Annotated in this window: 55 protein-coding genes, 1 pseudogene and 1 other annotated feature (1 of these 57 cut by a window edge); of the genes and pseudogenes, 43 read left to right on the top strand and 13 right to left on the bottom strand. The window is 38.5% G+C overall.

The window, feature by feature from the left end; all coding sequences use genetic code 11:
* The 3 genes from N178_RS06045 to murC all read left to right on the top strand — a co-directional run.
* On the top strand, positions 1–1068 hold the 3' end of the coding sequence (locus N178_RS06045) for a DNA translocase FtsK (protein ID WP_045291237.1). Its footprint begins 2037 nt before the window's first position; 1068 of the gene's 3105 nt are visible here — the last part of the coding sequence; its start codon lies beyond the left edge, outside the window; it ends in the stop codon at positions 1066–1068.
* 339 nt (positions 1069–1407) lie between these two features.
* Positions 1408–2061: a hypothetical protein gene (locus N178_RS06040; protein ID WP_045291236.1), complete on the top strand. Its 654-nt coding sequence runs from the start codon at positions 1408–1410 to the stop codon at positions 2059–2061.
* A gap of 185 nt (positions 2062–2246) precedes the next feature.
* On the top strand, positions 2247–3548 hold the full coding sequence (murC, locus tag N178_RS06035) for a UDP-N-acetylmuramate--L-alanine ligase (protein ID WP_045291235.1): 1302 nt from the start codon (positions 2247–2249) through the stop codon (positions 3546–3548).
* A 41-nt stretch (positions 3549–3589) separates the two neighbouring features.
* Here the strand turns inward: murC and N178_RS06030 are convergent, their stop codons facing one another.
* Positions 3590–4705 (bottom strand): aminopeptidase, encoded by a 1116-nt coding sequence (locus N178_RS06030; RefSeq protein ID WP_014457997.1) that lies wholly within the window; start codon positions 4703–4705, stop codon positions 3590–3592.
* A 280-nt stretch (positions 4706–4985) separates the two neighbouring features.
* Between N178_RS06030 and N178_RS06025 the strand changes: the two genes are divergently transcribed.
* From N178_RS06025 to motS, 7 genes are all read left to right on the top strand, one after another.
* The gene (locus N178_RS06025; protein ID WP_013059497.1) at positions 4986–5471 is read left to right on the top strand and encodes a DUF948 domain-containing protein; all 486 of its coding nucleotides are present in this window, start codon (positions 4986–4988) and stop codon (positions 5469–5471) included.
* A 27-nt stretch (positions 5472–5498) separates the two neighbouring features.
* The gene (locus N178_RS06020; protein WP_013059496.1) at positions 5499–5954 is read left to right on the top strand and encodes a YtxH domain-containing protein; all 456 of its coding nucleotides are present in this window, start codon (positions 5499–5501) and stop codon (positions 5952–5954) included.
* Positions 5955–6352: 398 nt separating this feature from the next.
* Positions 6353–6676 carry a bacillithiol system redox-active protein YtxJ gene (ytxJ, locus tag N178_RS06015; protein WP_045291234.1) on the top strand — a complete coding sequence of 108 codons (324 nt, stop codon included), beginning with the start codon at positions 6353–6355 and terminating at the stop codon, positions 6674–6676.
* Between the two features lie 228 nt (positions 6677–6904).
* On the top strand, positions 6905–7981 hold the full coding sequence (locus N178_RS06010; protein WP_045291231.1) for a bifunctional 3-deoxy-7-phosphoheptulonate synthase/chorismate mutase: 1077 nt from the start codon (positions 6905–6907) through the stop codon (positions 7979–7981).
* A gap of 559 nt (positions 7982–8540) precedes the next feature.
* Complete coding sequence (gene ccpA, locus N178_RS06005) at positions 8541–9539, top strand: catabolite control protein A (RefSeq protein ID WP_025750682.1); 999 nt, start codon at positions 8541–8543, stop codon at positions 9537–9539.
* Positions 9540–9592: 53 nt separating this feature from the next.
* On the top strand, positions 9593–10396 hold the full coding sequence (motP, locus tag N178_RS06000) for a flagellar motor protein MotP (RefSeq protein ID WP_033579602.1): 804 nt from the start codon (positions 9593–9595) through the stop codon (positions 10394–10396).
* Positions 10362–11042, top strand: coding sequence for a flagellar motor protein MotS (motS, locus tag N178_RS05995; RefSeq protein WP_074678001.1), 681 nt, complete (start codon positions 10362–10364; stop codon positions 11040–11042). The genes motP and motS overlap by 35 nt, the downstream gene beginning before the upstream one ends.
* A gap of 29 nt (positions 11043–11071) precedes the next feature.
* Here motS and N178_RS05990 read toward each other — a convergent pair whose 3' ends face one another.
* From N178_RS05990 to N178_RS05980, 3 genes are read right to left on the bottom strand one after another with little or no spacing between them, the layout of a single operon-like run.
* The gene (locus tag N178_RS05990) at positions 11072–12235 is read right to left on the bottom strand and encodes an acetoin utilization protein AcuC (RefSeq protein ID WP_045291229.1); all 1164 of its coding nucleotides are present in this window, start codon (positions 12233–12235) and stop codon (positions 11072–11074) included.
* Positions 12235–12876, bottom strand: a complete 642-nt coding sequence (locus tag N178_RS05985; protein WP_045291227.1) for an acetoin utilization AcuB family protein — start codon at positions 12874–12876, stop codon at positions 12235–12237. The genes N178_RS05990 and N178_RS05985 overlap by 1 nt, the downstream gene beginning before the upstream one ends.
* Positions 12877–12906: 30 nt before the next feature.
* Complete coding sequence (locus tag N178_RS05980) at positions 12907–13539, bottom strand: hypothetical protein (protein ID WP_045291225.1); 633 nt, start codon at positions 13537–13539, stop codon at positions 12907–12909.
* A gap of 287 nt (positions 13540–13826) precedes the next feature.
* Here N178_RS05980 and acsA point away from each other — a divergent pair, with 287 nt between their 5' ends.
* Positions 13827–15542: an acetate--CoA ligase gene (acsA, locus tag N178_RS05975; protein ID WP_045291223.1), complete on the top strand. Its 1716-nt coding sequence runs from the start codon at positions 13827–13829 to the stop codon at positions 15540–15542.
* 139 nt (positions 15543–15681) lie between these two features.
* Positions 15682–15892 (top strand) — a binding site (T-box leader).
* 73 nt (positions 15893–15965) lie between these two features.
* Positions 15966–17225: a tyrosine--tRNA ligase gene (tyrS, locus tag N178_RS05970; protein ID WP_045291221.1), complete on the top strand. Its 1260-nt coding sequence runs from the start codon at positions 15966–15968 to the stop codon at positions 17223–17225.
* Between the two features lie 73 nt (positions 17226–17298).
* On the opposite strand, the gene rpsD is transcribed toward tyrS, so the two are convergent.
* Positions 17299–17901: a 30S ribosomal protein S4 gene (gene rpsD / locus N178_RS05965; protein WP_013059485.1), complete on the bottom strand. Its 603-nt coding sequence runs from the start codon at positions 17899–17901 to the stop codon at positions 17299–17301.
* Between the two features lie 416 nt (positions 17902–18317).
* A complete protein-coding gene (locus N178_RS05960; RefSeq protein ID WP_014458011.1) occupies positions 18318–18797 on the bottom strand; it encodes a GAF domain-containing protein in 480 nt (159 codons plus the stop codon).
* 217 nt (positions 18798–19014) lie between these two features.
* On the opposite strand from N178_RS05960, the gene refZ reads away from it, so the two are divergent.
* A complete protein-coding gene (gene refZ / locus N178_RS05955) occupies positions 19015–19662 on the top strand; it encodes a forespore capture DNA-binding protein RefZ (RefSeq protein ID WP_013059482.1) in 648 nt (215 codons plus the stop codon).
* Here the strand turns inward: refZ and hisJ are convergent.
* A complete protein-coding gene (gene hisJ / locus N178_RS05950) occupies positions 19654–20448 on the bottom strand; it encodes a histidinol-phosphatase HisJ (protein ID WP_045291220.1) in 795 nt (264 codons plus the stop codon). The two genes, refZ and hisJ, sit on opposite strands and share 9 nt — an antisense overlap.
* 213 nt (positions 20449–20661) lie before the next feature.
* Between hisJ and ezrA the strand changes: the two genes are divergently transcribed.
* The 5 genes from ezrA to N178_RS05925 all read left to right on the top strand — a co-directional run bounded on the left by ezrA (position 20662) and on the right by N178_RS05925 (position 26983).
* Positions 20662–22353: a septation ring formation regulator EzrA gene (ezrA, locus tag N178_RS05945; RefSeq protein WP_013059480.1), complete on the top strand. Its 1692-nt coding sequence runs from the start codon at positions 20662–20664 to the stop codon at positions 22351–22353.
* 276 nt (positions 22354–22629) lie between these two features.
* On the top strand, positions 22630–23772 hold the full coding sequence (locus N178_RS05940) for a cysteine desulfurase family protein (protein WP_045291219.1): 1143 nt from the start codon (positions 22630–22632) through the stop codon (positions 23770–23772).
* A gap of 6 nt (positions 23773–23778) precedes the next feature.
* Positions 23779–24990 carry a tRNA uracil 4-sulfurtransferase ThiI gene (thiI, locus tag N178_RS05935; RefSeq protein WP_045291217.1) on the top strand — a complete coding sequence of 404 codons (1212 nt, stop codon included), beginning with the start codon at positions 23779–23781 and terminating at the stop codon, positions 24988–24990.
* An 88-nt stretch (positions 24991–25078) separates the two neighbouring features.
* The gene (locus N178_RS05930; RefSeq protein ID WP_013059477.1) at positions 25079–25267 is read left to right on the top strand and encodes an alpha/beta-type small acid-soluble spore protein; all 189 of its coding nucleotides are present in this window, start codon (positions 25079–25081) and stop codon (positions 25265–25267) included.
* Positions 25268–25390: 123 nt separating this feature from the next.
* Entirely contained in the window at positions 25391–26983 is a 1593-nt protein-coding gene (locus tag N178_RS05925; protein ID WP_045291215.1) for an amidohydrolase, read from the top strand.
* A gap of 23 nt (positions 26984–27006) precedes the next feature.
* Here the strand turns inward: N178_RS05925 and N178_RS05920 are convergent, their stop codons facing one another.
* Positions 27007–27807, bottom strand: a complete 801-nt coding sequence (locus N178_RS05920; protein WP_045291213.1) for an NAD kinase — start codon at positions 27805–27807, stop codon at positions 27007–27009.
* 149 nt (positions 27808–27956) lie between these two features.
* Between N178_RS05920 and sppA the strand changes: the two genes are divergently transcribed.
* From sppA to N178_RS05880, 8 genes and pseudogenes are all read left to right on the top strand, one after another.
* Complete coding sequence (gene sppA / locus N178_RS05915) at positions 27957–28967, top strand: signal peptide peptidase SppA (protein ID WP_045291211.1); 1011 nt, start codon at positions 27957–27959, stop codon at positions 28965–28967.
* Positions 28968–28977: 10 nt separating this feature from the next.
* A pseudogene (locus tag N178_RS05910) lies at positions 28978–29480 on the top strand (RDD family protein).
* A 235-nt stretch (positions 29481–29715) separates the two neighbouring features.
* The gene (locus N178_RS05905) at positions 29716–30414 is read left to right on the top strand and encodes a DUF2953 domain-containing protein (protein ID WP_045291209.1); all 699 of its coding nucleotides are present in this window, start codon (positions 29716–29718) and stop codon (positions 30412–30414) included.
* A gap of 13 nt (positions 30415–30427) precedes the next feature.
* Positions 30428–30892 carry a GerW family sporulation protein gene (gene ytfJ / locus N178_RS05900; protein ID WP_013085211.1) on the top strand — a complete coding sequence of 155 codons (465 nt, stop codon included), beginning with the start codon at positions 30428–30430 and terminating at the stop codon, positions 30890–30892.
* 177 nt (positions 30893–31069) lie between these two features.
* Positions 31070–31564 carry a thiol peroxidase gene (tpx, locus tag N178_RS05895; protein ID WP_028411797.1) on the top strand — a complete coding sequence of 165 codons (495 nt, stop codon included), beginning with the start codon at positions 31070–31072 and terminating at the stop codon, positions 31562–31564.
* Positions 31565–31711: 147 nt separating this feature from the next.
* Entirely contained in the window at positions 31712–32704 is a 993-nt protein-coding gene (locus N178_RS05890; RefSeq protein WP_045291205.1) for a class I SAM-dependent methyltransferase, read from the top strand.
* A 196-nt stretch (positions 32705–32900) separates the two neighbouring features.
* Positions 32901–34091 carry an acetate kinase gene (locus tag N178_RS05885; RefSeq protein ID WP_013059468.1) on the top strand — a complete coding sequence of 397 codons (1191 nt, stop codon included), beginning with the start codon at positions 32901–32903 and terminating at the stop codon, positions 34089–34091.
* A 228-nt stretch (positions 34092–34319) separates the two neighbouring features.
* Positions 34320–35165 carry an EcsC family protein gene (locus N178_RS05880; RefSeq protein WP_237758411.1) on the top strand — a complete coding sequence of 282 codons (846 nt, stop codon included), beginning with the start codon at positions 34320–34322 and terminating at the stop codon, positions 35163–35165.
* Positions 35166–35191: 26 nt separating this feature from the next.
* On the opposite strand, the gene N178_RS05875 is transcribed toward N178_RS05880, so the two are convergent.
* A complete protein-coding gene (locus N178_RS05875) occupies positions 35192–35506 on the bottom strand; it encodes a hypothetical protein (RefSeq protein ID WP_028411794.1) in 315 nt (104 codons plus the stop codon).
* 314 nt (positions 35507–35820) lie between these two features.
* On the opposite strand from N178_RS05875, the gene N178_RS05870 reads away from it, so the two are divergent.
* From N178_RS05870 to N178_RS05845, 8 genes are all read left to right on the top strand, one after another.
* Positions 35821–37029: an argininosuccinate synthase gene (locus N178_RS05870; RefSeq protein WP_033579611.1), complete on the top strand. Its 1209-nt coding sequence runs from the start codon at positions 35821–35823 to the stop codon at positions 37027–37029.
* Positions 37026–38414 (top strand): argininosuccinate lyase, encoded by a 1389-nt coding sequence (gene argH, locus N178_RS05865; RefSeq protein WP_045291201.1) that lies wholly within the window; start codon positions 37026–37028, stop codon positions 38412–38414. Before N178_RS05870 ends, argH begins: the two co-directional genes overlap by 4 nt.
* A gap of 163 nt (positions 38415–38577) precedes the next feature.
* Positions 38578–38745: a hypothetical protein gene (locus N178_RS26945; protein WP_169746659.1), complete on the top strand. Its 168-nt coding sequence runs from the start codon at positions 38578–38580 to the stop codon at positions 38743–38745.
* Between the two features lie 150 nt (positions 38746–38895).
* Positions 38896–40017 (top strand): alanine dehydrogenase, encoded by a 1122-nt coding sequence (gene ald, locus N178_RS05860; RefSeq protein WP_013059462.1) that lies wholly within the window; start codon positions 38896–38898, stop codon positions 40015–40017.
* A gap of 113 nt (positions 40018–40130) precedes the next feature.
* Positions 40131–40808, top strand: coding sequence for a metal-dependent hydrolase (locus tag N178_RS05855; RefSeq protein ID WP_045291287.1), 678 nt, complete (start codon positions 40131–40133; stop codon positions 40806–40808).
* A 132-nt stretch (positions 40809–40940) separates the two neighbouring features.
* Entirely contained in the window at positions 40941–41120 is a 180-nt protein-coding gene (locus N178_RS26690) for a hypothetical protein (protein ID WP_080890147.1), read from the top strand.
* Between the two features lie 98 nt (positions 41121–41218).
* Entirely contained in the window at positions 41219–41455 is a 237-nt protein-coding gene (locus N178_RS05850; RefSeq protein ID WP_045291200.1) for a hypothetical protein, read from the top strand.
* A gap of 81 nt (positions 41456–41536) precedes the next feature.
* Positions 41537–42853 (top strand): CBS domain-containing protein, encoded by a 1317-nt coding sequence (locus N178_RS05845; RefSeq protein ID WP_045291199.1) that lies wholly within the window; start codon positions 41537–41539, stop codon positions 42851–42853.
* 25 nt (positions 42854–42878) lie between these two features.
* On the opposite strand, the gene N178_RS05840 is transcribed toward N178_RS05845, so the two are convergent.
* The gene (locus N178_RS05840; protein WP_045291198.1) at positions 42879–43175 is read right to left on the bottom strand and encodes a YtpI family protein; all 297 of its coding nucleotides are present in this window, start codon (positions 43173–43175) and stop codon (positions 42879–42881) included.
* A 251-nt stretch (positions 43176–43426) separates the two neighbouring features.
* Here N178_RS05840 and N178_RS05835 point away from each other — a divergent pair, with 251 nt between their 5' ends.
* Positions 43427–44365: a DHH family phosphoesterase gene (locus N178_RS05835; protein WP_045291196.1), complete on the top strand. Its 939-nt coding sequence runs from the start codon at positions 43427–43429 to the stop codon at positions 44363–44365.
* 38 nt (positions 44366–44403) lie between these two features.
* Here the strand turns inward: N178_RS05835 and ytrI are convergent, their stop codons facing one another.
* Together ytrI and ytrH are read right to left on the bottom strand one after the other, a co-directional pair.
* Positions 44404–44922, bottom strand: a complete 519-nt coding sequence (ytrI, locus tag N178_RS05830; RefSeq protein ID WP_045291194.1) for a sporulation membrane protein YtrI — start codon at positions 44920–44922, stop codon at positions 44404–44406.
* Positions 44919–45254 carry a sporulation membrane protein YtrH gene (gene ytrH / locus N178_RS05825; protein WP_045291192.1) on the bottom strand — a complete coding sequence of 112 codons (336 nt, stop codon included), beginning with the start codon at positions 45252–45254 and terminating at the stop codon, positions 44919–44921. The genes ytrI and ytrH overlap by 4 nt, the downstream gene beginning before the upstream one ends.
* Before the next feature lie 141 nt (positions 45255–45395).
* On the opposite strand from ytrH, the gene dnaE reads away from it, so the two are divergent.
* The 7 genes from dnaE to N178_RS05790 all read left to right on the top strand — a co-directional run bounded on the left by dnaE (position 45396) and on the right by N178_RS05790 (position 55651).
* A complete protein-coding gene (gene dnaE, locus N178_RS05820) occupies positions 45396–48746 on the top strand; it encodes a DNA polymerase III subunit alpha (RefSeq protein ID WP_045291190.1) in 3351 nt (1116 codons plus the stop codon).
* Positions 48747–48947: 201 nt separating this feature from the next.
* On the top strand, positions 48948–50177 hold the full coding sequence (ystJ, locus tag N178_RS05815) for an NADP-dependent malic enzyme (RefSeq protein WP_013059453.1): 1230 nt from the start codon (positions 48948–48950) through the stop codon (positions 50175–50177).
* A 79-nt stretch (positions 50178–50256) separates the two neighbouring features.
* The gene (locus tag N178_RS05810) at positions 50257–50859 is read left to right on the top strand and encodes a FadR/GntR family transcriptional regulator (protein ID WP_045291188.1); all 603 of its coding nucleotides are present in this window, start codon (positions 50257–50259) and stop codon (positions 50857–50859) included.
* A 226-nt stretch (positions 50860–51085) separates the two neighbouring features.
* Positions 51086–51967, top strand: coding sequence for an acetyl-CoA carboxylase, carboxyltransferase subunit beta (gene accD, locus N178_RS05805; protein WP_013059451.1), 882 nt, complete (start codon positions 51086–51088; stop codon positions 51965–51967).
* Positions 51961–52938, top strand: a complete 978-nt coding sequence (accA, locus tag N178_RS05800) for an acetyl-CoA carboxylase carboxyl transferase subunit alpha (RefSeq protein ID WP_045291186.1) — start codon at positions 51961–51963, stop codon at positions 52936–52938. Before accD ends, accA begins: the two co-directional genes overlap by 7 nt.
* 479 nt (positions 52939–53417) lie before the next feature.
* Entirely contained in the window at positions 53418–55178 is a 1761-nt protein-coding gene (gene pyk / locus N178_RS05795) for a pyruvate kinase (RefSeq protein ID WP_045291184.1), read from the top strand.
* An 80-nt stretch (positions 55179–55258) separates the two neighbouring features.
* Complete coding sequence (locus N178_RS05790) at positions 55259–55651, top strand: FxsA family protein (protein WP_025750656.1); 393 nt, start codon at positions 55259–55261, stop codon at positions 55649–55651.
* Between the two features lie 39 nt (positions 55652–55690).
* Here the strand turns inward: N178_RS05790 and ytvI are convergent, their stop codons facing one another.
* Positions 55691–56800: a sporulation integral membrane protein YtvI gene (gene ytvI, locus N178_RS05785; protein ID WP_045291182.1), complete on the bottom strand. Its 1110-nt coding sequence runs from the start codon at positions 56798–56800 to the stop codon at positions 55691–55693.
* 113 nt (positions 56801–56913) lie between these two features.
* Here ytvI and N178_RS05780 point away from each other — a divergent pair, with 113 nt between their 5' ends.
* A complete protein-coding gene (locus N178_RS05780; RefSeq protein ID WP_045291179.1) occupies positions 56914–57375 on the top strand; it encodes a DUF441 domain-containing protein in 462 nt (153 codons plus the stop codon).
* Positions 57376–57671: the final 296 nt, after the last annotated feature.

Genomic DNA, 57671 nt, shown 5'->3' with positions numbered 1-57671 from the left:
TCTCCTTTAACGGTGGCGCTAGGGTTAGATATTTCAGGAACGCCGGTTGTGACTGACTTGAACAAAATGCCTCACGGTTTAATTGCCGGAGCGACGGGGTCTGGTAAAAGTGTCTGTATTAATACCATTATCGTCAGCTTGCTTTATAAAGCTGCGCCACACGAAGTCAAGCTTATGTTAATTGACCCTAAAATGGTTGAACTAGCTCCTTACAACGGAATTCCGCATTTAGTCAGCCCGGTTATCACGGATGCTAAAGCAGCTACTACAGCTTTAAAATGGGCAGTAGAGGAAATGGAGCGCCGTTATGAACTGTTTGCACATGCGGGCGTACGTGATATTACAAAATACAACGAACGTGTAAAAGAACACCATGAAAAAAGCGGGGAGCTGCCATATCTAGTTATTATTATTGATGAACTTGCCGACTTAATGATGGTATCTCCGGGGGAAGTAGAGGAAGCTATTTGCCGTATTGCACAAAAGGCAAGAGCGTGTGGCATTCACTTATTGCTTGCAACGCAGCGTCCTTCCGTAGATGTTATTACAGGCTTAATTAAAGCGAATGTGCCAACCCGTATCGCATTTTCTGTTTCTTCGCAAGTTGATTCACGTACAATTATCGACACAGGGGGAGCAGAAAAGCTATTAGGTAAAGGTGATATGCTGCTTCTTGAAAACGGATCTTCTAAAAGCGTTCGAATTCAAGGGAACTTTGTTTCAGATGAAGAAATTGATCGCGTTGTAGATCATGTCAAAAAACAAATGAAGCCAACATACTTATTTGATCAAGAAGATTTGTTGAGAAAGCAGCAAAGCTTTGCTTCGAATGAAGAAGATGAGCTTTTCTATGAAGCATGCGAGTTTGTGCTAGATCAAGGCGGTGCATCTACTTCCAGTCTGCAAAGACGCTTCAGAATGGGGTACAATCGCGCAGCGCGCCTAATTGATATGATGGAGCAGCAAGGAATTATTTCAGAAGCAAGAGGAAGCAAGCCGAGAGATGTGCTCATTACCGAAAACGAGCTTCAGGAAATGGAAAGTCAAACAGCCACCTCTACATTTTAAGCTGTTTTTCTGCATGTAGGTTAAAAAAAGAGGCTATGCAAGATCAGCAGGATACAGCTTTATGTGAGCTAACGCTCTGTCACTGTATCCATCGCCTCTTTTTTCCTGCTTTAAGTTCGTTTATACAGAATTTGAGTAGAGATTTTGGAAGAAATACATCAGGAAAAAAAGGAAAAGGTTTGTCAGAACTAGTAAAATGATTTACTATATGTAAGGATAATGTGTGTTTTGCTTTTTTAGCATGTGATAGTTTGCTATCATTTCTCACCAGCAGAAACATATGAGCTGAAGGCGTTTAAAGAGGACAAATCAAAATAATTAGAGTACGAGTGAAGAGTAATGACAGAAGAAAATCATGAACTGATTAACTTTAATGAAATTCGTGAACAAAAGCAGCTTCAGTCTGATAATGCTATTTGCGACTTTTACAATCAATATTTCTTTTTTGTGAACCGCTATACGAATATACGAGAAAAAGTGCGGGCTTCACATCTATTTAAAGAGTTAGTAAACTTGCCTCATGAGGCGCCTCTGTCTGATTCCCATGAACAATTATTTTTTCAGTGGTTTGCATTTGAATATGTAACCATCCAGGGGAAAACCCTGCTGCAGCTTTTTTTAGCTGATCAGGCGAAGCAGAAAACAGAGTCGTTTTTGATTCAAGGAGCCTTTTTTTTGACGAGTGTACTAGAGCCAATTATTGTGTCTAAAGTACCTAATTCGTTTTTCTTAAAAGGATATACCCCATTGACAAATGAGCAGGTTATCATCAAAGATGTAAGAGGAAGATTTGCAAATTTAGAGGAACAACAAGTAATTTGGATTCGAAAAATAAAATCAATCGGATATGACGTGTTAATTGACTCTTTCTTTTTAGGACATAAACAACGCATTGAACAGTTAGTAACGCAATATAATAACAAAAAAAATGCAATGACATGGCGCTCATTTTTAAAACAGCAGGCTATATACTATGTGATGAAGCCAAAATAAAAGGCCGTTTCGCAAGGGAAGAGAGTAGAAATGGAGTCATGGAGTTATGTTATAAGAAGTGATATAATGTACGAATGTTATCGTGAAATCAGCAATCAAACGACATTTATATACGTTTGTAAGAGCAATTCTAGATAACCGTCATATACTGTCTTACAGATAGACGAATGTTGGAGGTTCTTTATATGACAGTTTACCATTTTGTAGGTATTAAAGGAACAGGAATGAGTGCGCTTGCGCAAATCCTAAACGATATGGGCTTTCAAGTTCAAGGATCGGATATTGAAAAAGAAATTTTTACGCAAAAAGCACTAGAACAGCAGGGAATTCCTGTTTTACCATTTGATAAAAATAATATTAAAGACGGCATGACTGTAATCGCAGGAAATGCTTTTCCTGATACGCATGAAGAAATTGCAGAAGCTGCTTCAAAAGAAGGAGTCACGCTTGTACGCTATCACCGTTTCTTAGGTGACTTTATGAAACAGTATACGAGTGTAGCCGTAACAGGAGCACACGGAAAAACATCCACAACGGGTATGTTAGCGCATGTGATTCAAGGAGCTGAACCTACTTCATATTTAATTGGAGACGGTACGGGTAAAGGTGTAAAAGACAGCAAGTATTTTGCGTTTGAGGCATGTGAGTATCGCCGCCACTTCTTATCTTATACGCCAGACTATGCAATTATGACGAATATTGATTTTGATCACCCTGATTATTTTGCCAATATCGATGATGTATTCAGCGCGTTCCAAGAGATGGCACTTCAAGTCAAAAAAGGAATTATTGCCTGTGGTGACGATGAACATCTGCAGCAAATTCAAGCGAAGGTACCTGTTCTTTATTACGGATTAGGCGAAGAAAATGATTTCCAAGCACGTAATATCGTAAAAAGCACAACAGGCACAACATTTGATGTGTTCGTTCGTAATACATTCCACGCATCATTTGAAATTCCAGGGTATGGCGACCATAACATCTTAAATGCACTTTCTGTTATTGCACTTTGTCATTATGAAGAAATTGATGTTGCTGTGCTGCAAGAGCGTTTTAAAACATATCAAGGTGTAAAGCGTCGTTTCAGTGAAAAGAACGTTGGCAAACAAGTGCTAATCGATGATTATGCACACCATCCAACGGAAATTAATGCAACGATTTCAGCTGCCCGTCAAAAGTATCCAAACCGTGAAGTTGTGGCTGTTTTCCAACCGCATACGTTTACGCGTACACAAACGTTCTTAGAGGACTTTGCAGCAAGCTTACAGCACGCTGATAAAGTATATCTATGTGACATTTTTGGATCAGCTCGTGAGCACCAAGGTAAATTATCAATTGAAGATTTACGAAGCAAAATCAGCGGAGCTGAATTAATTAATGAAGAAACAATTGAATCGTTAAAAGACCATAATGAAGCTGTATTAGTATTTATGGGTGCTGGAGACATTCAAAAGTTTGAAAAACTATATCAGCAGACCGTATCATAAAAAAAAGGCACTCTCTTGAGTGCCTTTTTTTATTTCAAAACTCATTTTAAATTTTCAGGATTTAACGCTTTTAATTCCTCAATGACAAATAGCCCGTCTTTACGAATCAACACGTCATCGAAATAAATCTCGCCGCCGCCGTATTCTGGGCGCTGAATCATCACCATGTCCCAGTGAATATTTGACTTGTTTCCATTATACGCATCTTCGTAGCACTCGCCAGGAGTGAAGTGGAAGCTTCCGTCAATTTTTTCATCAAATAAAATGTCTTGCATTGGATGTTGAATATACGGATTTACACCAATCGCAAATTCGCCAACAAAACGAGCGCCTTCATCCGTATCAAAAATGCCGTTGATGCGTTCTGTATCATTAGCGGTTGCTTCAACAATCTTACCGTTTTTAAATGTTAAGGATACATTCTCAAACGTAAAGCCTTGATAGTTAGAAGGAGTGTTGTAAGAAATTGTTCCGTTTACAGAATCACGGACAGGAGCCGTGTATACTTCACCATCCGGAATATTCATTTCTCCGGCACATTTCACTGCAGGAATATCTTTAATAGAGAACGTTAAGTCCGTATTCTCACCTGTTAAACGCACTTTGTCCGTACGGTTCATGAGCTCAACTAAAGCATCCATCGCTTTGCTCATTTTGCCATAGTCTAAGTTACATACATCAAAGTAAAAATCTTCAAATGCTTCTGTACTCATTTTAGCAAGCTGCGCCATTGAATCGTTTGGATAGCGAAGAACGACCCATTTTGTTTTTGGAACGCGAATTTCTCTATGTACTTTTTTACCGATCGTATTCCCTTGGATTTTCATTTTATCTGCCGGAACGTCTGATTGTTCAAAAATGTTTGAACCAGAACGCAAGCCAATATAAGCATCCATTTCTTTCATCACATTTGCTTCGAAGTCTGCCATCATATTGAACTGCTCTTCTTGTGCACCGTTTAAAAGAGCTCGGTCTACCGAATGATCTTTTAGCAGTACAAACGGATAGCCACCGGCCTTGTACGCTTCATCTACAAGTGCTGTCACAAGTTCGCGCTGAAGTCCAAAGTTTTCGATTAATACTTTTTCTCCTTTTTGAAGGCGAACAGAATAATTAATTAAATTTTTAGCTAATGTTGCAATTCTAGGGTCTTTCATAAATAGTGCCTCCTTAAAATAACAATGATTGGTGATTCACTTTCTATTGTACCCCACTGAGCTTATTTTGTTTGTTTTTATGCTTTAAAATCCTTTTTTTCTTTAGGAAGGGAAATAACTCATATATCGCGAAATAATGTAGCAATCTTCCCTTTTTATGAATAAAAGCAGAGAGAATATGGTAAAGTTAAAGAGTCTATAGGGAATAGAAGGTTTAATTGTTTATAAAATTGGGAAAGTAGTTATAACAAGAGATGAAAATAGGAGGTGCCTTGCACAGATGGTTATTATTCTTTATTTAAGCGCTGCTATTGTTGCCATTGCGATTTTTTACCTGGTGGTTTCCGTGTCCAAAACATTGAAATCCGTTCAGCACACATTAAATTCAGTGGCAGGTACTTTAGATGGTGTAGAAAAGCAAATGACAGGAATCACAGCTGAAACAACTGCACTTTTACATAAGACTAATCTGTTAGCTGAAGATATTCAGCGTAAATCTGAAGCGCTGAACACAGTGGTGGATTCCGTTAAAGGCGTAGGTGACTCAATCCAAGACTTAAATAAGTCTATTAAAAGCGTATCATCAAGCGTTTCAGAGAAAGTAGAAGAAAATAAAGAAACTGTTGCTCAAGTCGTTCAGTGGAGCAATGTTGCATTAGACGTATGGGAACGTATAAAATTAAGAAAACAGAAAAAAGTTGATGCAGAGCCTGTACCTGTTGAAGTAAAAGAAAAAGCGGTTCAACGCTCACGCTCATTTTCATAAGGATGAACTTTAAAGGAGGAGACGCATATGTCAAACAAACCGAATAAACCAAACAACACTTCAAATAAAGGCTTTTTAGTAGGAACAGTGATTGGAGGAGTTGTAGGAGCTGCAACGGCATTACTACTTGCTCCAAAATCAGGTAAAGAGTTCCGTTCCGATTTGAATGAGCAGGCAGCTTACGTTCGTTTAAAAACGGAGCAAGCGAAAAACAGCGCTGTTGAAAAAGGACAAGGGTTTGCTCAAACGGCAAAAGAAAAAACGGCTGGTTTATCACAAACACTGTCTGAGCAATCTTCACAAGTAGTGGACAAAGTGAAAAACTTCCGTAAAGTAGATCCTGAACACGAAGCATTACCTCCAACTAGCTTAGAAGTGCTTGCTGATGAAGTGGAGTCTCAAAGCAACGAAGACGTTCAGCAGAAGCTAACAGAAGCTCAAAAAGCATTAGATGAAGTGGAAAGCACAGTGCCACGACCATAATAAAGAATCAAAAGCGTTTACCCTATAGGGTGAACGCTTTTTTGTATGTAACTTAGGCTGGGTAAAAGCAAGTAAATGCTAGTTTTATCATAGGAACTTTAATTTGAGCAAAAAGGCTGGTGTAAAAAAATGGAACATATTTTTATAATGATATAGTCAGTAAATGAAAAGGAGAGATTATGTTTAATATAAAAAAGTCTTAGTATGACGTTTGCCTATACGGAAGAAGAGGTTGGTTCACAATCTTTGCCTTTATCAAGTTCTTTTCTTTCTATGCTGAAAAAAACTCCATTTTATAAATGAATTTATTAGCATCATACATAAAGCTGAGCACTCTTTTTGTATGGAAACGGTCAAACCATGTAAACTTAAGAGTAAGTACAGAAAGGGTGAAAAAAATGAAAAAAATTTCAACAGTTGAAGAGTTCGAACAAATTGTAAAGGAAAACAATCGCTTTTTATTTTTAAAGCACAGCACAACGTGTCCAATTAGTGCAGCTGGTCATGAGGCATTTTCAGCGTTTGCTTCTAGTCATGAAGACATTCCTTCTTATTATCTTCATGTGCAAGATTCACGAGATGTATCTAACTATATCTCTGAGACGTATGAAGTGAAGCATGAATCACCTCAAGCGCTTCTGTTTGAAGATGGAAAAGTGAAGTGGCATGCTTCTCACTGGAACATTAACGAAGACGAATTAGCGAAAAAAGTAGCTCATTAATTGAAAGAGGCTGTGACAAAAGCAGTTTAGGTGAAGGAAGATCCGAACGATTAATCGTTCGGTTTTTTTTATTATGCTGATTGCGGTTTCATCCGCTTTTTCGTACAATAGATGTAGTTTAGCACATAAAAGCAGAGAAGCCTCTTACATATATCCTCCATCATCTATCATCTTATGTAGTAACCCTGCTAAACAGATTTTTTAAAATCAGTGAAAGGGTGGACGTACATGACGAATTCAGATCTTCAGCATTTGCGATCTCAAATTGACGAAGTAAATATGAAACTGTTAAAGCTTATTAATGAGCGAGGAGAGCTTGTTCAAGAAATAGGAAAGTTAAAAGGAATGCAGTCAACCAAACGCTTTGACCCTGTTCGTGAACGAGCAATGCTTGACTCCATTTTGAGCAAAAACGAAGGACCGTTTCAAACGTCGACGCTTCAACATATTTTCAAAGAGATTTTCAAAGCTCATTTAGAGCTTCAAGAAGATGATCATCGTAAAGCACTTCTTGTATCCCGTAAAAAGAAGCCGGAAAATACAATCGTTACGGTAAAAGGAGAAACAATTGGTGACGGACTTCAGCGTTTTGTAGCAGGACCTTGTTCCGTTGAAAGCTATGAGCAAGTAGCAGCCGTAGCAAAAGCCGTGAAGCAGCAGGGCGTGCGGATGCTTAGAGGGGGAGCCTATAAGCCAAGAACATCTCCTTATGATTTTCAAGGCCTTGGCTTAGAAGGACTGCACATTTTAAAAAGAGTAGCTGACGAATATGATTTAGCCGTTATTAGTGAAATTGTCGACCCCGCTGATATTGAAACAGCTGTGGAATACGTAGATGTGATTCAAATTGGTGCTCGTAATATGCAAAATTTTGAGCTGTTAAAAGAAGCGGGTGCGGTGAAAAAGCCTGTCTTATTAAAGCGAGGCTTAGCCGCTACGATTGATGAGTTTATTAATGCTGCTGAATACATTGTGTCACAAGGAAATGATCAGCTGATTTTGTGTGAACGAGGAATTCGTACGTATGAGCGAGCAACGCGAAATACGCTGGATATTTCAGCCGTTCCCATTTTAAAACAAGAAACTCATTTACCTGTTTTAGTTGACGTGACGCATTCAACAGGAAGACGAGATTTACTTGTTCCAACGGCTAAAGCGGCTCTTGCCATTGGTGCGGATGGAATTATGGCAGAAGTTCATCCAGATCCTGCGGTAGCACTTTCTGACTCAGCTCAGCAAATGGATATTCCGCAATTTACAGAATTTATGAAGCAGCTAAAGCCTATATGTAACTTAAATTTATAAAAAAACGTAAAAATGAAAAATTCGTATACTTTTATGACAAGTTTGAGGCACTTAATGGTTTCAAGCTTGTTTGCCTTTCGTTATAATAAAGATAAGCGAAATTATCACGTATTTTGAAAACAGTCGATAACTTTTGTCAAAATAGGAAAGAATAAGTGCAAATCCAAAAAACAAGAATTTATGAAATTCTCGTGAAACTTGTCGGAAAAAGTCGGTAAATACGTTGCGATGAAGCACATAGTATCGTATAGTAGTTACAGATATTCGCTATCATTCTGTGATTGCATATGATATAAATTCGCGATTCACTTTTTTTATTTACTTACTATACACCGTCTTTTACATTGTTACATATAAACTGGTAAAATTGTCTTTGCACACGTAATAATAAGGGCATAACAGGAATGATTTAGATGCATACAGGGTATCTAAGCTGTATGTAAGAGTGAAGGAGCTAGAAATAGCCATTCTATAAAGGAAGATGGATTTATATACGTAAATACAAGAAATGAAATAAGGATAAAATAAACGAAATGTTTTTCGATAAGGAGTGTTTGTTGTGAACGTAACAATTTATGATGTAGCAAGGGAAGCAAGCGTGTCGATGGCAACGGTTTCTCGTGTGGTAAACGGAAATCCAAATGTAAAACCATCAACTAGAAAAAAAGTATTAGAAACAATTGAAAGACTAGGCTATCGTCCGAACGCAGTAGCGCGTGGATTAGCAAGTAAAAAAACAACAACAGTAGGAGTTATCATTCCTGATATTTCAAATATTTTCTATGCAGAGTTAGCGCGTGGAATCGAAGATATTGCAACAATGTACAAGTATAATATCATCTTAAGTAACTCCGATCAAAATCAAGATAAAGAACTTCACCTTTTAAATAACATGCTTGGTAAACAAGTAGACGGAATCATCTTCATGAGTGGGAATGTAACGGAAGAACACGTAGAAGAGTTAAAAAAATCACCGGTTCCAGTTGTACTTGCGGCATCAATCGAATCAACTAACCAAATCCCATCCGTCACTATTGATTATGAACAAGCAGCTTTTGATGCAGTGCAATCACTAATTGACAGCGGTCATAAAAATATTGCATTCGTTTCAGGTACGCTAGAAGAACCAATCAATCATGCAAAAAAAGTAAAAGGGTATAAACGTGCTCTTACTGAAAGCGGATTGCCTGTACGTGATTCTTATATTGTAGAAGGAGACTACACGTACGATTCTGGTATTGAAGCGGTTGAAAAACTATTAGAAGAAGCTGAAAAGCCAACTGCTATTTTCGTTGGAACAGATGAAATGGCATTAGGCGTTATTCACGGGGCACAAGATCGCGGGTTGAATGTACCAAACGATCTAGAAGTTATCGGTTTTGATAACACAAGACTTTCAACAATGGTTCGTCCTCAGTTAACATCTGTCGTACAGCCAATGTATGATATTGGTGCAGTAGCGATGCGTCTCTTAACGAAATACATGAACAAAGAAACGGTAGACAGCAGCATCGTACAGCTTCCTCACCGCATCGAGTTCAGACAATCAACAAAATAATACCTGTGAATGAATAAGAACGAATCCAAAGTTCAGACACGGGGAGATAGAATATGAAAAAAATTGATATGCTCACCCCTATAGGGATACTAATTGGTATCTCTATGGTTGTGTTTGGGGTTATTTCAAGTGGAGGAATGAGCGGTTTTTTAGCTTTTATTGATGTGCCATCGATTTTAATTGTACTGGGAGGCGTTTTTGGTACGCTGTGCGTGAGCTTTCCGTTAAAGCAATTAAAAAATATGGGAAGAGTAGGGAAACAAGCATTTCAATCGAAAGAAATAAACGTAGAAGAAATTGTAGGAACATTTGTACATTTATCGGAAAAAGCACGTCGAGAAGGACTTCTATCGTTAGAGGCAGAGCTTGAACAAATCGATGATTCATTTGTGAAAAAAGGTATTTTGCTAGCCATTGATGGAGTAGAACCGGAAATGATTCGAGAGCTGCTTGAAGCAGAAATAGCTGCAGTAGAAGAAAGACATACGAGAGGTCGAAGTATGTTTGAAAAAGCAGGAGATTATGCCCCTGCTTGGGGAATGATTGGGACGCTCGTTGGACTAGTGCTAATGCTAAAAAGCCTTAATACCCCTTCATCGCTTGGCCCTAACATGGCAATTGCTCTTTTAACGACTTTCTACGGGGCGCTGCTTTCAAACTTGTTTTTTCAGCCAATTGCAGCTAAATTAGCTGGTAAAACGGAGCATGAGCTTTTTGTTAAAGAAGTAATTATCGAAGGTGTTATTGGTTTGCAGGCGGGGCAAAATTCTCGCTTTGTGCAAGCAAAGTTAAAAGTATTTGCCCCTGTTGAAAAACGAAAGCTTGAAGAAAAGAGAGAGCACGTTCGTGAAGCGTAGAAGAAAAAGGTATTCGGCGCAGTCGCCAAAATGGATGGTAACATTTGCTGATCTGGTGACGTTAATATTAGTTTTTTTTATTTTATTATTTTCAATGTCTAGCGTTGATAATCAAAAGTTTCAAACCGTTGTCAATTCGCTTACAAGCGGTGGCTCATTAGCTTCTGTGGAAAAGAGCCAGCAGTCTCAAAAGCTGGATAACATTTTAGCGAAAGTGCAGGGCTACCTGAAGGAAAATAAGCTTCAGCATGTCATTACTGCTAAGCGAGATGAACGCGGAGTGGTGCTTATTTTACAAGAACAGGTGCTGTTTGAAACAGGACAAGCAGACATTTTGAAAAAAGGTACTCCTTTTCTAGATGAATTAGGAAGGTTATTCAGTACTATTCCAAATGATATTAAAGTAGAAGGTCATACCGACAATCGACCCATTCATACCTATCGTTATCCATCTAATTGGGAACTATCGGCAGCGCGTGCTAGCGGTGTCATACGTTATTTAACGAACCATTTTTCTCTTTCTGCTAACCGCTTTGAAGCACTTGGATACGGAGATACAAAGCCGCTTGTTCCGAACACGTCTAATGACAATCTGCAAAAAAATAGACGCGTCGAAATTATTATTTCAGATCCCGAAGCACAGTGAAAAAGGCCATACGCTTGTATAGCCTTTTTTTAAGAATGAGATGTATGAGAACGAATAGGATAAAGAGCGCGCTCAAGAGTTTGAGCGTTTTTTTCTGTTATTTCTGGTTTTCTTGGAATTGGCTGATAGATATTAGGTTCATCATCCCACAGCGTGCAAACGGGATGAGGCGATACTTTTGTCCATTTTTCAAGCCATGACAGAGGAAGCATGCCTTCTGCCTTTCGTTCAATCATTTCAAGCCAAATGAATGACCAAGCCCGAGGAACAACTCGCCAAATATCATAACCTCCTCCGCCAACCGCAATCCATCTTCCCTGACAGTATTCATGAGCAATTTCATGAGCAATTTTAGGAATTTCACGGTATATTTTCGTGGTGCCGCATAAATGAGTGAGCGGATCGTAATAATGAGAATCTGCTCCATTTTGTGTTAAGATAACATCTGGTTTAAAAAAAGCAGCTACTTCTTTTAAAGAGGTTTTATAAACGTCGAGCCAAGACTCATCTTCGGTATAAGCATCAACAGGCACATTAAATGAATAACCATAGCCTTCACTATGCCCGCGTTCGTTAACGTTTCCCGTGCCTGGAAACAAGTAGCGTCCCGTTTCATGAATGGAAAGAGTACAAACGGAAGGGTCGTCATAAAATGTCCATTGAACACCGTCACCGTGGTGAGCATCTGTATCGACATAGAGAACGCGCGCGTTGTACTTTTGCTGCATATATTTGATGGCTACCGCGCTATCGTTATAAATACAGAAGCCTGAAGCTTTCCCTCGAAAGCCGTGGTGCAATCCTCCTCCTAAATTCAGAGCATGCTTAGCTTTTCCAGTCATCACATAATCTACAGCAGTAAGTGTACCCCCAACTAAAAATGCACTGGCTTCATGCATGTTGGGAAACATAGGTGTGTCTTCTGTTCCAAGACCAAAATCTGCTGCTTTTTCAACAGAAAGCTCCCCGCTTCCTGCTAATTTTACCGCTTGAATATAGCTAGTATCATGGACAAGCTGAAGTTCTTCATCAGATGCCATCCGCGGTAATACAATATCTTGATTGGTTAAAGCGCCAAATTCCCGTAACAGTTCATATGTTAGTTGAACACGAAGCTGGTTAAACGGATGATTATTGCTGAATTTGTACGAAAGAATATCATCTGAATAAATAAATACAGCATTACTAGTCATTACGTCATCTCCGGTAATTTAGGCCATAGCACCTCATAGCCGTTTTCTTTTAATGTATTTATACTAATCAATGGATTGATAGCTTGAATGCGAAGTACAAGGATTTTATATCGTTCATCTACATCAGGGTAGACAAGTACGCTTAAGATGTTTGTTCTCTTTGAACCAAAGAGGGATGTAACTTCAGCGAGCACGCCAGCCTTATTTTCTACTTTTATTTCAATTTGTGAACCTGGTTTATTGGTGCCGGTAAGCTGAATAAACGTATGTAATAGATCTCTTTCGGTAACAACGCCTACTAACCGCTTGTTTTTTGTGACGGGAATACAACCGATTTGATGTTCATAAAAAATACTTGCAATTTCTTCAACAAAATCAAGAGGGTGAGCTGTAATGACTTCTGTTTGCATAATTATCCGCACGGGTTCGGATAGAAGAACAGATGTATAAGTATTATCTAAAATAGATGGACTTGCATCTCTTACGTCTCGGTCAGAAATGATGCCAACTACATGATGAAGATCATTAACGATAGGAATATGTCTAATCTTATGTGTATCTAAAAGTTTTATAGCTTCAGCAATCGTATGGTCGGGGGTTAAGGTAACGAGATCGGTTTTCATCATTTCTTCAACAATCATCAGACACGGCTCCTTTTCTTAAAGATCAGCTTAATACATAAAGCGATTTCGAAAGCGCAGGCTATCAAATTCTTGCATGCTTTCTTGAGAGACTCTGCTCCCGATTCTTACCATCAAACAATTAGCAGGGTGGGAGCTAATTTCCGGATCATCTGTAGCAAACCACGTCAGTCCGCCTTTATTCATCATTTTCTCCATAATTTTGCGATAATCCCACACATTTAGCCCTGTTCCTTTTAAATCCCAATGCCAGTAGTATTCTGTCGTAATGACAATATAATCTTCCATTGCATCATCCATCATAGATACGATAAGCAGGTTTTTACCAACAGCGTAGCTGCGAAATGGAGCAGCTACCTCTATAGCTCCTAATTCGATTAAATTCTCCATATTTCCTTCCGACCATCGTTCTAGAGGATCGGGATATAAGAAGGTTACGTAACCAATGATTGTATGATGATAGCGAGCAATAATGATTCTACCTTCAGGCAAGTTGGCAATCTCGATCAATGCTTCTTTTTGCTGTTCAGGTGGACGAAAGGCCGTTAGTTGCTCATGAAAATCAAGTTGTTGCAAGGTCTGTGAGGAGACAGGTCCTTCAATAACAATTGTTCCAACAGCTGTTTTTAGTTCTTTCATATTGTACGTTTGGGAATGTTTCACATGAATCACCACCTTCAAGCAGTCTTATCTGTATTATAATACAAAAAAAAACGACTGGATTAAAGCGTTTTCAAAAAATTAAATAAAAGAAAAGGAGTTTTTTTAAAAACATAGAATAGAAAATTATAAAGAGATTCTTGTTAATTCGACACTTATATAACAAAGGTTGTCATATAACAAGGGAGACTATTATCCTAATTCCGACAAATAATTTTTATAAAATTGTGAAAAGTCTATTTTTGTTATATAATAGGTTTGTAAATTTTATACATAAGGGGGAGTTTGTGATGAAGGTGGAAGCGCTTCCTGTAATTGAAGGGGTATACAACTTACAGGACTACGATAAAACGTATCAAACCTTTGACTGGTCACAAGTGGAGAAGGAATTTTCATGGCATGAAACAGGTAAATTAAATGCAGCTTATGAAGCAATTGATAAGCACGCAAACTCTACGCGTAAAAATAAAGTTGCGCTTTATTATCGAGATGCGCAGCGCAATGAAAAATATACATTCAAAGAAATGAAAGAATGGTCAAACAAAGCCGCAAACGTGCTAAAACAAGCAGACGTAGAGAAGGGAGATCGCGTGTTTATCTTTATGCCTCGCTCTCCGGAACTTTATTTTGCATTGTTAGGCGCGGTAAAGCTTGGCGCTATTGTTGGGCCTTTGTTTGAAGCGTTCATGGAAGGTGCAGTAAAAGATCGTTTGCAAGACAGTGATGCAAAAGTGTTAATTACAACGCCTGAATTGCTGAGCCGCGTTCCTGTGAAAGATTTGCCAGCTTTAAAACACATTTTCCTTGTAGGGGAAAATGTAGAAGAAGAAGGCATTCAACTAGATTTTCTGAAGCGACTAGAAGCGGCGAATAAAGAGGTGGAGATTGAGTGGGTAGATAGAACAGATGGCATGCTGCTTCATTATACATCAGGTTCAACTGGAAAACCAAAAGGGGTGCTTCACGTTCATAATGCAATGCTTCAGCATTATCAAACTGCTAAGTGGGTGCTCGACTTAAAAGATGACGATGTGTATTGGTGTACAGCAGATCCGGGTTGGGTAACGGGAACTTCCTACGGAATTTTTGGTCCTTGGCTTGCTGGAGCAACAAATGTGATTATAGGGGGACGCTTTAGTCCAGATGCATGGTATCAAGCACTTGAAGATTTTGGCGTAACGGTGTGGTACAGTGCACCTACAGCATTTCGTATGCTAATGGGTGCTGGCGATGACTTAGTTAAACGCTATGATTTAAGCAACCTCAGACATGTATTAAGCGTGGGAGAACCATTAAATCCTGAAGTGGTACGCTGGGGAATGAAGGTTTTCCAAAAACGTATTCATGACACGTGGTGGATGACTGAAACTGGCGGTCAGACGATTTGTAATTATCCGTCTATGAAAATTAAACCAGGATCTATGGGAAAACCTATTCCGGGTGTACAAGCAGCAATCGTTGACGATCAAGGACAAGAGCTTCCACCTTATCGAATGGGGAACTTAGCAATTAAAAAAGGCTGGCCATCTATGATGCATGCAATTTGGAACAACAAAGAAAAGTATGAGTCATATTTTATGCCAGGTGATTGGTACGTATCAGGTGATTCGGCGTATATGGATGAAGACGGTTATTTTTGGTTCCAAGGCCGAATCGATGACGTTATTATGACGGCAGGAGAACGTGTGGGTCCATTTGAAGTAGAAAGTAAGCTTGTTGAACACCCAGCTGTAGCAGAAGCGGGTGTCATTGGTAAGCCTGATCCTGTGCGCGGGGAAATTATTAAAGCATTTATCGCACTTAGAGATGGGTATGAATCTTCAGATGAACTGATTGAAGATATTCGTCAATTTGTGAAAAAAGGGTTAGCTGCTCATGCAGCTCCGCGTGAAATCGAGTTTAAAGATAAGCTGCCTAAAACACGAAGTGGTAAAATTATGCGCCGCGTTTTAAAAGCATGGGAATTAGATTTGCCAACGGGCGATTTGTCAACGATGGAAGACTAAGGAGTAAACGTTTCAATCTTTGTAGGGAAAATAAATGATTTTTATAAAGTTCAAACAGCCAGCTGTTTGAACTTTTTTTTGGACTTGAATTTTAAAATGAAATCATTCATAATTGTGGGGTGTAAACTTTTGAATAAAATAAACTGCAGTGATAGGAAGAAGTAATACTTGTCTCCCTGTTTAAGAGAGCTGATGGTTGCTGAAAATCAGTACATAGACAAATATGAAATACGTCCTTGAGCATCTTTTGTGAACTTACAGTAGCAAAAGACGGGTAGACCGTTACATCATTTAAGTGGGAAATAATTTATTTCCAAATAGGGTGGTACCGCGATATTTTCGTCCCTTCTTTTTTAAGAAGGGGCGTTTTTTATGTTGTTCAACAAATTGTAACGAGCAATTAGATAAAGGAGAGAATATAACATGGATATTTTACAAGATCTTGAGTTTCGAGGGCTCATTAACCAACAAACGGATGAAAAAGGTTTAAGTGAACTTTTGAGTAAAGAGTCTGTTCGTTTGTACTGCGGATTTGATCCGACAGCCGACAGTCTTCACATCGGCCACATGCTTCCTGTTTTAATTTTGCGTCGCTTTCAACAAGCTGGACACCAACCGATTGCATTAGTTGGTGGAGGTACGGGTCTTATTGGAGATCCAAGCGGTAAAAAAGCAGAGCGTACGTTAAATGAAAAAGAAACGGTTGCCATGTTTAGTGAGCGTATAAAAGGTCAGCTTTCACGTTTCTTAGATTTTGAAGAAGGTGAAAATGCAGCAGTTATTGCGAATAACTATGACTGGATTGGCACGTTGGATGTTATTACATTCCTACGAGATATCGGTAAAAACTTTGGTATTAACTATATGATGGCAAAGGATTCTGTTCAATCTCGTATCGAATCAGGCATCTCATTTACGGAATTCAGCTACATGATTTTACAATCATATGATTTCTTAAACTTATACCAAACGTATAACTGTAAGCTTCAAATTGGCGGCAGCGACCAATGGGGAAATATTACAGCTGGCTTAGAATTAATTCGTAAATCAGAAGAAGATGCAAAAGCATTTGGATTAACAGTTCCTCTTGTAACAAAAGCAGACGGTACGAAGTTCGGTAAAACAGAAGGCGGAGCAATTTGGTTAGACGCTGAAAAAACAAGTCCGTATGAATTCTACCAGTTCTGGATTAATACAGATGATCGTGATGTTATAAAATATTTAAAATACTTTACATTCTTATCACACGAAGAAATTAATGAATTAGCAGCGTCTGCAAAAGAAGCTCCTGAAAAACGCGAAGCACAAAAAGCACTAGCGGCAGCAATGACTACACTTGTACACGGTGAAGAAGCTCTTGAGCAAGCCATTCGTATTTCGCAAGCTTTATTTAGCGGAAGTATTTCAGAGTTAACAGCAGAAGAAATTAAGCAAGGATTCAAGGATGTTCCTTCTTACACGCATACAGGTGAAGATATTGGTTTAATCGATTTACTTGTAGAAAGTAAAATCTCTCCTTCTAAACGTCAAGCACGTGAAGATATTTCAAACGGTGCGATTTACTTAAACGGTGAGCGCGAGCAAGATTTGCAAAAAACAGTAGGTGCAGAAGACCGTATTGAAGGTCAATTCACAGTAATTCGTCGAGGCAAGAAAAAATATACGCTTATTCAATACGCATAAAAAAAGGCCGAAAGGCCTTTTTTTTATATAAAGACAGTAAAAAAGCCGCCCCATAAGGAACGGCTTTTTACTATTAACGAGAGTAGAACTCTACGATTAGTGCTTCGTTGATTTCAGCAGATAATTCAGAACGCTCAGGTAAGCGAGTGAATGTACCTTCTAATTTCTCAGCGTCTACTGTTAAGTAGTCTGGTACGAAGTTGTTAACTTCAAGCGCTTCTTTCACGATTGAAAGGTTGCGAGATTTTTCGCGAACACCGATCACTTGACCAGGTTGTACACGGTAAGATGGGATGTCAACGCGTTTACCGTCAACTAAAACGTGACCGTGGTTAACTAATTGACGAGCTTGACGACGAGTGCGTGCAAGACCCATACGGTATACTAAGTTATCAAGACGAGCTTCTAAAAGAATCATGAAGTTCTCACCGTGCTTACCAGTTAATTTACCAGCAGCAACGAATAAGTTACGGAATTGACGCTCAGTTACACCATACATGTGGCGTAATTTTTGCTTTTCTTGTAATTGTAAACCGTACTCAGAAATTTTCTTACGTTGACCTGGGCCGTGTGGACCTGGAGCGTAAGGGCGTTTTTCTAATTCTTTACCTGTACCACTTAGAGAAAGACCTAAGCGACGAGAGATTTTCCAACTTGGACCTGTATAACGAGCCATGATGACTCCTCCTTGTTTGTGTTTTTATTTTATGCAAAACAAAAACAGACACATTCTAGCGATATGCTCATTTTGTTTTCATGTACCATCGCTCTAGCAGCAGAGAGTTACACGATACACCATCTTGTTAAAAGAATTGCTACTTCTGTAAAACAACCTTTTAATGAGGAACAAAATGAAAAAACATAAAGAAGATTGTATAAGCTGCAATATTTCACACAACGAGTATTATAGGTGTTTCCTCGTATAAAGTCAAGGGAGATGGAAGATTAAAAGAATGTAAAAGAAAGGATATATTCATCTGAAGTATGAAAGGAGAAGAAAGAACGTAAGAAAACGGTGGTGATGGGCTAATCAAACGTTTGTTTAATAAGCAAAAACCGCTGATTCGCAGCGGTTTTTTTGCTTATTCATATTCAAAGAAAAGAAGTAAGTTCTTTGACGAATTCTTCAAGATACTGTTGATCGATTTCATCAAAGCGATTTTTGATTGGACTGTCGATATCAAGAACACCTAAAAGCTGACCGTCTTTTACAATTGGTACAACGATTTCAGATTGAGAAGCAGCGTCACATGCAATGTGGCCAGGGAAGGCGTGAACATCTTCGATTCGCTCTGTTTTTTGATTTTGAGCTGCTGTACCGCATACGCCTTTTCCAAGTGGAATACGAACGCAAGCCGGCAGTCCCTGGAAAGGTCCAAGCACTAACTCTCCGTCTTCCATTAAATAAAAACCTACCCAGTTTACTTCATTTAAAAATTGATTTAGCAAAGCGGAAGCATTTGCTAGATTAGCAATCGTATTGCTTTCTCCTTCTAATAAGGCGCGTAATTGCTTAATTACTAATTCATAATCTTTTTGTTTTGAGCCGCTGTAGTTTTCGACATTAAACAATGTATTCTCCTCCATTCAACATAAGATTTAATGAATTTTTATCAGGAAACGTCAGTTTTAACGCTACTTTGTCGATAAAAGATTACAGGAACTAAAAAGCCTATCACGAATTATGTAGAGAGGCTACTAAAATCCTTTTTAAATACTGTAACGATTTCTACACAATTTTGCAATCATATATGTTTTGTAAAAATAAATCGAAATGAGGTGTAGATAGATGGCTGTACAGTCAAAAACGAAAGAGAAAATTATTGATGCGGCTGTTTCTCTTTTTAACGTAAAAGGTTTTGATGGTACGTCGGTACGCGAGATTGCAGGAAAAGCGAAAGTGAACGTAGCGAATATTTCATATTATTTTCATAGCAAAGAAGGATTACTTGAAAGTTTAGTGATTTCTTATTTTGAAGGTTATATTGGGGTGCTGGAGCAAGCGTTCCAAGAAATGAAAAAGCTGTCTTCAACAGAAAGTATGATCGTGATGATTCGAGCTATCTTACATTATCAGCACGAAAATAGGCATATTGCCCGGCTCGTATATAGAGAAATCTCTCTTGACACGATTTTAATTCGAGAAGTTATGACTACGTATTTAACCAAGGAAAAATACTACTTAAAAACAATCCTTGAAAGAGGGATGAAAGAAAAGGAGTTTCGAAAGCTGCACGTTTCCTTTACAATTATTGAACTTAAGGGCATGCTCTCTATGCCTTATCTTCATCCTCAGTATCTAAGTGAAGTTCTTCATATATTGCCTCACGAACCGTATTTTGTTCAGCAATATGCGATTGAGCTTGAGCAATGGGTGCACACAACGGTATGTTTGCCATATGAGCGGACAAACAAACTGCGCGTTCAATTATCCTAAATGGAGCTCTCCATAGCCTTGGCCTAAATCCTTCGCACAGTGGGCGTCTGACCCATATACGAGAGGGATTTTTTTCTGTTGGGCTGCTTTTACGACAAAGGGAGCTGGATACGCTTCCTTGCACAAAGGTTTAAACAATCCTGCACCATTATAATCTAACGCCAGATCTTTCATTTTTATTTCATCGAGTATTGATAAAATAATAGGGGAAAGTGTGTCTTCATATGGAAAGCGACTTTGAAATTTATGTACGAGTGTCATATGACCAATGCGCTTAGGCTTATAAACGCCTAAACTGGCCTGTACAGAGCGTAATACCGTGTTGTAATACTTATCATATACTTTGCTTACGCTGCCAAACTTCTGTACAATATGTGCAAATACGTCAGCGCTAAAATCTAGGCAGTCATATCCTTCTTCGTGCTTTAAGAAGTGAACAGAAAGGATGCTGTCATCGAGATAAGGACCATATTCGTTTAAGAAATCGGTTGTTTCGTGTTCAAATCCTTCAATAAAGTCAACTTCCAATCCGATATTAATACGAATATCGCGCTCAAACTCTTTTTTTACTTGCTGTACGTTTTGAATGTAGCGATCAAGTTTGTCAGGAGCCATTCCGCTGTCTCGATCAGGCGTCGGATCAATGAAGCTTTTTGGTAATGGAGCATGCTCTGTAAACGAAATCTCGCCAAAGTTCAGGGAAATCGCCTGTTCAACATATTGTTGCAATGAATCAGGCGAACCGTGTGGGCAAAATGGAGTATGAATATGTTTGTCAACTTTCATAAAAAATGCCTCCTTTTTTCTTCTTTTTCCATTGTAACGACACAAAGTGACTCCATGCCAATATTTTGTATAAAAAAATTTAATTTTTTGCTCAAAAGTTGGACTTTACATGGTATCATAAAAACATTGACGCAAAAAAATTTAAAGGATTAAATTCACCCTTTTTATAAATAAGAAACTTGTCATGTAGAACGCACTGTAAGGGGGCTTAGTATGGAATTCATTATAGCACTAATCATACTCATTATCGGATTAGTTGTGTACGGAATGTTTTCACGTAAAAAGATTTATCAAGAAATTGATCGCCTGGAAACGATCAAAGTCGAATTAGCAAATACGCCAGTTGCAGAGGAAATTTCAAAAGTAAAAGAATTGAACATGACAGGTCAAACTGAAGAGCTATTTGAACGTTGGCGTGAGCAGTGGGATGAAATTATATCAACTAATCTCCCGAAAATTGATAAAGAACTGTTTGAAACGGAAGAAGCAGCAGATAAATACCGATTTAAAAAAGCGAAGCAGTTATCTATACATATTGATCAAGCCTTAGAACAAACCAAGATAGATATTGAAAACATACTTACTGAACTTCAAAATTTAATTGGTAGCGAACAAGATAATCGATATGATATTGAGGAATTAAATCAGCTTCACCGCCATGTGAAAAAAAAATTGCTCGCACATCGGTATTCCTATGGAAATGCTGAAAAAACGTTAGAATACGCAATTAATACATCTAAAGAGCAGTTTAAAAAATACGAGGAAGAGACGATTAACGGAAACTATCTTCAAGCACGTGAGATTGTTCTTCAATTAAAAACTGATTTAACAGCTATTGATTCGTATTTAGAACAAATTCCAAAAGTGTTAGTTGAGTGTCAGACCACTCTTCCTGTTCAGTTCAATGAACTGCTTGACGGGTTCCGCGAAATGAGTGAGCAGGGATATGTGTTAGATCATCTGCAAGTAGAAGAAACGGTAGAGCTTTTAAAACAAGAAACTGCTGAAATTATTGCAGATATTGAAGAATTATATGTGGAAGAAGCGATTACAAAACTAGATGATGTTAATGAACGCTTAGAGCAGTTATATGACTCACTTGAGCATGAGGTTTTCTCCTATCATAAAATGAACCGTGAATCTCATACGGTATCTAACTTCCTTCGTATGCTTCAAGAACGAAACCGTGAACTTCGTGAAGAAACGCTATTTGTACAGCAAAGCTATCATTTTAAAGAGCGCGATTTAGACGTATATTATAAAATGGACCGCGAACTAAAACGATTAACTAACTTGTACTATAATATTTCGGACAAGGTAGCGGAGCATAATTTAGCCTACAGTGTGATCCAAGAAGAACTCGAAGACGTTTCCAAACAGCTTAACCAATTAAAAGAATCTCAGGAATCCTATAGCGATATGCTACAAGCTCTTCGCAAAGATGAGCTCTCAGCTAAGGACAAAATAGAAGAACTGAAATCTCAGTTGATTGAAGCACGACGCCTTATTCAAAAAAGCAACCTTCCCGGTGTTCCTGAAGAATATAAAGTTCAGCTTGAAAAAACGGTTCATATCTTAAATGAAGTAACCGCTAAGCTGAAAGAAAAACCGCTTAATATTCAAGCTGTTCAATCTTTACTTGAAGATGCTGTTGGTTTTGTTCAGGATACATTTGATGAAACAGAGGCAATGTTAGAAGAAGCGCGACTCGTTGAAAGAGTGATTCAATACGGTAACCGTTATAGAAGTACTCATCACTCGATTGCACAGTCTTTAGAAGAAGCAGAAGAAGCATTTCGTCATTATGAATATAAAGAAGCATTAAAACAGGCATCTGCAGCTATTGAGCAAGTGGACCCTGGTGCGCTTGATCGTATACAGCGTATTGTATCTTCACAGAGTTAAAAAGCTCGTGTCCAAAGGACACGAGCTTTTTTTTGACGCTTTTCTTTTCTATCTGTTTGATGATAACCTTCTGAAACACTAATAATATAGCCTACGAACGTGCCAGCAACTGTTGGGAAGGACCAGTCAACACCTTGGTTATAAAGTGGTAAATAGTTTTTGAAAAGATGGTCTATACTTGTTATGATTACTAAGGCAAAGCCTAATTTAAAAAAGTACCAAGGTGTGGTATGATAATACGTTGTTCCGAAAAAATGAAGAAGGGGGCGCGCATCCTTGATTTATTTAGATAATAGCGCTACAACAAAACCCTATAATGAAGTCATACAATCTTTTACGAAAGTAGCTACAACTTATTATGGCAATCCATCGTCCCTCCATCAATTTGGCGTGCAAGCGGAGAATTTGTTGAGCCGTTCACGTGAGCAAGTAGCAGAATTGCTGCACGTATCGTCAAATGAAATTATCTTTACATCAGGAGGAACAGAAGGGAATAATTTGGCTATTAAAGGCGTAGCGATGCAATATAAAAGCCGAGGTCAGCATATCATTACGACAAATATTGAACATGATTCCGTTCATGAACCATTTAAGCAGTTAGAAGCACTAGGATTTAACGTTACGTATGTTCCAGTAGATTCAAGTGGATTTGTTTCACCTGAGGCTATTGAGTCAGCTATTACGGATGAAACCATCTTAGTATCGGTTATGCATGTAAATAATGAAATTGGCACCATTCAGCCAATTGAAAAAATTGGACAAATGCTGATGAACTATTCGAAGGTGCTTTTTCATGTCGATCATGTGCAAGGGGTTGGAAAAGTTCCGCTTTCTTTAGCGGATCACAAAATTGATTTATGCACATTATCAGGACACAAAATTCATGGCTTAAAAGGGACGGGAATTTTATATAAGCGAAATGGAGTTCAGCTTCATCCCTTACTTAGCGGAGGCTCTCAGGAAATGCAGCATCGATCAGGCACGGAAAATGTGCCAGGAATTGTGGCATTTGCTAAAGCACTTCGTTTAACACTTGAACATGCAGCTCAGAATCAGCAAAAAATGCAGAAAATAAAAGCAGAACTGATAGACAAACTTTCTGCTCACGAAAGAATCACGATTAATACGCCGAATGAGCATTCGGCACCCCATATTATAAATTTTACAGCACAAGGTATTAAAGGTGAGGTTTTTGTTCACGCTCTTGAGGAAAAAGGAGTGTTTGTATCCACTACATCTGCTTGCTCATCAAAGCGAAAAAAGCCAAGTAAAACGCTTTTAGCCATCGGTAAAAATTATGAAGAAGCAGATCAGTCCATTCGTTTGAGCTTGTCCGGCTTAAATGATTATAATGAAGTAACGCCCATTGTAAATGCTATTTTCACAGTAATTGAAGATCTAAAGAAAGTAATGAGGTAAATGATCATGATATATAACCATATTTTAATTCGGTACGGAGAAATCTCAACTAAAGGACAAAACAGAAAGAAATTTGTTGCACAGTTAAGAAAAAACATTGTAACGGCTCTTAGTGCATTCAAAAACATTCACGTAAAATACACGAGAGACCGCATGTATATTCACTTAAACGGTGAAAATCACGAGCCTATTATTGAACGTCTTCAGCAAATCTTCGGTATTCAAAGCTTTAGTTTAGCATTAAAAGTTGAAAATGAGCTTGAAGCGATTCAAGAAGCAGCTTTAGAAGCAATGAAAGAATTTGATATAGCAGGAAAAACATTTAAAGTATCTACTCGGAGAGCGTACAAACAATTTCCTCTTGATACAAACGAATTGAATTATGCAGTAGGAAGTCATGTTCTTCGAAATACAGAGCATCTACAAGTAAACGTAAAAGAACCGAGCGTAAATGTACGAGTAGAAGTGAGAAGTGAAGCAACGTATATTACATGTTTTGATTATCGCGGAGCAGGAGGTCTTCCAGTTGGTACGAGTGGAAAAGCAATGCTGATGCTTTCTGGAGGGATCGACAGTCCGGTTGCAGGATACTTAGCAATGAAGCGAGGCTTGGAAATAGAAGCGGTTCATTTTTATAGCCCGCCTTTTACGAGTGAACGTTCTAAGCAAAAAGTAATTGATTTAACGCAAAAATTAACGGCTTATCACGAAAAAGTAAAGCTTCACATTGTACCGTTTACAGCTGTACAGCAAGCGATTCAAAAACAAATTCCAGAGAATTATACAATGACCTCTACACGCCGTATGATGCTTCGAATTACGGACCTTATTCGTGAAAAAAATGAATCGTTAGCTATCGTAACTGGCGACAGCTTAGGACAAGTAGCTAGTCAAACGGTTGAGAGCATGTATGCGATTAATGAAGTGACGAATACGCCAATTTTGCGTCCGCTTGTGACAATGGATAAAACGGAGATTGTAGAAATTGCCCGTAAAATTGATACACATGAAATTTCGAATCGTCCGTATGAAGACTGCTGTACAATTTTTACGCCAAGCTCACCAAAAACTAAGCCAAAGCGTGAAAAAATAAATCGATACGAACAATTTTATGATTTTGAAACATTAATTCAAGAAGCGGTAAATAATGTAGAAACGCTTGAGATGACAGCTTCTTCGGCTGCAAATACCGCAGACAATGTAGAAGATTTGTTTTAAAAGAAAAATTTCATAAAATTACCAAAAAAATAATGTATGATGCCATGTGTTTTGACACAATCTATATTCAACAAGGAGGTGAAAACACATGGCAAACACAAACAAATTAGTAGCTCCTGGTTCAGCAGCTGCTATCGACCAAATGAAATACGAAATCGCTTCTGAATTCGGTGTAAACCTTGGACCAGAAGCAACAGCTCGCGCTAACGGATCTGTTGGTGGAGAAATCACTAAACGCTTAGTTCAAATGGCTGAGCAACAACTTGGTGGTAAATAAGTCATATTAATTAAATAATGATGGCTAAAAAGAGTGGGGGAAACCCCACTCTTTTGTCTTGTTTGTTTTGTCACGTATAATAGAGACAAGATCAAGCTTTATAAAGTAAAGGAGATGTTGGCGATGGGGACTTTATTTTACGGCGGCAAAATATATACGATGCTAAAAGAAGATGAGTATGTAGAAAGCGTATATGTTGAGAAAGGATTCATTGAAGATATAGGTGCAGAAGAAGATTTAAGAATCAAATGGGGTGCTGTGATTGACAAAGAAGTACCCCTCAAAGGATATCCAATGTATCCGGGCTTTGTAGATAGCCATCTTCACTTAATTGGTCACGGTGAAAAGCTCCTTAGGCTTGATTTGTCTCAAGCTACTTCCAAGGAAGACGTGCTGATGCGCGTTCGGCAAAAAGTAGAGAGTACACCAAAAGGACAATGGGTAATTGGAGAAGGGTGGGATGAAAATCAGTGGGAAGATTCCTCTTTGATTCAGTATCAAGATCTTGATCAGCTTTCAACTGAACATCCTATTATGTTGAAGCGAGTCTGTCGTCACGGATTAGTAGTAAACGGGACTGCTCTTAAAATAGCGAGGATTACAGCTGAAACACGTGATCCGGAAGGAGGGATTATCCAGAGGGATGAAGCTGGAAATCCTACCGGTTTTTTGGCCGATCAAGCGCAAGAATTAGTAACGGCTCATATTCCTCAAGTATCAGAAGCCTACATTCGACAAGCGCTTTCAGTAGCCATCAAAGATTGTGTTCAGCACGGATTAACGGGTGGACATACGGAAGATTTAAATTATTATGGAGGCTTTTTGCGTACATATCAAGCATTTCAAGACGTTATTCATAAAGAAAAGCAGCTGTTTCGTGCTCATTTACTTGTTCATCATGAAGTTGTAAATGATATGTATACATACTGTGAAGGAAAGAAAGACACATCCGATTTTATTGAAATAGGACCAATGAAGATTTTTGCTGATGGTTCGCTCGGCAGTCAATCTGCGCTTTTAAGCTTTCCTTATAAAAGCGACCCTTCTACAAGAGGTGTAGCTATTCAATCACTAGATGAATTAAAGCAGCTAGTGAGGAAAGCGAGAGAATTGGGCATGACCGTTGCAATTCATGCGATTGGGGATTTAGCGTTTCAATATGTAGTGGAAAGCATCGAACAATATCCTCCTCAAACAGGGCAAAGGGATCGTATCATCCATGCGCAAATTCTACGAAAAGATTTAGTTGATCGTGTAAAAAAGCTTCCTGTTGTGCTGGATATTCAGCCTCGGTTTTTAGCCAGTGATTTTCCATGGGTCATTGAAAAAATTGGAGAAGAGCATTTAGACTATTGCTATGCGTGGAAAACGTTATTGGACGAGGGCGTTATGTGTGCAGGAGGATCAGATGCGCCTATTGAACCTATCAATCCAATGTTAACGATTCATGCAGCAGTTTCCAGGAAAACTTCTCCGAACAGCTCGGTCGTTTACACACCGTCTGAGCGACTGACTGTATTTGAAGCTGTTCAGCTGTTTACGTTAGGAAGCGCGCAGGCCATTCATCAAGAGCATAAAAAAGGATATGTTCAAAAGGGCTATGTAGCTGATTTTACCGTATTAGAAAGAGATCTGTTTGAGATACCTGTAGATGATATTCCAGGGGTACAGGTGCAGATGACTGCTATTGATGGAGAAATTGTATATCAAAAATAAAAAGCGCCCAAGGGCGCTTTTTATTATAGAAATGTACGCTTAACTCGTTGCCAGAAAGAGTTATCTTTCAGCTTAACTGTTTTAATTTGACGGTCGCTTAAACGAATTTGAATTTGATCAACTTGACGTGCATTTAATGCTTCATTATCAATTCCAATAATTGGATTGTGGTTGTTGTCATTGGATAATTTTAAAGTGAGCGTATGCTCAGCGCTTAGGATGAATGAAGACCCTAACGTACGATAGTTATTGTTATTTAACGATGCCAATTCGCTGACTTGCATGCAAGGGATTAATGGATCAACTACGGCTCCACTTACTGATTTGTTATAAGCCGTACTGCCTGTTGGTGTTGAAATAATCATCCCATCCCCACGGAATGTTTCAAAGTGATTTTCGTTAATAAAAACGTCTAGACTGAATGTTTTTATAACACCTGATCGAATGGAACATTCATTTAAGCAATAAAAAGAAGTTCCTTGATCAATTTGAGTTTGTAAAACGGGAAAGCGACGTACTTCTATATTTTCTGTCGTAATAGCTTCAATCATTTTATCCGTTTCATCAATATGAAAATCGCAGTAAAAGCTTAGTTGATCTGAAGTTGTGACGCCAGCATATAAGCAGTCATCTCGAAAGCCAGATTGACGGACAGCCTGCAAGAAAGCTCCGTCACCGCCAATACTTACAATGATGTTAGCGCTGTCGAAATTGTCTACTACATGGAAGTCATATTGTTTTGCAAGTTCAATAAGTGGACTTACGAGCGCTTTTGTTTCCTTGTTTTTTGGATGAAAGAAATAAACGTTGCGACGATTTGGCATAGATAGTTCCCCCTTGTTTGTCTGATATGTAAAATATTAGCGATAAAGTAAACTTTTTAAAAAAAGTTTGTTACAATAATTATAGCATTATTGCTTTAAGAATTAAAAGAATAATCTTTTAATTCTGACACCTAAAAAGGAGGATTTTCATGAACAAAAAAAGGTGGATTGCTCTTTTAATTGCGGCCTGCTTATTCATTTTTTCTGCGATTGTTAATATTGGTTTTTCAGTCAAAGAAGAAAAAGATGACGGTCTGGCAGGCATATTTGGAGGAGACGACAGTGAACTATCAGAAACAGTTATCGAAAAAGGGAGTGCAGCTAAGAAAATTGCAGTGCTAGAGGTCAATGGAACGATTCAAGATACAGGAAGCGGTTCCTCTCCGCTTATGTCCCAAAATGGTTATAACCACCAAGCGTTTTTAAAGCAGCTAGAGGCTGCAAAAAATGATAAGGCAGTTAAAGGAGTCATTATTAAGGTGAATTCACCGGGCGGCGGCGTCGTTGAAAGTGCTGAAATACATAAAAAAATTGAAGAGCTGAAGAAAGACACGAAAAAGCCAGTGTATATTTCAATGGGATCAATGGCTGCTTCAGGAGGCTATTACATTTCAACAGCTGCTACTAAAATCTATGCAATCCCTGACACTTTAACAGGTTCATTAGGTGTAATTATGCAAAGCGTTAACTACGGCAAGCTGGCTGATAAACTGGGAGTAGAATCTGTTGTTATTAAAAGCGGGGCTCATAAAGATATTATGTCTCCAACAAGAGAAATGACCGGAGAAGAAAAAGAAATTATGCAAACCCTTGTAGACAACTCGTACGATGGTTTCGTCAATGTTATCTCTGAAGGACGTCACCTGTCTAAAGAAAAAGTGCGTTCTATTGCAGATGGCCGAGTGTACGATGGACGTCAGGCTAAAGAGCTGAAGCTGGTCGATCAACTAGGCTATTTTGAAGATGCGGTAAAAGGAATGGAGAAAGATTACAAGTTAAAAGGTGCACAAGTAATTCAATACAATCAAGGATTCGGACTGCCTTCTTGGCTTTCGATGAGCATGCAAAAAGTGATTGGTGGAGATGAACAAGTCACCGCAATGTTAAAAACATTTGCGCAGCCAAGCTCTCCGCGCTTGATGTATTTATATGCAGAATAGAGGTGGGAACATGGAAAATCAGTCTCATTCAACTGAATCAAACAATAATATAAAACATGAGCCAGCGGTAGGTGCTCCAATAGGTAGTGAATTTCATTATGCAGGCTTCTGGATGCGCTTTTGGGCATATCTTTTGGATCTAGCTGTGGTAGCTAGCTTGAACTCCCTGCTGATCAAGCCCATTTTCCATTTAGCAGATATTCCTCAAGGAGATGGATTTTTTCTCCCTATACGATTGTAACGGTGATTATCTTTTATGGTTATTTTGTATTAATGACCAAGTATTTTGGACAAACGCTTGGAAAGATGGTGTTTGGGCTTAAAGTAGTATCGCTGAAAGACTCCACTTTAACTTGGCCTGTTGTGCTGTTTCGTGAAGGAGTTGGACGTTATATTTCTAAAACAGTTTTTTTACTTGGCTATTTATTAGTTGCTTTTTTACCTAAAAAGCAAGGAGCGCATGATTACTACGCAGATACAACCGTCATACATGAAGGTACAATAAGCAGATAATAAAAAGAGGCTGGGACAAAAGGGTTTTAGACGAAGTGAAAAACGCACCACTGATCAAGATTTTTGATTAGTGGTGCGTTTTTTTTGTTAGGGTAAACGCAGGTTTCATTTGCGTAGATCCTTCTAGCAGCTGATTGGATTCATTTCGTTATGTCTCAACCTCTTTTTATTGTTTTCATAAGGTTTAATATTCTCTGTTTTGGAGATAATGTGAAGCTAAGAAGGAGTGAAGGATGTGCTATGGCTTTTATGGATATTGCTAGCACTTTTAATTGTTATTGTACTTATTGTATGGACAAAAATCACGCTATTTGTAGAGCTTCATCATGTCCGAGATAACGATTATTACAGAGTGAGACTCAGAGCTTGGTTCGGTCTTATTCGCTATACATATGAAATTCCGGTAGTGAAAGTAAAAAAAGATTCTCCACGTTTGCTTATTGAAAAGAAAAAAGGAATGGGTGATCAAGGAAAAGAAGACGAGAATTCATGGAGTGATTATTCTGTAGAAGACGGACTAAGCATGTTAGAAAATGCGAAGCAATTCCTTGAACAGGTAGTCGGTTTTCATAAAATTTTTCGTCGTTTCTTACAGAAAGTGACGGTAAGGGATATTAGATGGCACAGCCGTTTCGGCTTAGGTGATGCTGCGTTAACAGGCGTACTTACCGGGGCTGTATGGTCTGCAAAGGGGGGCATAGTTGGTATAATCAGCCGTTATATGAAACTAAAAGATATGCCTGTAATGAGCGTTACTCCTGTATTTCAACATCTTTGGTCAGAAACGGTATTTGAGTGCATAATTTCTTTTCGAGTTGGTCAAGCTATGCTAGTAGGTTTACGGACCTTGAGATACTGGCGGCATACGTCCAAAAAGCGTCGCAAAAGATGGAAGTCGTCAAATAAGAACAAGACACACTCTGTAAAAACATAAGGAGGTTATCTTAATGGCAGAACATCCAATTAAAAGTTTGATGTCGACAGCTATGGAGAATTTAAAGGAAATGATTGATGTTAATACAATCATTGGTGATCCTGTAGAAACACCTGATGGCAGCGTTATTTTAACTGTCTCAAAAGTAGGTTTTGGTTTTGCAGCCGGCGGAAGCGAGTTTGGAGTAGAAGGACATGCACCATCTTCTCCGGGGCAGCATCAGCAAGAATCAGGTCATCCATTTGGCGGAGGTAGCGGTGGCGGTGTATCAATTACGCCAATTGCCTTTTTAATTGTAAGTGGAAGCGGAATTAAAATGCTTCACCTTAATGAAAGTACACATTTATATGAAAAGATTTTAGATACAGCACCTCAAGCCATTGAACGCGTACAGCAAATGTTCAAGCGAAATAACCATCAGCAGGATCATAATCAACAAAATCAGCATCATGACGGTGCAAATGATTTTAATTTGTAAAGATAAACTAAAGCTTTGCTTGCTTCTTTGAACGATAAAAGAAACAAGCAAAGCTTTTTTTTATTGGGCATGTTTTCTAGCATACAGCGCTATATTATGTATGTCATTTAATTGCAATATAGAGACAGACAAGCTAATATGAACAGTGTACATACTTATTTAAAGGAGGAATTATTCGTGACTAAATTTAAAGGTAACGATGTAACATTATTAGGAAATCAAGTAAAGGTTGGAGACAAGGCGCCAAACTTTACCGTTTTAGCAAATGATTTATCAGAAGTAACGCTTGACAGCACAAAGGGTTCTGTTCGCCTAATTAGTGTAGTTCCTTCTATTGATACTGGAGTTTGTGATGCGCAAACTCGCCGCTTCAACGAAGAAGCAGCTAAATTAGATAACGTAAAAGTATTAACAGTGAGCGTAGATTTACCGTTTGCTCAAAAGCGCTGGTGTGGTGCTAATGGCATTGATAATGTTCAAACGCTATCTGACCACCGCGACTTATCTTTCGGCGAAGCATATGGTGTAGCTATCCAAGAATTACGCTTATTGGCTCGTTCAATCTTTGTAGTAGACTCAAATGACAACGTAACGTATGTTGAGTACTTACCAGAAGTAACTGAGCATCCGAACTACGAAGCAGCAATCGAAGCAGCTAAAGCAGCTAAGTAAGATTGTCCATGAGGTTCGGCAGAAGGCGGAAAACAATGTTTTTCGCCTTCTTTGTGTTTTAAGAAGCTTTTATGATAAAATATGATGTTCCAAATAGGACGTTTACTCATTTATATAGATATTATTTCATCACACAGGAGGCAGAATATGAGTCAATTAGCTAGTATGGAAAAGCTATTTGGTGTAATTGATCAAACAGCTATTATTTTAAGAAAAGAACTAAACTGCGTATATTTAGAAGCAGTAGCTGAAACGGGAGAAAACTTGTTTCAAGGAACTATTTTGCAAGAAGAGCTAGATGAGGTAACCAAAAAACGTTTAAAAAAAGAATACGATTCAATCACACTTGATCATTTTGAGAAAGAAACGATTCGAAAAGCATATCAGCTAGCTATTTTAAAAGGGATGAAAGAAGCAGTTCAGCCTAACCACCAAATGACGCCTGATGCTGTAGGACTATTTGTCAGCTATTTAGTTGGAAAATTCATGGCAGGAAAAGATAAATATACGCTTTTAGATCCAGCAGTAGGAGCTGGAAACTTATTAACAACAATTTTAAATACACACGCTGCGTCAATTGAACATGTATACGGTGTAGATGTGGATGATTTATTACTTCAATTGACATATGTAAATGCAAACTTACAGAAGCACGGCGTTCAATTATTTAATCAAGACAGCTTACAGCCGCTTTTTATTGATCCTGTTGATTTAGTTGTCTGTGACCTGCCGGTTGGTTATTATCCAAACGATGAAGGGGCAAAAGAGTATAAAGTAAGAGCTGAAGAAGGTCATACCTATGCTCATCACTTATTCATTGAACAAAGCTTGCGCCATGTAAAAGACGGAGGATACGTAATTGCTCTTATTCCAAATAACTTGTTCGAATCTGAACAGTCGCATTTATTACAGCCGCTGCTAAAAGAGGAGGCAATCGTTCAAGGAATCGTTCAGCTGCCGCTTTCAATGTTCAAACAAGAGCAGGCTGCTAAGAGTATTATCATTCTTCAAAAGCAGGGAGAAGGGGTAATAGTGCCTGATCAAGCGCTACTTGTGAATTTGCCGAAGTTCAGTAATCGAGAAGCAATGAGTGATATTATGGCTCAAATGGACCAATGGTTCCGCGTTAATAAAAAGTAAGTCTTTTTCGAAAATAATGAATATTTTTCGGTAGCGTTTTCATGGTGTATAGCTCTTGAAATCTATTGTCGTGAATGATTAAATGAATAAGGATAGAAATCGTGTCGAAATGCATAGAATATTGTAGAGATTACACTTTTATGTTCTGTTCGTTATGTTTATGATGCACGTATAATAAAGAAGGAGCTGTTTTTTTATGTCAAAAATCATGGCAATCAACGCCGGCAGTTCTTCACTTAAGTTTCAATTATTTGAAATGCCAAGTGAGACGGTATTAACAAAAGGTTTAGTAGAACGAATTGGTTTAGATAACGCTGTTTTCACGATCTCGGTAAATGGTGAAAAACAAACGGATATTACAGAAATCCCTGACCATGCTGTTGCAGTTAAAATTTTAGTTGAAAAGTTACTTTCTCAAAACATCATTCAATCATACGATGAAATCACTGGTGTAGGTCACCGTGTAGTACACGGCGGAGAGAAGTTTGCTGACTCTGTTTTAATCACAGATGAAACACTAGCGGAAATTGAAGCTTTATCTGATTTAGCACCGCTTCACAACCCAGCAAACATTGTGGGAATTAAAGCGTTCCAAGATATTCTGCCAAATGTTCCAGCTGTAGCAGTCTTCGATACAGCATTCCATCAAACAATGCCAGAAAAATCATTCTTGTACAGCTTACCGTACGAGTACTATGAAAAGTATGGCGTTCGTAAATACGGTTTCCACGGCACATCTCATAAATATGTTTCTGAGCGTGCAGCTGAGCTTCTTGGACGCCCAATTGAACAATTACGCTTAATTTCTTGTCACTTAGGTAACGGTGCAAGTATTGCTGCAATTGAAGGCGGAAAGTCAATTGATACATCAATGGGCTTCACACCATTAGCTGGTGTAGCAATGGGAACTCGTTCAGGTAACATTGATCCTGCATTAATTCCATTTATTATGGAGAAAACAGGAAAAACTGCTGACGAAGTATTAAATGTATTAAATAAAGAAAGTGGTCTTTTAGGTGTATCTGGTATTTCTAGTGACCTACGCGATCTAATCAAAGCAAGCGCTGAAGGCAATGAACGCGCTGAAACAGCACTTGAAGTATTTGCTAGCCGTATTCATAAATATATCGGTTCTTATGCTGCTCGTATGTCTGGTGTAGATGCAATCATCTTCACAGCAGGTATTGGAGAAAACAGTGATGTTGTACGTGCTCGCGTTCTTCGCGGGTTAGAGTTCATGGGCGTTTATTGGGATCCAGCTTTAAATAGTGTACAAGGAGAAGAAGCATTTATTAGCTACCCTCATTCTCCAGTTAAAGTTATGGTTATTCCGACAGACGAAGAAGTTATGATTGCACGTGACGTTACTCGTTTAGCGAATATTTAAGTTCATAAAGTGCCTCTTCAATGCATGAATTCTCATAAATTGTCAGGCAAACTAACGAAAAGCTGATTTCCTTGTTAGGAAATCAGCTTTTTTATATAGCGTAAGTAGCTGACGATTGAAAGAAGGTTTACAACGTATAGAAGAAAGAAATAATATAGGAAGCAAAATGTAACGGATGCATTATTTGTTATAATAAAAATAAAACTACTTATTTCTTGAAAGGGTGACATGATGATACTAACGAATCGCGAAGAACAGCTTTTAGAAGAAATCTATAAATGGGAAGAGAGCTTACAGAGCGTAGAAGCAACTGAGATGGAGTTATTGTACGAAGAGTGGTTAGAAAAAGGGCTTAACTTAATTCCAGCTTCTGTTCGTGAGACCTATTTACATAAAATTGATGAGGGACTCTTTCAGTTAACTGCATTAATTCAAGGTACGGAAATGCAAACTCAAGCGACAAAACGAATTATTGAAACGGCCCGTGTATTCAAAGAAGATATCACAGATCTGTCAGAATTGAATTCCCTTCAAGTAGATCAGCTTTCTTATATATGCGAACAGCAAATGGCCAAGCTTCGGTTGTATGCGCTGAGTCAAGGAGCACTTTCAGGAACCGGCCAATCGCTGCTAGTCGGTATTGATATACCCGCTGTTTTATGCATGAATATTCAAGCAGTGCAACAGGCAGCAATGAGCTACGGCTATCATATCCAGACTCCTTCAGAGCTTATGCTAACGCTAAAAGTTTTTCATGCCGCAACGTTACCTAGACATCTTCAGGCTGAGGGGTGGCATCAATTAAAGAGTGAGCTAAGCCAAGAATTTGACCCGTATTTTTATGAAGGTGTTGATCAAATTGTAGATAAGACGTGGCTGCAAAAAATCGTTGTGCAAATTGGAAAAACGCTAGCTATATTTGCTGCGAAGCGAAAAGTTTATAATCGTTTGCCAATTGTGAGTATGATGGTTGGCGGAGGGATGAATTATCGAATGGCCAAACAAGTGACAGATTATGCGAAGCGCTTTTACCAATACCGCTATTTACTGGATAAAAAAAACGAGTCTCATTAATTTTTCATGAGACTCGTTTTTTTTGTCTATCCGTGAACTTTTTTTGATATTTCCTCATTTGTTCGATACCAAATCCACAAATCATTAATAATAGAAGCAAGTTCTCCTATCTCGCTATTTAATTCACAGGAGCGGATAAAATTAGTCTCATCTTCTAACGCCGCTTGTTTTTGATTAATCCTCTTTTCTACAGATTGAATTTTGTCTGGAATCTGCCCCCGAATGGATTCCCATGTTAGGAGGATATCCTGCTGAACTTTTTCAGAATAGAATGTCCATTCTCTTTCGAGAGCAGGAATTTTTATACCGAGTCTGTTGTCATAAGTAAAAAAGCGCTCCATTTTTTCACCTCTTTCCTTCCATTTTATACAATGACAAAAGCCAGATCTACCGTAAGTGAAAAATAAATCATTTATACTTGATTTATGCATATAAATATACACGGCGTTTAAGACAGGAATATTCATTCACGTCTATTTTTAAAGTATTTTAAGAGCTTTTATCCTATTAAATTAAAAAAAACGTGAATTTATATACTTTTTTTTGAATAACTATTGAAAATAGATTAAAAAGTTGTTAAAGTAATAGTAGATTAAATGAATAAAAATTAAAACGGTTGTATTAATATATATATAATTTGTAGGAGGAATAGATGATGAGTAATCCAAAAGTTGTTTTAGCATATTCCGGAGGTTTAGATACATCAGTTGCAATTAAGTGGCTTCAAGAAAAAGGGTACGATGTGGTAGCGTGCTGTTTAGACGTAGGCGAAGGAAAAGATTTAAAATTCGTTAAAGAAAAAGCATTAACAGTTGGAGCGGTATCATCATATGTGATTGATGCAAAAGAAGAATATGCTAATACATTTGCATTAGCAGCACTTCAAGCCCACACATTATATGAAGGGAAATATCCATTAGTATCTGCACTATCTAGACCGCTAATCGCTAAAAAGCTTGTAGAAGTAGCAGAACAAGAAAATGCAGTAGCTGTCGCACATGGATGTACGGGAAAAGGAAATGACCAAGTGCGTTTCGAAGTATCAATTAAAGCATTAAATCCACACTTAGAGGTTTTAGCTCCTGTTCGTGACTGGAAATGGTCTCGTGAAGAAGAAATCGAGTATGCAAAAGAAAAGAATATTCCAATTCCAATTAACTTAGACAGCCCATTTTCAATTGACCAAAACTTATGGGGAAGAAGTAACGAGTGCGGCGTGCTTGAAGATCCTTGGGCAGCTCCACCTGAAGAAGCATATGACCTAACGGCTTCTCTTGAAAACACTCCGGACACAGCCGATGTAGTAGAAATTGAATTCGTTGAAGGTGTTCCAGTAGCATTAAATGGCCAATCTTACACGCTAGCTCAGTTAATTCTAGAATTGAATGAAATTGCAGGTAAGCACGGAGTGGGACGTATTGATCATGTAGAAAATCGTCTTGTGGGAATCAAATCACGTGAAGTATATGAGTGTCCAGCTGCTATGACATTAATTAAAGCGCACAAAGAGCTTGAAGATTTAACATTAGTGAAAGAAGTAGCGCACTTCAAACCAGTCATTGAGAAAAAATTAACAGAAGTTATCTACGAAGGTTTATGGTTCTCTCCATTAACAAATTCACTGCTGGCATTCTTAAAAGACACGCAGCAATATGTGAACGGAACAGTGAGAGTAAAACTGTTTAAAGGGCATGCTATCGTAGAGGGACGTAAATCTCCTAATTCTTTATACAATGAAAAACTTGCAACATATACAAAAGAAGATGAATTTGATCACAATGCAGCAGTTGGTTTTATCTCATTATGGGGTCTTCCAACACAAGTGAGCAGCATGGTAAATCAAAAGAAGGTGACAACGGTATGACCAAACTTTGGGGAGGGCGTTTTACGAAACGCCCTGAACAATGGATTGACGAGTTCGGTGCGTCAATTTCATTTGATCAGCATCTTGTAGAAGAAGATATTGAAGGCAGTTTAGCACATGTAACAATGCTTGAGAAATGCAACATTCTTTCTGGAGATGAAGCGTCACAAATTAAAAAAGGCCTTCAAACACTGCTTGAAAAAGCTAAGAAGAAAGAATTAACATTTTCTGCTCAATATGAAGATATTCATTTGAATTTAGAAAAGCTATTAATTGATGAAATTGGTCCGGTTGGAGGAAAGCTTCATACGGGTCGAAGCCGTAATGATCAAGTTGCTACAGATATGCACTTATATTTAAAAAAGCATGTTCAGCAAATTGTAGGACTGATCGAAAATCTAGAAGATGTGCTGCTTACAAAAGCAGATCAGCATGTCGAAACTATTTTTCCAGGCTACACACATTTACAGCGCGCGCAGCCGGTTTCTTTTGCTCATCATTTAATGGCTTATGTTTCAATGTTTAAGCGTGATGCAGAGCGTTATGCGGAATCACTAAAGCGTATTGATTTATCTCCTTTAGGGGCAGGAGCTTTAGCTGGTACGACATTTCCAATTGATCGTCATTACAGCGCGGAGCTTCTAGGCTTTAATGGGATTTATCAAAACAGTATGGATGCTGTCAGCGACCGTGACTTTATTTTAGAGTTTTTAAGCAACAGTTCTATTTTAATGATGCATTTATCTCGTTTTTGTGAAGAGTTAATTTTATGGTCTAGTCAAGAGTTTCAATTTATTGAAATGGATGATACGTACGCAACAGGCAGCAGTATTATGCCTCAAAAGAAAAATCCTGATATGGCGGAGTTAATTCGTGGTAAAACAGGACGAGTATATGGTCATTTATTTAGCTTATTGACTGTATTAAAAGGCACGCCTTTAACATACAACAAAGACCTGCAAGAAGATAAAGAAGGCATGTTCGATACGGTTACAACGATTGAAGGATGTTTGACCATTTTTGCTGGCATGATCGAAACAATGACAGTAAAAACAAATGTGATGGAAAAAGCTACGAAACAAGATTTTTCAAATGCAACGGAGTTAGCTGACTATCTTGCTTCAAAAGGTATGCCGTTTCGTGAAGCACATGAAGTGGTTGGGAAACTAGTTCTCGTTTGTATTCAGAAAAATATCTACCTAATGGATTTGCCGCTTGAGCAATATAAAGAAGCGTCAGATTTATTCGAGGAAGACATCTACCATGTATTGAGTCCAAAAACAGCTGTTAATCGCCGCAATAGCGCGGGAGGAACAGGGTTTGAACAAGTAAAAAAAGCAATTCAGCTAGCTAAAGATGAATTGCATGAAAAAACATCGATATAAAAAATTATCAAAACGCCCGCAGAAAAATCTGCGGGCGTTTTTTGATGTGAGATAAATGGTATAACTAGAGCATTTAAGAAGAAAATAGAAAAGATCATGTAAGGGATTATGAAGTAAAGTTCACATTCGTAAAGAAAATAGAGTGAAAAAGGAGAAGTGACATATGAAAGACAAAAAACATCCGCAGCATGTATATGAATATGATTTTGAAGGAGAAAAAGAGACATCAAGACAGCTAATGGATTCTTATTCAAGCGGCGTCATTGGCGATGCTATGGCTTCTATAGTCGAAAATCCAGAAGCACAGAGTGATAGCGAACTATATGAATAACTACATGCATATACTGTATATAGTCTAAGAAAAGCAGGATTATGCTGAGCTCTATCGAAAGGTAACGTCATAGTAAATCCGGTTTTCTAAAGGATTTGGTATGGCGTTCTTTTTTCAGTGAATCACTGATATAAGAAAAGAGGGATAAAGGTGAAAATTGGAGTGCCGAAAGAAGTAAAAAACAATGAAAATCGCGTGGCTATTACTCCAGCTGGTGTTACAGCTTTAGTTAACGGTGGGCATGATGTATACATTGAAACACAGGCAGGAGAAGGCTCTGGATTTCATGATGAAGATTACACAAATGCAGGAGCTTCTATTGTAAATACGGCAAAAGAAGCATGGGATGCTGAAATGGTTATGAAAGTAAAAGAACCGATTTCAGAAGAATACGGATATTTTCGTGAAGGACTTATTTTGTTTACGTATTTACATTTGGCCGCTGAAGAAGCATTAACGAAAGCATTGATTGATAAAAAGGTGGTAGGCATCGCTTATGAAACTGTACAGCTTCCAAACAAAAGCTTACCTTTGTTAACGCCGATGAGCGAAGTTGCAGGAAGAATGTCTTCTCAGATTGGAGCTCAATTTTTAGAAAAAACAAAAGGTGGCAAAGGGATTTTATTAAGTGGAGTTCCAGGCGTGCAAAGGGGGAAAGTAACAATTATTGGAGGAGGAGTAGCAGGGACCAACGCTGCTAAAATTGCGGTCGGATTAGGGGCTGATGTCACAATAATTGATTTAAACGCCGATCGCCTTCGCCAGCTTGATGATTTATTTGGTAAAGAAGTGACGACATTAATGTCAAATCACTACAATATTGCACAATCCGTAAAAGAGTCAGATTTAGTGATAGGAGCGGTTCTCATACCCGGAGCTAAAGCGCCAAAGCTTGTCACCGAGGAAATGGTTCAAACGATGTCAAAAGGGTCAGTTGTGGTTGATATTGCTATTGATCAAGGCGGGATTTTTGAAACAACTGATCGCATTACCACTCACGATAACCCGACTTATTCGAAGCATGAGGTCTTGCATTATGCTGTTGCTAATATGCCGGGAGCTGTTCCCCGCACGTCGACTTTAGCACTGACCAACGTAACGGTGCCCTATGCTCTGCAAATAGCAAGTCAAGGATATAAAAAAGCGTGCTTAAAAAACCCTTCCCTTCTTCAAGGAATCAACACCCTAAACGGGTTTGTCACTTACGCAGCTGTGGCAGATGCGCACGGTCTAACTTACGCTGATGCAACAACTTTATTAGAGCAAGCATAATAAGGCATGTTTTTACGCAGTTTGTGATATGATAGCCGCGTATTCACTTGTTTTGTAACCAAAACAGACGGGTAGAATATAGAAAAGGTTAGTGTAAAAGGAGAGAATAAATGATGCACGTTTCTTATCATGGACATTCTATTGTTAAAATTGAAACAAAAGGAAAAACAATTTTAATTGACCCGTTTATCACTGGAAATGAATTAACAGATTTAAATGCTGAAGAGGTAAAAGCAGATGTGATTTTACTGACTCATGGCCATAATGATCATGTAGGCGACACGGTTGAAATTGCTAAGCGCAGCGGTGCACTTGTTGTGGCAGTAGCAGAATTAGCTACATATCTTAGCTGGCAAGGCTTAAACGTACATCCAATGAGCATAGGCGGAGCCTATACATTTGATTTTGGCACGGTGAAATTAACACAAGCTTTCCACGGTTCAAGTTATACAGAAAATAATGAGAAAATTATTTATACAGGAATGCCGGCTGGTTTGCTTTTAACAATTGAAGGAAAGACGATTTATCATGCTGGAGATACGGCTTTATTTTCTGATTTGAAATTAATTGGTCGTCATAAGCCCGACTTAGCGTTTCTACCAATTGGAGATAACTTTACAATGGGACCTGAAGATGCGGCCATCGCAGCGGAATGGGTGCAGGCAAAGCTTGTTGTGCCAATTCACTACAATACATTTCCTGTCATTAAGCAAGATCCTCATCAATTTGTTGAGTCTTTATCCGGTATTGAAGGAAAAGTGTTGAAAGCTGGAGAAGGATTGGATCTTTAATCATAAATAGAGGCTGGAACAAAACGATTTCAGTTAAAGTTAAAAAAGAACGAGTAATCGATAATATCGATCGCTCGTTCTTTTTTTTGTTATGGTGAACGCAGGTTTCATATATGTAGCGACTTCTAGCTGTTGACTGGAGGGCAAGACGAAGACTCCTTCGGGAAAAGCGGAATAAGTGAGACCCCGCAGGAGTGCAAGCGGCGAGGAGGCTCACCGGCCGCCCGCGGAAAGCGAAGTCTTGCACGGAAATCAACTGCGGCGTCACAAGCGGTTCAGTTCATATCTCACATTTATTCGTCTTTAGATTGAAACGATGCAGTTATGTCTTAATCTCTTTTTATTTGCAAAGAAACGTTCTGCTTTTTTTACTTCCCTGCATACGATAGTAATAATAAGGAGGGAGAGCTATGGAAAAAAATCGAGTTATTTTATCGCTTTTACTATGCGGAGTGATGCTTTACTATGCAATGCCGCACTTAGTGTTAACAACTTCGAGTTTACAAGGGATTTTTAGTATAAGCTGGCTTATCTTTGCCCTTTTTGCAGCCGGAGGAAATTTGTCGTCACTACTTTATGCACCGCGCCGTAAAAAGGCAGGTATTCAAAAAAATAGTACGAGAAAGCCTTTGCGTCAAAGAGGTTAGATTGAATCCATTTCACTTCCCCCGTATAATAAAAGAAAAGACATATGAAACGTAAAAACGTTTTAGAAGGGTGAAGTACACGTGGCGACAAAACATGAGCAAATTTTACAGTATATTGATTCGCTTCCAATTGGTGAAAAAATTTCAGTGCGCCAAATTGCCAAAGAACTGACTGTCAGTGAAGGCACGGCGTACCGAGCAATAAAAGACGCGGAAAATAAAGGATATGTTTCAACGATTGAACGAGTAGGGACTATTCGAATTGAACGAAAGAAGAAAGAAAACATTGAAAAGCTCACGTTTGCTGAAGTAGTAAACATCGTAGATGGACAAGTGCTGGGCGGACGTGAAGGCTTGCATAAAACGTTAAATAAGTTTGTTATTGGAGCGATGAAGCTTGATGCTATGATGAGATATACGGAGGCTGGAAACCTTCTTATCGTAGGGAATCGAGTAAACGCTCATGAATTAGCTCTTGAAGCAGGAGCAGCCGTGTTAATTACGGGCGGCTTTGATACGGAAGAATGGGTTAAGAAGCTTGCAGATGATCTTAAGCTTCCTATTATTTCAACGAGCTATGATACGTTTACAGTTGCAACGATGATTAATCGGGCTATTTATGATCAGCTGATAAAAAAAGAAATTGTGCTTGTCGAGGATATTTTAACACCCGTCTCTGAAGCGGTTAGCTTGCAGTTAACCGATACAATTGAAAAATGGCACGAATGCAACGATCAAACTCACCACAGTCGTTTTCCTGTAGTAGATCAGCATATGAAAGTTCATGGTATGGTCACCTCAAAAGATGTTATTGGATATGATCTTTCCACTGCGATTGAAAAAGTTATGACAAAAAATCCGATGACCGTTCACGGGAAAACTTCGGTCGCTTCTTCTGCTCATATGATGGTATGGGAAGGGATTGAAGTGCTGCCTGTAGTGGACGATTACCACCGACTAGAAGGCATTATCAGCCGTCAAGATGTCTTAAAAGCGCTGCAAATGATTCAGCGCCAACCACAGGTAGGAGAAACCATTGATGACATTGTAACGAATCAGTTTATGGACGTACAAGAGACCAAAGAAGCACCGGTCTATCGCTGTGAAGTAACGCCACAAATGACGAATTATATGGGAACTATTTCATACGGAGTTTTTACTACTATTGTGACGGAAGCTGCCAATCGTGTTCTTCGCTTATATAAAAAAGGTGATTTGGTTATTGAAAACATTACCGTTTATTTTATTAAACCGGTTCAAATTGAAAGTGTGATTGAAATTCGCCCTAAGCTGCTAGAACTTGGTCGGAAGTTTGCTAAATTAGATGTAGAAGTCTACAACGCCGGAGTTGTAGTAGGAAAAGCAATGATGATGGCTCAGTTATTAGACAGAGTATAAAAAAGAAGCTGCTTTGCAGCTTCTTTTACATTTGATCTGCTTCTTTTATTGCATAAGGCTGATAGTGCTTATAAGCTTTGACACCTGCTATTATGCTGCCTGAACCGAATAATACAAATAATATGCCGATAATAAGCGAAAGGTTTGTTTCGTAAATAAACCATTGATTGATCCCAAAAAATAATACAAAAGAGCCAAGACAAATACTCGACTTAGCGGAAATCCACTTTCGTTCCATTGGGCGTTTCGAACGTACGTATTTTACCTTTAAATACATGTAGAAAACAAAGGACACAACGATTAAAATCATAAAAAATGGCACAGACGCCCCTCCAGTCCGGTGTATTTCTATCCGTAATGTTTCTAGATGCTAGTAATGCGTAGTGTTGAAAGTGTTTACAGTAGTATCTATTATTTTACAGGTCGATGACAGAAAATTCTACTATTGATTGATTCTTCTTTTAAAAAAGAGAAGAGATATGATTTAATAAATAATATGAATACAGCGCTGTGGAAATGTAAGTCCATGTGGTACGTACATAAAACAAGAACAGTATTGACAGGAGAGAGAAAATGAAAGCACAAATATTAGAAGCTATTAAGCAGTTTGACACCATCATTATTCATCGGCACATTCGTCCAGATCCAGATGCATACGGATCTCAGTGCGGATTAGCAGAATTGTTAAAAACATCTTTTCCAGAGAAGAAGGTATACGTAACGGGAGAAGAAGCGGAGTCGTTAAAATTTTTATACCGTATGGATGATATCGCCAATGACACCTATGAAGATGCGCTTGTTATCGTTTGTGATACGGCTAATGAAGCGCGAGTATCAGATCAGCGCTACGTAAATGGAAAAATGATCATTAAAATTGATCACCATCCGAATCAAACTCCTTACGGGGATTTACTTTGGGTTGAGACGTCTGCTTCTTCAACAAGTGAAATGATTTATGAGTTTTACTTGGAAGGAAAAGAAAAGGGATTAGCTCTTAATGATGAAGGAGCAAAGTTAATTTTCACTGGTATCGTCGGTGATACAGGCCGATTTTTATTTCCAAATACAAAGCCAAAAACGTTTTGCTATGCAAGTGAATTGATTCAATATGGTTTCAATTTTAAAGATGTATATGATCAGTTATACAAAACAAAAGAAAATGTCGCTCATTTACATGGATATGTGCTGCAAAACTTCACGATGTCTCAGGCGGGAGTTGCCCACATGAAAATTCCGAATGAAATTCTTCGAAAATATGATGTGACACCTGCTGATGCCTCTCAGCTAGTCGGTTCGTTAGGACAAATTGATGGAGTAAAAACGTGGGTGTTTTTTGTGGAGGAAGAAAATCAGATTCGTGTCCGCCTGCGTTCAAAAGAGCTTGTGATTAATACAATTGCCAGAAAATACAACGGAGGAGGCCATCCTCTTGCGTCCGGCGCTTCCATTTACTCATGGGAAGAAGTAGAGCCTTTGCTGCGTGACTTAGAAGAGCTCTGCAGTCAGGAGTAATCTGTAAAATAAGCCGTTGATTTTACATCAGCGGCTTTTTATAATACCTTTTCCATCTTTTTAATTCGAATTTCAATTGAAAGCGTTGTATAAAAATAAATTTGATGAACTTCAACTTCATAAATCGTTTTATCAAATTCGTACTTTTTATTTTCAATTGCTTTTTTTAAGATATCCCTGCTTCGATACGCACTTTCAATATCTTGGGCAATTAAGTGCTGCGCTTCTTCATCAACGCTTTTTTGAATATTGTATTCAACGACAGAATTGACTTTATAACGATGACCGTTTACTAATTTTACTTTTACATTTTGAATAATTAAATGCTGCTTCATTTCCTTGTTTAATGCTTTTACATCTTCTTGCCATGCGCTAATTTGCAAATTTGCTTTTTTTAGCTTATCATTAGCAATTCGAATCTCCTCTAGCTCTCTATCTCTTGAAACGCCGTAAATCGTTAAAAACACTCCCCAGCTGACAATTGCTCCAATGACAATACCGGCAAAAAAACGCTGCCAGTCGGAGCGCTTGAACATTCGCTCACTGGGTACCCTCATACAAAGTGCTCCTGCGTTAACCACTTGATGATCAGAGCCCCGGTCTGAGCTCCTCCCATAGCGGATAGAATTAAAAGAATTTGTTTGAATACATCTTTTGTCGCTCCTTCAAAGAGTCCTCGCTCAAAGCTGTAAAACGTATCAAATGTTCCTCCGATGGCTCCGACAATGGCCCAGATTTTTAGACTATTGCTGAGGGTATGCATGACGTACAGGGGAGATTTTCCAATTAAAAATCCCGCAAATGCTCCGATTAATGAACCACCTAAAATAATGCCTAATGAAGTAAAGTAGCTCCAAATAAAAAGAGACATAAAAGGCTCTTTTGCCATGATGCGTCCTCCTTTGCTATTTTATTGATAACTCATGCTTCCTACATATATATGGACAAACGTTCAGAGTTATGTAATTTGTCTACGTCCGCAACAAAATTTATAATGAGAATAAAGAATTAAAGAAAGGTGGGAAGTCCTGTGCCTTTTGTTCACTTACAGCTTCAAAGTTCTTATAGCTTACTAAGCAGTTCTGTTCGTATTCATGAACTTGTAGAAACAGCTAAAAGAATGAACTATGAAGCGATTGCTTTGACCGATGAAAATGTAATGTACGGAGTCATTCCTTTTTATAAAGCCTGCGTGAAAGCGGGGATTAAGCCGATTATTGGGCTCACACTATCAATTTTGGAACATGAAGAAAGCGAGCAAGCGTATCCTTTAGTTTTGCTAGCAGAAAATGATAAGGGCTATGAAAATCTATTAAAACTAAGCAGTTTAGTTCAAACAAAGGAAAAACACGGTGTAAAGAAAAAATGGCTCCAGCATTATAGCAGCGGGCTGATTGCTATTACACCTGGCGTAAGGGGAGAAGTAGAAACTCTGCTAGCAGAAAACAAGCTTCAAGATGCAAAGCGAGTGCTTCAATTCTTTAAAAAAGTATATTCTCAGTCTTTGTATATATCGATACAGCGCCACGGACAGGATGAAACTTTGATAAATCAGCAGTTAACGGAGCTTGCTGCTGAAGAAAATGTCCCGCTCGTAGCAACGAATCAAGTGAAATATTTAAAAAAAGAAGATCGGGACGCATATGATTGCTTAGCGGCTATTCGAGACGGAGAGAAGTTACATAGCGGTGAACAGGTGCAAGAAGAAAGCAGCGAGTACTATTTCAAATCACCTCATGAAATGGAAGTTCTCTTTCATGATCAGCATTTTTTAATAGAAGAAAGTATAAAAATCGCAAGACGATGCGAGCTTAAAATTTCTCTAGGCGTAATGTCCATTCCAAAATACCCTGTTCCTCCGTCAGTTACATCATCAACCTACTTGCGCACTCTTTGCGAAAAAGGACTGCAAGAAAGAGTTCAAGTAATCACGGAACAATATCAGAAACGCTTAGATTATGAGCTGAACATTATTGAAAGTATGCGCTTTAGCGATTACTTCCTTATCGTATGGGATTTTATGAATTATGCTCATGAACATGGTATTTTAACAGGTCCAGGCCGTGGCTCAGCGGCGGGCTCACTAGTTTCATACACCTTACGAATTACAAATGTTGATCCACTTCAGCATCAGCTTCTCTTTGAGCGCTTTTTAAATCCTGAACGTATTTCGATGCCTGATATTGATATCGATTTTCCTGATAATAAACGAGATCAAGTCATTCAGTATGTGGCTCAAAAATATGGAGCGCTGCATGTAGCTCAAATTATTACATTTGGAACATTAGCGGCTAAAGCAGCCGTACGCGATGTAGGAAGAGTGATGGGATTTGATCAAGAGGCGCTAAACAAAATGTCCAAAGCGATCCCAACTAAACCAGGTACAACGTTAAAAAGTGCTCTTCGTGATTCAAGAGTTCTTCAAGACTATTTATCTGAAAATGAAGCCCGAAAGCAATGGTATAACATTGCCATGAAGATAGAAGGACTGCCAAGGCATACTTCCACACACGCAGCAGGCGTTGTGATCAGTGAGAAGCCGCTGACGCAATCTATAGCTGTACAAGAAGGACATGATAATGTATATCTGACTCAATATCCAATGGAAGCTCTGCAAGACGTTGGGCTTTTGAAAATGGACTTTTTAGGTTTGCGCAACTTAACCATTTTAGATCACATTTTAAAGAAAATTGAGCGGGACATGAATCAAAAGCTGTCACTGTCTCACATTCCATTTAACGATGAGAAAACTTTTGAACTGCTGAGCAAAGGAGATACGACAGGGATTTTTCAGCTGGAGTCAGATGGAATGAGAAGAGTTCTTCAGCAATTAAAACCTACAGAGCTAGAAGATATTGTAGCAGTTAACGCGCTGTATAGACCCGGTCCGATGGAAAATATTCCAACCTATATTAAGCGCAAGCACGGAGTGGAGAGCGTCATATATGACCATCCTACGCTTCAAGACATTTTACAATCCACGCATGGCGTTATCGTGTATCAGGAGCAAATTATGCAGATTGCTTCAAAGATGGCTGGTTTTTCCCTTGGAGAAGCAGATTTATTGAGAAGAGCAGTTAGTAAAAAAGAACGAGCCGTGCTTGATCGTGAACGAGCACATTTTGTTCAAGGAAGCGAGAAGAAAGGATATGACCTATCCGTTGCTAATCGGGTCTATGACCTTATTGTGCGCTTTGCTGATTATGGCTTCAACCGGAGCCATGCCGTTGCTTACAGTATGGTGGCTTATCAGTTAGCTTATTTAAAAGCGCATTATCCTCTACAGTTCTTTTCAGCGTTGTTAACGAGCGTTATTGGAAACGAAGGGAAAATTGCTCAATATATTAATGAACTCAAAAGAAAAAAAATACAAGTTCTCCCACCTTCTATTAACAAGAGTATGTATTCGTTTAATGTAGAAGGTGAAAGAATAAGATATAGCCTTGCAGCGATTAAACATATTGGTGCGGCAGCTATGCAGGAAATAACAGAAGAGAGAAAGAAAAAAAGATTTGAAGACTTATTTGATTTTTGTGCACGTGTTTCACCAAAAGTCGTGAATAAAAAAGCGCTTGAAGCTATGATTTTGTCTGGAGGCTTTGATGAATTTGGAGAAAATCGAGCAACTTTATTAGCAACGATTGATGTAGCATTTGAACACGCAAGCTTGGTGCTCCCTGATGACGACTTTGGATTTGGAGCTGAATTTTCGTTAAAGCCTAAATATATGGAAAAAGAGGAACTGAAAATAGAAGATCGGCTTCAGTATGAAAAAGATATGCTAGGTTTTTATTTATCAAGCCACCCTGCTTCTCAGTATGAAGCACTAAATTCATTTTATTCTGTTGTTTCTCTTCACGATATGAAAGAATACGCTTCAGGAAAAGCGGTCTCTCTTTTAGTATTTGTGTTGGATATTCGCGTCATTCGCACGAAAAAAGGAGAGCAAATGGCCTTTTTGCGCATTACGGATGAAAGTGGAGAAGGAGAAGTTGTTGCGTTTCCCCGCGTATTTGAGCAAAATCGTCTTTTGTTTGAACAAGGGAAGGTTTTACTGATACAAGGAAAGATAGATGAAAGAAATGGACAGCAGCAAATTGTTTGTCAACGTGCTGAAGCTGCTAGCGAAGCGGTCCGAAAATTACCGTCAGAAGAATTGTACTTACGTATAGAAACAAAGCAAGGTACGGAAAAGCTGCTTCATACTATTTATCAGCATTTTCAGTCTCATAGAGGAGAAATTCCCGTGAAAATTTATTATGAGGCAGAACGTCAATTGGTCAAGCTTCCTGTTCACTATTCTGTTGAACGAAGCGATGAGTTGATAAAAACTTTAAAAGCAATGCTTGGAGAGAAGCACGTTGTGTTCAAGAAGATATAGTCTTTACAGATTTCATGTGATGTTATATGGTAAAATAGTTAAAAAAGTGGTCTGACCACCGTTTTTTTATAAAATATACGAATTAGATGCGTTTTTCTTGAAATGAAATGCAATTGGATTTATAACATCATATGAGTGTGGGAAAGAACATGGTTCAGGCGCAGTATTTGTTATCATTTTGTTTATTGGGAGTGAAATTCATTGTCTTTACGTGAAGAAGCATTGCATATGCACCGCATTAACAAAGGTAAACTAGAATCAAAGTCCAAAATTCCTGTTCGAAACGCAGAGGATTTAAGCCTTGCTTATTCCCCTGGTGTAGCAGAACCTTGCAAAGAAATATATGATGATGTAAACAATGTATATGAATATACGATGAAAGGAAATATGGTAGCTGTTGTATCTGATGGCACTGCCGTATTGGGCTTGGGCAATATAGGCCCTGAAGCTGCTCTGCCAGTAATGGAAGGGAAAGCTGTCCTTTTTAAAAGTTTTGCCGGCGTAGATGCATTCCCAATTTGTTTAAACACGACAGATGTGGACAAAATTATAGAAACTGTTAAATTGCTAGAACCTACTTTTGGAGGCGTTAATTTAGAAGATATTGCGGCTCCTAACTGTTTTGAAATTGAAGAGCGGTTGAAAAAGGAAACAAATATCCCGGTTTTTCATGATGATCAGCATGGGACGGCTATTGTTACGGTAGCGGGTCTTCTTAATGCCCTGAAGCTGACAGGAAGAAAAATGTCACAAATCAAAGTGGTAGCGAATGGAGCAGGAGCTGCTGGCATTGCTATTATTAAATTATTATACAGCTATGGAGTGCGCGATATTATTATGTGTGATTCCAAAGGAACGATTTATGACAAGCGTCCTCACGGCATGAACCGTATAAAAGATGAAGTTGCAGCCTATACAAATCGAAGCAAAGTAGAAGGTACGTTAGCCGATGCGTTAGAAGAAGCTGACGTATTTATTGGAGTTTCGGTTGAAGGAGCACTCACACCGGAAATGATTGGAAAGATGAATCCAGACCCAATCATTTTTGCAATGGCAAATCCAGTGCCTGAAATTATGCCAGAAGAAGCTAAGAAAGCTGGCGCGAAAGTAATCGGCACCGGACGTTCAGATTTTCCTAATCAAGTGAACAACGTCTTAGCGTTTCCGGGGATATTTCGAGGTGCACTAGATGTGCGTGCTACTCATATTAATGAAAAAATGAAAATGGCTGCAGTTGAGGCCATTGCTAATTTAATTACGGAAGAGGACTTGAATACAGACTATGTGATTCCAGGGCCATTTGATGCCCGAGTGGCTCCGGCAGTAGCTGCCGCTGTTGCAAAAGCAGCTATGGAAACAGGCGTTGCCCGAATAAAAGTAAAGCCAGAAGCCGTAGCTGAAAATACACGTCGTTTAGCGATTATTGAATAAGGTTACATCAACTGTTCTTTGACAGGCATGATGCTTCAAGCATGCCTGTTAAAGTAATGTAAAGTGAGTGGTAATAAACTTGAAGAATGAACGTTCAAAAGTATATGTAGAAATTCTAAAACAAATTCGCCAGCTAATGGAAGATGATCGTTTAACTACGGGTGATAAAATCCCGTCAGAACGAGAACTTTCTGAACGGTTAGGCGCAGGACGTTCTTCCGTTCGAGAAGCGCTCAGAGCGTTAGAGCTAATTGGGTTGATTGAAACCAGAAGAGGTGAAGGTACGTTTATTAAAGAAGTGGGAGATCATCAATTTATTGATTTATTAGCTACTTTTTTAATACAAGACGGTAAAACAAAATCAGACTTAATTCAGACGAGATATATTCTTGAAAAAAGCTGTTTGTTTTCTGTTTTAGCAGAACAGAACGAAATCAATGTTTCGAAAGCAATTCAAAAGCAGAATGACGAGTGTTTAAAGAACTTGTTTGACTATTTGTTTTCTTTGCAGCCTAATCGGCTATTGCACCGAATTTGGCTGATTATTTGCCGTTTTTCTCAAACCTTTCAACAAAACTCAGCGCCAAGCGACACTCTTATAAATGAATTAGTAGAGGCGCTAGTTAAAAAAGATGAAGCAGCTGTATTAAATCTTCACCATCAGTGCTACAAACAAGTGTGAAAGAAGGAATTTGTCGAAAGAGACATGCCATCTTTCTACACAAAATCAAACCGTCATCTAGTAAAGTAAATAGCAACTAATAAAGTGAAGCGAACAATTCATCCAATTTTTTCTTATCTGGCGCTTGTTTTTGCGTTTGAGACGGGCTTTCATAACTTTTAAAGTAGAAGAAGAGGAAGAAGAAAGGTTCTTATGTTAAAGAAAAGAACCAAAAGGAGGTTACACCTTGTTACGAGATTTATTTACAAAAAACACAAAAACTCCAAAAAAACGAAAATATGCTACGATTCCTTCTGAGCATATGAGACAAGATGTACCTGAAGGGATTATGACCAAGTGTAAAAAGTGCAAGAAAATCATGTATACAAAAGAGTTAAATAAAAACTTAAAAGTATGCTTAAACTGTGGATATCATCATCAAATGACAGCGCCGGAGCGTATTGAAAGCTTGATCGACAGCGGTACGTTTGTTGAATACGACAAAGATATGACGTCAGAAAATCCTCTTGGGTTCCCGGATTATCTTGAAAAGCTCGAAAAAGATCGTGAGAAAACTAATTTAAGTGAAGCGATTGTTACGGGTGAAGGGGATATTGAAGGGATTAAAGTAGTGGTTGCTGTTATGGATTCACATTTCCGTATGGGAAGCATGGGTTCTGTAGTAGGTGAGAAAATTACTCGCGCCATTGAAAAAGCAAAGGAAATGCATGTTCCATTCCTTATTTTTACAGCTTCAGGCGGTGCACGTATGCAAGAAGGTGTTCTGAGCTTGATGCAAATGGCTAAAACTAGCGCAGCCCTTAAAATGTTCAGTGATGAAGGCGGCTTAATCATTTCGATCATGACACACCCTACTACGGGAGGAGTGTCAGCAAGCTTTGCTTCGCTAGGCGATTATAATTTAGCCGAGCCGGGTGCGTTAATTGGCTTTGCTGGAAGACGTATTATTGAACAAACGATTAGAGAAGAGCTTCCAGAAGATTTTCAGACGTCTGAATTTCTGTTGAAGCATGGTCAGCTAGATGGAGTTATTGACCGTCACGATTTAAAAGAAACGTTAACAACTATTTTAGATATACACGTAGCAGGAGGTGACATCGAGTGGTAAGTGAATTAGAGTTTGAACGTCCAATTGTTGAGTTACGCGACAAGATTGCAGAACTGAAAGAGTTTGCTAAAAATACAGAAGTGGATTTATCTAGCGAAATTGATAAGTTGGAAAAGCGCTTAGAAAAAGTAGAAAACGATATTTACAATCATCTAAGCCCGTGGAACCGTGTTCAAATTGCTCGTCATCCTGAGCGTCCTACAACACTCGATTATATTTCTCGCTTGTTCACAAACTTTTTAGAGTGTCATGGAGATCGCTTTTATGGAGATGATGAAGCAATCGTCGGAGGAATTGCCAAGTTTAATGGCGTGCCCGTTACCGTGATTGGGCATCAGAGAGGTAAAGATACGAAAGAAAATATTCGCCGTAATTTTGGTATGCCTCATCCTGAAGGCTACCGTAAAGCACTGCGCCTAATGAAGCAAGCGGAGAAATTTAACCGCCCAATTATTTGCTTTATTGATACAAAAGGAGCTTATCCAGGGAAAGCGGCAGAAGAGCGCGGACAAAGCGAAGCTATTGCGAAAAACCTTTTCGAAATGGCTGGCTTAACTGTACCTGTTATTTGTATTGTAATTGGAGAAGGAGGAAGCGGAGGAGCCTTGGCATTAGGTTTAGGAAATCACCTTCATATGCTTGAGAACTCGACGTATTCAGTTATTTCTCCAGAAGGAGCGGCTGCCATTCTTTGGAAAGATTCTTCTCTTGCGAAAAAAGCTGCTGAAACGATGAAGATTACAGCACCAGATTTGAAAGAACTGGGTATTGTAGATGAAATGGTTTCAGAGGTAAAAGGCGGAGCTCACCGAGATATCGATGCACAAGCTGGATACATGGAAAGCATTATCAAGAAATCATTAAAAGAGCTGATGAATTTATCAAAAGAAGAGCTAGTGGAAGAGCGTTATTTAAAATACAAAAAAATCGGACAATTTGCAGCTGAAAACGATGCCATTACTATAAAATAAAGAAACGTGCACTCTTGAAAAATAAGGGTGCGCGTTTTTGTGCGGTTTGTATAGCCCTTCTCTATTGTGTTTACAAGTTCTTCGTGGTATTTTATAGACAGCAAAAACCTTTAAGTAAAAGTAGAAAAAGAGTGTTTTTAAAAAATTTCCTATGGTTATTAGCAGCTGTGCGAGCGTTTGTCTTTTCTCTAATACTTGAGATATATAAGACAAATCAGGCAGCAAGTATTGCTGTATGAATTGCAGGGAATAGTAAAACAAGAAGCAAACGATGAAGAAATTCATCGTTAAAGTGCTGTGTATTTGTTTGCTATTTGATTCAGCGCTACGTAGGTGTTTCATAAGTTACACGTAAAGCAAGGTGAACGAGTTAAGGTAACAAAATATTTGTTCACAGCCTGCTTGTAAAAGGTTAGTAAAGGAAATAGCTGTTTGCTCTACTTAAAGAGTAAATAGTAAATATATAGGAGGAAATTTGAATGCGTAAAACTAAAATTGTATGTACTATTGGACCAGCGAGTGAAAGTGTAGAAAAATTAGTTGAACTAATTAACTCAGGCTTAAACGTTTGTCGCCTAAACTTCTCTCACGGTGACTTTGAAGAGCACGGTGCACGTATTGTTAACATTCGTGAAGCTGCGAAACAAACAGGTAAAACAGTAGGTATCTTACTTGATACAAAAGGACCTGAAATTCGTACAAACACAATGGAAAATGGTGCAATTGAGTTAGAAGAAGGCGCTGAAATCATTGTTTCTATGACAGAAGTAGTGGGAACAACTGAAAAATTCTCAATTACATATCCAGGTCTAATTGATGACGTACACGTAGGATCAAAAATCCTTTTAGATGACGGTTTAATCGGTCTTGAAGTACTAGACGTCAATAAAACTGATGGTGAAATCAAAACGAAAGTCCTTAACCCTGGTACATTAAAAAATAAAAAAGGTGTAAACGTGCCAAACGTAAGTGTAAACCTTCCTGGTATCACTGAAAAAGATGCAAACGATATTGTATTTGGTATCGAACAAGGCATTGATTTTATCGCTGCTTCTTTTGTGCGTCGTGCATCTGATGTATTAGAAATTCGTGAACTACTAGAAAAACACAATGCAGCTCACATTCAAATCATCTCAAAAATCGAAAACCAAGAAGGCGTAGATAACATCAAAGAAATTCTTGAAGTTTCAGACGGCTTAATGGTTGCTCGTGGTGACTTAGGAGTAGAAATTCCTGCTGAAGAAGTACCATTAGTACAAAAAGATCTGATCAAACAATGTAATGCACTTGGCAAACCAGTTATTACAGCTACACAAATGCTTGATTCAATGCAACGCAACCCGCGCCCGACTCGTGCGGAAGCAAGTGACGTTGCCAATGCTATCTTTGATGGTACAGATGCAATTATGTTATCTGGTGAAACAGCTGCAGGTTCTTACCCAGTTGAAGCTGTACAAACAATGCATTCAATTGCTTCTCGTGCTGAGCAAGCTCTAAACTACTCTGAGATTTTACAACAGCGCAGCAAGCAAGTTGGCCCATCTATTACAGATGCAATCGGACAATCTGTTGTACACACAGCGCTTAACTTAAACGCTAGTGCAATCGTAGCGCCAACAGAAAGTGGTTATACAGCGAAAATCGTTTCTAAATATCGTCCGCAATCTCCAATCGTAGCTGTTGCAGCAAACGATTCTGTTGCACGTCGTCTGTCTCTAGTATGGGGTGTTACACCAGTTGTTGGTGAGCGCGTAAGTACAATTGACGACATGTTAGATCACGCTGTAAATGACGCAGTAAAAACAGGCGTTGTAGCACACGGTGATTTAGTTGTTATTACTGCTGGTGTTCCAGTTGGAGAATCAGGTGCAACGAACTTAATGAAAGTTCAAGTTGTAGGTGACGTTCTTGCTAAAGGACAAGGAATTGGTCGTAAAGCAGCAGTTGGTAAAGTAGTTATTGCTAAAACTGCTGAAGAAGCAAATGCAAAAATGACTGAAGGTGCTATCCTTGTTACAAACAGCACAGATCGCGATATGATCAGTGCAATCGAAAAAGCAGGGGCTCTTATTACGGAAGAAGGCGGTCTAACAAGCCATGCAGCTGTAGTAGGATTAAACTTAAGCATTCCTGTCATTGTAGGCGTAGAAAACGCAACAAGCGTATTCTCAGAAGATCAAGATATTACAGTTGATGCTTCACGTGGTGTTGTATACAACGGACACGCAAGCGTACTGTAAGAACACGTAGATGATTGAAAAAAGAGAAGGGGAAATCCTTCTCTTTTTGTTTAGGCAATTCAATAAGCGAAGAGGTGATGATGGTGAGGAAGCTCCTTCCGCTCCTTCTTATTGTACCTGCTGTTGAGGTAATGATTTTGATTTATTCAAGTCATCTCATTGGTGTAATGTCAACATTTTTACTGATTATTGCTACCAGTTTTATTGGTGCGTTTCTAGCGAAAAAACAAGGAACATCTCTTTTTCAAAAGGCACAGCGTCAGATGAGCCAGGGACATGTTCCGAGCGGTGAAATCCTTGATGGTATGTGTGTACTATTTGGCGGACTGTTTCTGCTGTTTCCAGGCTTCTTGACAGATGTTGTGGGCTTTATCTTTTTACTGCCGTTTACACGCAGAATCGTTAAGCCTTTTCTTTTAACGTGGCTAAGAAGATTTTTTCAAGGGCGTAATCGAATGACGATTATACGTTAACTAGAAAGTGTGTGAAAGAAGCTTCTTTCACACACTTTTTCATTTTCCTATAATAAACTGCCACGTTTCTTTAAAAACCCCCGTTGTATGAAGTGTTTTTAGAATAACAAGAATAACAGGGCCAACTATTAATCCGAAAAATCCAATCAGTTGATATCCTACAAATAAAGCAATTAATGTAGCGAGAGGATCAAGACCAATGCTTGATGACAAAATTTTTGGTTCCATAATTTGTCGCTGCACAAGTACTACAGCATATAGTACCGAAAGCCCTACAGCAAATGACACGTTATCTGTTGCAAAGGCATAAATCATCCACGGAACAAAAACCAGTCCTGTTCCGAGATAAGGAAGAATATCTACTAAGCCGATTAATAAAGCGACTGTAATAGCATAATCAACCTTAAGAACAAGTAAACCAAAAAGAACGATGATTGTAGTGATCGAAATAAGCGTAAGCTGAGCTTTAATAAAACCAAACAGTGCATTTTTAAGCTCCAGAACAACTGTCTGTCCATTTTCTCTTACTTTTTTAGGAATAAACAAGCTGCTTTTAGCCATCAGCTTGTACCAATCTTTACTAATAAAAAAAGTAGCCAGCAATGAAAAAATAATCACAGTAGCTGCATTAGGCAATACGGATAAAAGTACTGGGATGCTTTGCAATACATTTTGCAGAAAATCGCCCACCGTTTGAGCGATATGGTTGCCTACCCCTTTAATGTTCGATAAAATAGTTGCTTGCTGACCGGTATTTAAGTTATTAAACATAGAAGTAATACGTTCATAAAACGGAAGTATTTGTTCTGTAGCAATATTTTCAATAAATATGACCACTTCTTTGAAATTTGTGGGAACAACTTTCGCTAAGTACGTACTTCCTGCAATGATTTCTGTGATAAGTAACGTAATAAGTCCGGCCAAAAGAGAGAAGATAAGAACCATTGACAGTAAAACAGCTAAGTAGCGAGGTAAACGCAGCTTCAATTCAAATAGATTAACCATAGGATTTATAAAAAAAGCGATGCAGCAGGCGATAATAAATGGATATATGAGAGAAGAGACATAATAACTAAAAAATATAGATGCTGCAATAATTACCAACACACAAGCTAAGCGAAATAGTCGATGTAAATGGAGCTTGTACACAATAAATAGAGGCCTCCTTGTAAACGATAGTCAACAAAAGAAAAAGCTACTCATAAAATATTTACGTAATACGCTTTAGATTTATCACAATAAAAAAAGAAAGGATGAGTAAAATGTTCTCACAACCCATGCTTTTTTTAGCTGTTTTACTCGTAATTGGATTAGTGGCTAAAAACCAATCATTAATCATTGCAGTTGCATTTTTACTTATTTTAAAATTAATCGGGTTAGACGGTAAGATTTTTCCGTTTCTACAATCAAAAGGAATTAATATTGGAGTAACGGTTATTACGATTGCCGTTCTTGTGCCAATTGCAACAGGAGACATAGGGTTCAAACAATTAGGAGAAGCCGTGAAATCTTCGTATGCCTGGATTGCTTTAGGAGCCGGAATTGCTGTAGCAATTATTGCCAAATATGGACTTACGCTCTTGGAAGATGATCCGCATATTACGACCGCTTTAGTTTTTGGCACAATTCTTGCTGTGGCGCTGTTTCAAGGGGTAGCAGTAGGTCCGTTAATCGGTGCTGGAATCGCTTATTTATTTATGAAATTAACCGAACTTTTTTCGTAGAAATTTTTGTATAATAATAATTTTTTTAAAATTTCTTCTCTCTTTTGATTCACAAAAGTCAGATAATTGTTTATAATATATTTTGAGGCCGCATCTTTTTACATACAATTGTATGTTTTACCTATAGGGCTGTAACAAAACAATGACACATGCAGATGTTTTGATTTTGTGTGTTATTGAAACAAATGGAAATGTAAGCATTTTCTTTGCGTGGGGTGAAGGAATGTTCTTCCAAGATATATATTCAAAAGAGGCGCTTCGTATATCACTTAATGTCTAGTTGAGCAGAGGCTCAA

The sequence above is a fragment of the Priestia aryabhattai B8W22 genome, from assembly GCF_000956595.1.
Classification (GTDB): Bacteria; Bacillota; Bacilli; order Bacillales; family Bacillaceae_H; genus Priestia; species Priestia aryabhattai.
The sequence above is the reverse complement of the archived record's forward strand: the minus strand, read 5'-3'. Positions and strand labels throughout refer to the sequence as shown.

Bases quoted from the DNA above. Each gene is read 5' to 3' on its own strand.
- N178_RS06020 (WP_013059496.1), top strand. From the start codon at position 5,499: ATGTCAAACAAACCGAATAAACCAAACAACACTTCAAATAAAGGCTTT.
- N178_RS06010 (WP_045291231.1), top strand. From the start codon at position 6,905: ATGACGAATTCAGATCTTCAGCATTTGCGATCTCAAATTGACGAAGTA.
- N178_RS05780 (WP_045291179.1), top strand. From the start codon at position 56,914: ATGTTCTCACAACCCATGCTTTTTTTAGCTGTTTTACTCGTAATTGGA.
- refZ (WP_013059482.1), top strand. From the start codon at position 19,015: ATGGCTGTACAGTCAAAAACGAAAGAGAAAATTATTGATGCGGCTGTT.
- N178_RS05925 (WP_045291215.1), top strand. From the start codon at position 25,391: ATGGGGACTTTATTTTACGGCGGCAAAATATATACGATGCTAAAAGAA.
- N178_RS05835 (WP_045291196.1), top strand. From the start codon at position 43,427: ATGAAAGCACAAATATTAGAAGCTATTAAGCAGTTTGACACCATCATT.
- N178_RS05930 (WP_013059477.1), top strand. From the start codon at position 25,079: ATGGCAAACACAAACAAATTAGTAGCTCCTGGTTCAGCAGCTGCTATC.
- rpsD (WP_013059485.1), bottom strand. From the start codon at position 17,901: ATGGCTCGTTATACAGGTCCAAGTTGGAAAATCTCTCGTCGCTTAGGT.
- acsA (WP_045291223.1), top strand. From the start codon at position 13,827: ATGAAGGTGGAAGCGCTTCCTGTAATTGAAGGGGTATACAACTTACAG.
- N178_RS05885 (WP_013059468.1), top strand. From the start codon at position 32,901: ATGTCAAAAATCATGGCAATCAACGCCGGCAGTTCTTCACTTAAGTTT.
- murC (WP_045291235.1), top strand. From the start codon at position 2,247: ATGACAGTTTACCATTTTGTAGGTATTAAAGGAACAGGAATGAGTGCG.
- ytxJ (WP_045291234.1), top strand. From the start codon at position 6,353: ATGAAAAAAATTTCAACAGTTGAAGAGTTCGAACAAATTGTAAAGGAA.
- ytrI (WP_045291194.1), bottom strand. From the start codon at position 44,922: ATGAGGGTACCCAGTGAGCGAATGTTCAAGCGCTCCGACTGGCAGCGT.
- N178_RS05870 (WP_033579611.1), top strand. From the start codon at position 35,821: ATGAGTAATCCAAAAGTTGTTTTAGCATATTCCGGAGGTTTAGATACA.
- ytfJ (WP_013085211.1), top strand. From the start codon at position 30,428: ATGGCAGAACATCCAATTAAAAGTTTGATGTCGACAGCTATGGAGAAT.
- N178_RS05920 (WP_045291213.1), bottom strand. From the start codon at position 27,807: ATGCCAAATCGTCGCAACGTTTATTTCTTTCATCCAAAAAACAAGGAA.
- ytrH (WP_045291192.1), bottom strand. From the start codon at position 45,254: ATGGCAAAAGAGCCTTTTATGTCTCTTTTTATTTGGAGCTACTTTACT.
- N178_RS05890 (WP_045291205.1), top strand. From the start codon at position 31,712: ATGAGTCAATTAGCTAGTATGGAAAAGCTATTTGGTGTAATTGATCAA.
- sppA (WP_045291211.1), top strand. From the start codon at position 27,957: ATGAACAAAAAAAGGTGGATTGCTCTTTTAATTGCGGCCTGCTTATTC.
- motP (WP_033579602.1), top strand. From the start codon at position 9,593: ATGAAAAAAATTGATATGCTCACCCCTATAGGGATACTAATTGGTATC.
- N178_RS05990 (WP_045291229.1), bottom strand. From the start codon at position 12,235: ATGACTAGTAATGCTGTATTTATTTATTCAGATGATATTCTTTCGTAC.
- thiI (WP_045291217.1), top strand. From the start codon at position 23,779: ATGATATATAACCATATTTTAATTCGGTACGGAGAAATCTCAACTAAA.
- N178_RS05875 (WP_028411794.1), bottom strand. From the start codon at position 35,506: ATGGAGCGCTTTTTTACTTATGACAACAGACTCGGTATAAAAATTCCT.
- N178_RS05790 (WP_025750656.1), top strand. From the start codon at position 55,259: ATGGTGAGGAAGCTCCTTCCGCTCCTTCTTATTGTACCTGCTGTTGAG.
- N178_RS06040 (WP_045291236.1), top strand. From the start codon at position 1,408: ATGACAGAAGAAAATCATGAACTGATTAACTTTAATGAAATTCGTGAA.
- ezrA (WP_013059480.1), top strand. From the start codon at position 20,662: ATGGAATTCATTATAGCACTAATCATACTCATTATCGGATTAGTTGTG.
- hisJ (WP_045291220.1), bottom strand. From the start codon at position 20,448: ATGAAAGTTGACAAACATATTCATACTCCATTTTGCCCACACGGTTCG.
- N178_RS05985 (WP_045291227.1), bottom strand. From the start codon at position 12,876: ATGATTGTTGAAGAAATGATGAAAACCGATCTCGTTACCTTAACCCCC.
- argH (WP_045291201.1), top strand. From the start codon at position 37,026: ATGACCAAACTTTGGGGAGGGCGTTTTACGAAACGCCCTGAACAATGG.
- pyk (WP_045291184.1), top strand. From the start codon at position 53,418: ATGCGTAAAACTAAAATTGTATGTACTATTGGACCAGCGAGTGAAAGT.
- N178_RS26945 (WP_169746659.1), top strand. From the start codon at position 38,578: ATGAAAGACAAAAAACATCCGCAGCATGTATATGAATATGATTTTGAA.
- N178_RS05855 (WP_045291287.1), top strand. From the start codon at position 40,131: ATGCACGTTTCTTATCATGGACATTCTATTGTTAAAATTGAAACAAAA.
- N178_RS05850 (WP_045291200.1), top strand. From the start codon at position 41,219: ATGGAAAAAAATCGAGTTATTTTATCGCTTTTACTATGCGGAGTGATG.
- N178_RS05880 (WP_237758411.1), top strand. From the start codon at position 34,320: ATGATGATACTAACGAATCGCGAAGAACAGCTTTTAGAAGAAATCTAT.
- tyrS (WP_045291221.1), top strand. From the start codon at position 15,966: ATGGATATTTTACAAGATCTTGAGTTTCGAGGGCTCATTAACCAACAA.
- N178_RS06025 (WP_013059497.1), top strand. From the start codon at position 4,986: ATGGTTATTATTCTTTATTTAAGCGCTGCTATTGTTGCCATTGCGATT.
- N178_RS06030 (WP_014457997.1), bottom strand. From the start codon at position 4,705: ATGAAAGACCCTAGAATTGCAACATTAGCTAAAAATTTAATTAATTAT.